General features: G+C 58.9%; 32 protein-coding genes and 1 pseudogene. 20 read left to right on the top strand and 13 right to left on the bottom strand.

What is annotated here, in order from left to right; translation table 11 throughout:
- Positions 1–174 precede the first annotated feature (174 nt).
- From infA to trxB, 5 genes are all read right to left on the bottom strand, one after another.
- Entirely contained in the window at positions 175–393 is a 219-nt protein-coding gene (gene infA, locus ACVOLO_RS14540) for a translation initiation factor IF-1 (RefSeq protein WP_005409596.1), read from the bottom strand.
- An 85-nt stretch (positions 394–478) separates the two neighbouring features.
- Positions 479–1,228, bottom strand: coding sequence for a leucyl/phenylalanyl-tRNA--protein transferase (aat, locus tag ACVOLO_RS14535; protein WP_481571026.1), 750 nt, complete (start codon positions 1,226–1,228; stop codon positions 479–481).
- Positions 1,225–2,355 carry a GNAT family N-acetyltransferase gene (locus ACVOLO_RS14530; protein WP_481571025.1) on the bottom strand — a complete coding sequence of 377 codons (1,131 nt, stop codon included), beginning with the start codon at positions 2,353–2,355 and terminating at the stop codon, positions 1,225–1,227. The genes aat and ACVOLO_RS14530 overlap by 4 nt, the downstream gene beginning before the upstream one ends.
- A 58-nt stretch (positions 2,356–2,413) precedes the next feature.
- Entirely contained in the window at positions 2,414–3,241 is an 828-nt protein-coding gene (locus ACVOLO_RS14525) for a hypothetical protein (protein ID WP_481571024.1), read from the bottom strand.
- A gap of 33 nt (positions 3,242–3,274) precedes the next feature.
- Entirely contained in the window at positions 3,275–4,252 is a 978-nt protein-coding gene (gene trxB / locus ACVOLO_RS14520) for a thioredoxin-disulfide reductase (protein WP_481571023.1), read from the bottom strand.
- A 290-nt stretch (positions 4,253–4,542) separates the two neighbouring features.
- Between trxB and ACVOLO_RS14515 the strand changes: the two genes are divergently transcribed.
- The 7 genes from ACVOLO_RS14515 (at position 4,543) to ACVOLO_RS14485 (ending at position 12,438) form a co-directional block, all read left to right on the top strand.
- Positions 4,543–6,903, top strand: coding sequence for a DNA translocase FtsK (locus ACVOLO_RS14515; RefSeq protein WP_481571022.1), 2,361 nt, complete (start codon positions 4,543–4,545; stop codon positions 6,901–6,903).
- Between the two features lie 90 nt (positions 6,904–6,993).
- Positions 6,994–7,632: an outer membrane lipoprotein periplasmic chaperone LolA gene (gene lolA / locus ACVOLO_RS14510; RefSeq protein ID WP_481571021.1), complete on the top strand. Its 639-nt coding sequence runs from the start codon at positions 6,994–6,996 to the stop codon at positions 7,630–7,632.
- Between the two features lie 183 nt (positions 7,633–7,815).
- Positions 7,816–9,120 carry a replication-associated recombination protein A gene (locus ACVOLO_RS14505; RefSeq protein WP_481571020.1) on the top strand — a complete coding sequence of 435 codons (1,305 nt, stop codon included), beginning with the start codon at positions 7,816–7,818 and terminating at the stop codon, positions 9,118–9,120.
- A gap of 36 nt (positions 9,121–9,156) precedes the next feature.
- Positions 9,157–9,543 (top strand): fluoride efflux transporter CrcB, encoded by a 387-nt coding sequence (gene crcB / locus ACVOLO_RS14500; RefSeq protein WP_481571019.1) that lies wholly within the window; start codon positions 9,157–9,159, stop codon positions 9,541–9,543.
- A gap of 109 nt (positions 9,544–9,652) precedes the next feature.
- On the top strand, positions 9,653–10,696 hold the full coding sequence (locus ACVOLO_RS14495) for a glucokinase (RefSeq protein WP_481571018.1): 1,044 nt from the start codon (positions 9,653–9,655) through the stop codon (positions 10,694–10,696).
- Positions 10,697–10,699: 3 nt separating this feature from the next.
- Positions 10,700–11,704 (top strand): glycosylasparaginase, encoded by a 1,005-nt coding sequence (locus ACVOLO_RS14490; RefSeq protein ID WP_481571017.1) that lies wholly within the window; start codon positions 10,700–10,702, stop codon positions 11,702–11,704.
- Positions 11,701–12,438, top strand: coding sequence for a copper homeostasis protein CutC (locus ACVOLO_RS14485; protein WP_481571016.1), 738 nt, complete (start codon positions 11,701–11,703; stop codon positions 12,436–12,438). Before ACVOLO_RS14490 ends, ACVOLO_RS14485 begins: the two co-directional genes overlap by 4 nt.
- A gap of 10 nt (positions 12,439–12,448) precedes the next feature.
- On the opposite strand, the gene ACVOLO_RS14480 is transcribed toward ACVOLO_RS14485, so the two are convergent.
- Positions 12,449–13,147 carry a TetR family transcriptional regulator gene (locus tag ACVOLO_RS14480; protein WP_481571015.1) on the bottom strand — a complete coding sequence of 233 codons (699 nt, stop codon included), beginning with the start codon at positions 13,145–13,147 and terminating at the stop codon, positions 12,449–12,451.
- 185 nt (positions 13,148–13,332) lie between these two features.
- Between ACVOLO_RS14480 and ACVOLO_RS14475 the strand changes: the two genes are divergently transcribed.
- Entirely contained in the window at positions 13,333–14,415 is a 1,083-nt protein-coding gene (locus tag ACVOLO_RS14475; RefSeq protein ID WP_481571014.1) for an oxygenase MpaB family protein, read from the top strand.
- A gap of 279 nt (positions 14,416–14,694) precedes the next feature.
- A complete protein-coding gene (locus ACVOLO_RS14470) occupies positions 14,695–16,014 on the top strand; it encodes a carbohydrate porin (protein WP_481571013.1) in 1,320 nt (439 codons plus the stop codon).
- A gap of 271 nt (positions 16,015–16,285) precedes the next feature.
- Here ACVOLO_RS14470 and ACVOLO_RS14465 read toward each other — a convergent pair whose 3' ends face one another.
- Positions 16,286–17,860, bottom strand: coding sequence for an SDR family NAD(P)-dependent oxidoreductase (locus ACVOLO_RS14465; protein WP_481571012.1), 1,575 nt, complete (start codon positions 17,858–17,860; stop codon positions 16,286–16,288).
- A 936-nt stretch (positions 17,861–18,796) separates the two neighbouring features.
- Here ACVOLO_RS14465 and ACVOLO_RS14460 point away from each other — a divergent pair.
- The 9 genes from ACVOLO_RS14460 to ACVOLO_RS14420 all read left to right on the top strand — a co-directional run bounded on the left by ACVOLO_RS14460 (position 18,797) and on the right by ACVOLO_RS14420 (position 34,623).
- Positions 18,797–20,620, top strand: a complete 1,824-nt coding sequence (locus ACVOLO_RS14460) for a transposase (RefSeq protein WP_481571011.1) — start codon at positions 18,797–18,799, stop codon at positions 20,618–20,620.
- Positions 20,617–21,486, top strand: a complete 870-nt coding sequence (locus ACVOLO_RS14455) for a TniB family NTP-binding protein (RefSeq protein WP_481571010.1) — start codon at positions 20,617–20,619, stop codon at positions 21,484–21,486. The genes ACVOLO_RS14460 and ACVOLO_RS14455 overlap by 4 nt, the downstream gene beginning before the upstream one ends.
- 1,154 nt (positions 21,487–22,640) lie before the next feature.
- Entirely contained in the window at positions 22,641–22,862 is a 222-nt protein-coding gene (locus ACVOLO_RS14450) for a YetF domain-containing protein (protein WP_481571027.1), read from the top strand.
- Positions 22,863–23,053: 191 nt separating this feature from the next.
- The gene (locus ACVOLO_RS14445; protein ID WP_481571009.1) at positions 23,054–23,683 is read left to right on the top strand and encodes a hypothetical protein; all 630 of its coding nucleotides are present in this window, start codon (positions 23,054–23,056) and stop codon (positions 23,681–23,683) included.
- Between the two features lie 143 nt (positions 23,684–23,826).
- Entirely contained in the window at positions 23,827–25,110 is a 1,284-nt protein-coding gene (locus ACVOLO_RS14440) for a hypothetical protein (RefSeq protein WP_481571008.1), read from the top strand.
- Between the two features lie 780 nt (positions 25,111–25,890).
- Positions 25,891–30,729 carry an RHS repeat-associated core domain-containing protein gene (locus ACVOLO_RS14435; protein WP_481571007.1) on the top strand — a complete coding sequence of 1,613 codons (4,839 nt, stop codon included), beginning with the start codon at positions 25,891–25,893 and terminating at the stop codon, positions 30,727–30,729.
- 833 nt (positions 30,730–31,562) lie between these two features.
- The gene (locus ACVOLO_RS14430) at positions 31,563–32,405 is read left to right on the top strand and encodes a glycosyltransferase family 32 protein (protein WP_481531289.1); all 843 of its coding nucleotides are present in this window, start codon (positions 31,563–31,565) and stop codon (positions 32,403–32,405) included.
- Entirely contained in the window at positions 32,402–33,529 is a 1,128-nt protein-coding gene (locus tag ACVOLO_RS14425; RefSeq protein WP_481571006.1) for a glycosyltransferase family 25 protein, read from the top strand. The genes ACVOLO_RS14430 and ACVOLO_RS14425 overlap by 4 nt, the downstream gene beginning before the upstream one ends.
- The gene (locus tag ACVOLO_RS14420) at positions 33,442–34,623 is read left to right on the top strand and encodes a glycoside hydrolase family 16 protein (protein WP_481571005.1); all 1,182 of its coding nucleotides are present in this window, start codon (positions 33,442–33,444) and stop codon (positions 34,621–34,623) included. Before ACVOLO_RS14425 ends, ACVOLO_RS14420 begins: the two co-directional genes overlap by 88 nt.
- A 111-nt stretch (positions 34,624–34,734) precedes the next feature.
- Here the strand turns inward: ACVOLO_RS14420 and ACVOLO_RS14415 are convergent, their stop codons facing one another.
- The 3 genes from ACVOLO_RS14415 to ACVOLO_RS14405 all read right to left on the bottom strand — a co-directional run bounded on the left by ACVOLO_RS14415 (position 34,735) and on the right by ACVOLO_RS14405 (position 41,770).
- Positions 34,735–37,911 carry a UvrD-helicase domain-containing protein gene (locus tag ACVOLO_RS14415; protein ID WP_481571004.1) on the bottom strand — a complete coding sequence of 1,059 codons (3,177 nt, stop codon included), beginning with the start codon at positions 37,909–37,911 and terminating at the stop codon, positions 34,735–34,737.
- Entirely contained in the window at positions 37,908–40,529 is a 2,622-nt protein-coding gene (locus ACVOLO_RS14410; protein WP_481571003.1) for a PD-(D/E)XK nuclease family protein, read from the bottom strand. Before ACVOLO_RS14410 ends, ACVOLO_RS14415 begins: the two co-directional genes overlap by 4 nt.
- A gap of 152 nt (positions 40,530–40,681) precedes the next feature.
- Positions 40,682–41,770, bottom strand: coding sequence for a site-specific integrase (locus ACVOLO_RS14405; RefSeq protein WP_481571002.1), 1,089 nt, complete (start codon positions 41,768–41,770; stop codon positions 40,682–40,684).
- Positions 41,771–41,874: 104 nt separating this feature from the next.
- Between ACVOLO_RS14405 and ACVOLO_RS14400 the strand changes: the two genes are divergently transcribed.
- Together ACVOLO_RS14400 and ACVOLO_RS14395 are read left to right on the top strand one after the other, a co-directional pair.
- Complete coding sequence (locus tag ACVOLO_RS14400) at positions 41,875–42,792, top strand: DNA-binding protein (protein ID WP_481571001.1); 918 nt, start codon at positions 41,875–41,877, stop codon at positions 42,790–42,792.
- Between the two features lie 161 nt (positions 42,793–42,953).
- Entirely contained in the window at positions 42,954–43,400 is a 447-nt protein-coding gene (locus ACVOLO_RS14395) for a phosphatase domain-containing protein (protein ID WP_481571000.1), read from the top strand.
- Between the two features lie 374 nt (positions 43,401–43,774).
- Here ACVOLO_RS14395 and ACVOLO_RS14390 read toward each other — a convergent pair whose 3' ends face one another.
- From ACVOLO_RS14390 to ACVOLO_RS14380, 3 genes and pseudogenes are all read right to left on the bottom strand, one after another.
- Positions 43,775–44,485 carry a DNA-binding protein gene (locus ACVOLO_RS14390; RefSeq protein WP_481571028.1) on the bottom strand — a complete coding sequence of 237 codons (711 nt, stop codon included), beginning with the start codon at positions 44,483–44,485 and terminating at the stop codon, positions 43,775–43,777.
- Positions 44,486–44,552: 67 nt separating this feature from the next.
- Positions 44,553–44,672: pseudogene (locus tag ACVOLO_RS14385) on the bottom strand (DNA-binding protein); the annotation flags it as partial.
- Between the two features lie 508 nt (positions 44,673–45,180).
- Complete coding sequence (locus tag ACVOLO_RS14380; RefSeq protein ID WP_481570999.1) at positions 45,181–48,645, bottom strand: RHS repeat-associated core domain-containing protein; 3,465 nt, start codon at positions 48,643–48,645, stop codon at positions 45,181–45,183.
- Positions 48,646–48,802: the final 157 nt, after the last annotated feature.

The following is a 48,802-nucleotide window of genomic DNA, read 5'->3' as shown; positions in this document are numbered from 1 at the left end:
GGTTTCGTTTCTGCCCCCCGGCTTGCTGGGCCCGGGTGACCACCTCCGCCCCCGCCCCCCCCTCCCCCCCCCCCCCCACTACAGGGGATTTGTTGTGGCCGAGCGCAGCTGCGGCCACGCAAAAAAGCCAGCCCCGAGGGCCGGCTTCTTCTGGCGAACGCCTTGCTTACCGCATTACTTCATGCGGTAGGTGATACGGCCCTTGGTCAGGTCGTACGGCGTCATCTCGACCTTGACACGGTCGCCGGTCAGGATGCGGATGTAGTTCTTGCGCATGCGGCCGGAGATGTGGGCGATGATTTCATGCCCATTTTCCAGGCGAACGCGGAAAGTGGTGTTCGGCAGCGTCTCACTGACGGTGCCTTCGAACTCGATGGAGTCGTCTTTCGACATGTAGTCCTGTGCGGTTCTGCGGACGGCCCGCTGGGCCTAAGGGCGGGCATTTTACGCCGCCACGCGCAATCATGCAAAGTTTGCGTTAATTGGTTTCAGTTTCAGCAAGAAATGCGGCAGAAAGCTCGCCAAACCGGCGTGTCCAGCTGCCGGGGGCGTCCGGCCTCTGCACCAGTGCCCGCACCTGGGCAAGGAAATCCGCACGGGGCTGGAGCTCGGCGCCCATCCGCACCAGGTGCGGGTTTTCCACCTGTGCGTCAATCAGCAGCCAACCCCAGCCCTGCAGCGTGCGTGCCAGGGCAGCCAGCGCCACCTTGGAGCCACCGCTGCGGCCGCTGAACATGCTCTCGCCGAAAAACATCTGGCCAATGGCGATGCCGTAGATGCCACCGACCAGCTGATCTTCATCAAACACTTCCACCGAATGCGCGTAGCCGAGCCGGTGCAGTTCCACGTAGGCGTGGTGCATGTCATCGGTGATCCAGGTGCCATCTTGGCCGGGGCGGGGGGCCTGCGCGCAGGCCTGCATCACCTCGGAGAAGGCAGTGTCCGCGCGAACCCGCCACGACGATGCGCGCAGCCCGCGACGAAAGCGCGAGGACAGGTGCACGCCGTCGGTGCGGAACACCATGCGCGGATCCGGCGACCACCACAGCAGCGGTTGGCCTTCCGAGAACCATGGGAACACGCCACCCGCGTAGGCATTGAGCAGGCGCACCGGGCTGAGGTCGCCGCCGATGGCGAGCAGGCCATCGGGTTCACGCAGCGCCAGTTCGGCCGGCGGAAACGGGGCGTCGCTGGCGTTGTCCAGCAGGAACGGGCCCTTGTTGCTCATGCGGTGCCCTGCGCTTTGAACGGGGAGTGGCGTTGCAAGGTTGCGTGGTAAGCGCTGACTTCGGCCCGTTCGCGTGCGCACCAATGGCGTAGTGCTTCCCGGAACTCGGGGTGGGCGATCCAGTGCTGGCTGCGTACCTCGGTGGGCAGAAAACCGCGCGCGAGTTTGTGTTCACCCTGGGCGCCTGGCTCGAAGCGCTGCAGGCCTTCGCGCAGGCAGTATTCGATGCCCTGGTAGTAGCAGGTTTCAAAGTGCAGGCCGGGCAGGGTGGCGCCGCCCCAATAGCGGCCGTAAAGCGTGTCGGCGCCGCGCAGGCACAGCGCGCCGGCAATCGGTTCGTCATCCTGCAGTGCCAGAAACAGCACCAGCTGACGTGGCAGCTGCGCCGCAAGATGCCGCAGGAAAGGCAACGTCAGCGCGGGTGAGTTGCCGTACTCGGCGAAGGTCCGCAGGTAGAAACCATGCATCGCGCGCAGTTCGTCGGCGCTGGCTTCGTCACCGTGGCGAACGATGAACTGAATGCCGGCACGGCTGACCTTGGCACGCTCCTGGCGGATGTTCTTGCGGTGCTTGTGGTCCATCGACGCGAGGAAGTCATCGAAGTTCTGCCACTGCGGTTGTCGCTGCCACTGGAATTGCACGTCAAGGCGCTGCAGCCAGTGGTCATCGAACAATGCGGTTTCGTCGGGCAGGTGAAAATTGACGTGCGCCGATGACAGCGCCTCTGCCTCCACATGCGCAACGATGGCCGTGAGCAGGGCGCGACGGGCCGCATCGTTGCGCGCCAGCAGGCGTGGCCCGGTGACCGGCGAGTACGGCACCGCGCCCAGCCACTTGGGGAAGTACTCCATGCCATGCCGCGCATAGGCATTGGCCCAGGCATGGTCAAACACGAACTCACCGTGCGAGTTGTGTTTGAGGTAACCCGGCGCTGCAGCGATCAATTCGTCGTCGCGCCACAGGGTCAGATGTTGCGGCTGCCAACCCCATTCCTCGCGCAGGCAGCCGTGCTGTTCCAGCCCGCCCAGGAAGGCATGGCTGACGAAGGGGTTGCTGCCATCGTGCAGGGCGTCCCAGGCGGATGCGCTGATGTCACGCAGGGAGTGAAGGGTGCGCAGCTGTTGCATGCGTTCAATCTACAGCGTCATTGCAGTGCATTACTCATCCCCGCCTGGCCGGGAGGTGTCAGGGTGTCCACTCGAGCTTGAAGCCAAGGTCCCTGGTTGTGGGTGTGTTGCAGTCCCAAATGGGCTCCGGCAGTTGCTGCAGCCGGGCATTGGCGAAGGTTGCGACTTTTTGTGTAGCGTCGGATTGCTCGCTCTGGGTTGTGACCGTGTTGCTGCAGAAACGATAGGTCATTGCCGGTCGAGGCTGGTTTGCCTCCACGCGTCGAGGCAGCTCAACGTAGTGCACGCGATATGCAGCCTGGATGACCACCTCGGCTGCGACCTTCTGCATATCGAGAAGCACTCCACCCATGGCTTCAAGGGAAGTGAACGCGGCGGAATTGCATGGCAGCCGCTGGAACTGTTCGCTGGCGACGCTGCCCCCACCATCCACTTCCTTCAACAGCGCAAGCGTCATCAGTTGCTTGATGGCAGTCTCATTGCCGCCACTGGAATCTTCCTGCAGCCAATCCAGCGCGAGCTGACGACGGTCGGAGCTCACAGGTATCCCCGCGACGATGCAGTCGGCAAGGAAAGTGGCGGCCATTCTGCGATTCTTGGCGTCTCCCGCCTGGGCGGAAGTCAGCATCTGGTCGGTCACCTTGCGCATGCTCCCGTCGGCCACCTTCTGGAGTATCTCCCTCGTTCTCAGGGCCTTCTTGTCATTGCCGAGGGCGACCAGAATCGGATCTTGCTTGATCAGCTCCACAACCATCTCTTCTGTCATGCAGAGGGTTCGGGCCAGCGGCTGCAAATCCGACGGGGTAAGCGGCAGCGTGGTTTCCGCCGCCGAGGTGGCATGTGAGGCGGCCATGATGATGGCCGCCATGAAGGTGAATCGAAGCATTCAACAGTCCTTGTCGATTTACAGCGAGGGAAATCAGACGCCCTGTGCGTCCAGGTAGCGCTCGGCATCCAATGCGGCCATGCAGCCGAAGCCGGCCGAGGTGATCGCCTGGCGGTAGTGCTGGTCGGCAACGTCGCCGGCGGCGAACACGCCCTCGACCGAGGTCTGCGTGGCGTTGCCGCCCAGGCCCGAGCGGATTTCCAGGTAGCCGTTGTTCATTGCCAGCTGGCCGTCGAACAGGCTGGTGTTCGGGTGATGGCCGATGGCGACGAAGAAGCCGTGCGCCTCGATGTCACGGGTGCTGCCGTCCTGGGTGGACTTCACGCGCACGCCGGTCACGCCCATGTCGTTGCCCAGCACTTCGTCAACCTGGTGGTGCCACACGGTTTCGATCTTGCCGGCCGCGACCTTGGCGAACAGCTTGTCCTGCATGATCTTTTCCGCCTTCAGGGTGTCGCGGCGGTGCACCAGGTAAACCTTGCGGGCAATGTTGGACAGATACAGGGCTTCTTCCACGGCAGTGTTGCCGCCGCCGACCACGACCACGTCCTGGTCCTTGTAGAAGAAGCCGTCGCAGGTGGCGCAAGCGGAAACGCCGCGGCCCTTGAAGGCTTCTTCCGACGGAATGCCCAGGTACTTGGCGGTAGCGCCGGTGGCGATGATCACCGCGTCGGCGGTGTACTGGGCGTTGTCACCGATAAGAGTGAACGGGCGCTTGGACACGTCGGCGGTGTGGATGTGGTCGAACACCACTTCGGTCTCGAAACGCTCGGCGTGGGCCTGCATGCGCGCCATCAGGTCCGGCCCCATCAAGCCGTGGGCGTCGCCCGGCCAGTTATCCACTTCGGTGGTGGTCATCAGCTGGCCACCCTGCTGCAGGCCGGTGATGACCAGCGGTTTGAGGTTGGCGCGCGCGGCATAGACGGCGGCGGTCCAGCCGGCGGGGCCGGAGCCCAGAATGATCAGCTTCTGATGGCGGGTGGGCAGGGTCGGGGCGCTGGAAGTGCTCATGTATACTCGCGAAATTCGGGGGTTGAAGGCACGATCGCAACATTGCGCAACCGTCCGGGCAAGTTCATAGAGTGGCGGTCAGGTCACAGTGAATCAAGGCACGTGAATGGAACTGCGCGGCCCGTCTGATGGCAAACCCTTTCCTGCATGCGCATCACGGTCGCCCTCCGGCGGTTTTTTGGCGTTTTCTGTATCTGCGCGGTACAACGGTGTCTGCCAAGCGGGTGAAACCCGGCTTTCTGTCGTTTAATATCAAGCACTAACCGTGCATTTCTAAGGTCTGGTCAAAGGTGGCGAAACAGGTCCCGGAACGTGGCAAGAACTCCAGCGCGGGCGCCAGTGCCCGCAAGCAGGCGGCCGCGGCGGACAATCCCCGCCGGCAAAAACTGTGGCGTGACCTGGCGCTGATCGCGATCGCGCCGGCGCTGCTGTATCTGCTGGCGAGCCTTTTCACTTATTCCCCCACGGACCCGGGCTGGTCACAGGCCGGTTCGGTGGTCGCGCCCGTGCACAACGTGGGCGGCCGGGTAGGGGCGTGGATTGCCGATGTCATGCGGCAGTTGTTCGGCTATGTGGCCTATCTGATTCCACTGGTGCTTGCGGCGGTCGCCTGGATTGCCATGTTCGGGCTCAACCGTGAAGAACGCGGCCAGGACGACCTGGGGCCGGCACTGCGCTTGATCGGCATCGTGGGCTTCCTGATTGGCGCGACGGGCTTTCTGTATCTGCGCCTGCCGCCGGGAGATATCGCCCGTGCCGGTGGCGGCCTGGGTTCATTGGTCGGGAAATCGTTGCAGAGTGGGTTTGGCCCGGTCGGCAGCAACTTGTTCATTCTGGTGCTGCTGTTGACCTCGATCACGCTGGCCACGGGGCTGTCCTGGTTTGCCGTGATGGAGAAGATCGGCAAGTGGGTGCTGGCACTCGGGCCGATGCTCAACAAGAAGAAGGAGCAGGCCAGCGAGTGGCAGCAGACCCGCGCCCTGCGCGAGGAACGCGAGGAAGTGCGCAAGGTGGATGCCGAAGTGCGCGCCAAGCGTGAGCCGGTCAGGATTGAGCCGCGCCCGGCGCCGGTCATCGAAAAGAGTGACCGGGCCAAGCGTGAGACGCAGATTCCGATGTTCCAGGGCGTCAATGGCGACGGCTCGGACATCCCACCGCTGGCACTGCTGGACGACCCCAAACCGCAGCCCAAGGGTTACGACGAGCAGACGCTGGAAACGCTGTCGCGGCAGATCGAATTCAAGCTCAAGGATTTCCGCATCGATGCACAGGTGGTGGGCGCCTATCCGGGCCCGGTGATCACCCGCTTCGAGATCGAGCCGGCGCCGGGCATCAAGGTCAGCCAGATCAGCTCGCTGGACAAGGACATCGCGCGCGGCCTGTCGGTGAAATCAGTGCGTGTGGTGGATGTGATTCCGGGCAAGTCGGTGGTCGGCCTGGAAATCCCCAACGTCACCCGCGAGATGATCTTCCTGTCCGAGCTGTTGCGCTCTAAGGAATACGACAAGTCGGCCAGCGTACTGACCCTGGCGCTGGGCAAGGACATCGCCGGCCGCCCGACCGTGGCAGACCTGGCGCGCATGCCGCATCTGCTGGTGGCCGGAACCACCGGCTCGGGTAAATCCGTGGCGGTCAACGCGATGGTGTTGAGCCTGCTGTACAAGGCCAGCCCGAAAGACCTGCGCATGCTGATGATCGACCCGAAGATGCTGGAACTGAGCGTCTACCAGGGCATTCCGCACCTGCTGGCGCCGGTGGTCACCGACATGAAAGAGGCCGCCAACGGCCTGCGCTGGTGCGTGGCCGAAATGGAACGCCGCTACAAGCTGATGAGCGCGGTGGGCGTGCGCAACCTGGCCGGCTTCAACAAGAAGATCAAGGACGCCATCGACGCCGGCCAGCCGCTGATGGACCCGCTGTTCAAGCCGAATCCCGAGATGGGCGAGGCGCCGCGTCCGCTGGAGCCATTGCCGTTCATCGTCATCTTCATCGACGAATTCGCCGACATGATGATGATCGTCGGCAAGAAGGTCGAAGAGCTGATCGCGCGCCTGGCGCAGAAGGCGCGTGCCGCCGGCATCCACTTGATTCTGGCCACGCAGCGGCCGTCGGTGGACGTGATCACCGGCCTGATCAAGGCCAACATCCCGACCCGCATCGCCTTCCAGGTCAGTTCCAAGATCGACTCGCGCACCATCCTGGACCAGTCCGGCGCCGAGGCACTGCTGGGCAACGGCGACATGCTGTACCTGCCGCCGGGCACCGCGCTGCCTGACCGCGTGCACGGTGCGTTCGTATCCGATGAGGAAGTGCACCGCGTCGTGGAACACCTCAAGGCCAGCGGCCCGACCGACTACATCCAGGGCGTGCTGGACGAAGTGCAGACCATGGGCGACGGCATTGTGGTTGGCGCGACCGGCCTGCCGGAAACCAGCAACGGCGGCGGTGACGAATCCGACCCGCTGTACGACGAAGCGTTGCGCATCGTCACCGAGACCCGCCGTGCATCCATTTCCGGCGTGCAACGGCGTTTGAAGATCGGCTACAACCGCGCCGCGCGCCTGATCGAGGCGATGGAAGCGGCCGGCGTGGTCAGCCCGCCAGAGCACAATGGCGACCGGGCAGTGTTGGCACCGCCACCACCGAAGTGAACGACAGGGCGGCATTCAGCTGACGATTGCCGCCCATTCATATTCAAAACGGCAGACTCTGCCTCACTCCACCCAATCTCACGATCCGCCATGAATGCACTTCTGCGCCATTCGTTTATCGCCGTTGTCCTGGCCTGTGGCGGCGTTGCCGCGACGGCCCATGCCGGTGCCCGTGACGACCTGAAAACCTTCACCACCGGCCTGCGTGGCCTGGATGGCCAGTTCTCGCAGCAGGTGTTTGATGCCCGCGGCAAGCTGAAGGAAACCTCCAGCGGCCGGGTTGCCTTGTCGGCACCGCGTTTGTTCCGCTGGGAATACACCCGCCCGCATCCGCAGCTGATCGTCGCTGATGGCGCCAAGGTGTGGGTGTACGAGCCCGACCTGGAGCAGGCCACTGTGCGCGAGCAAGGCGCCGAGGAACAGAACAGCCCGTTGACCGCGCTGATCAACCCGGCACTGCTGGAGCGCCAGTACGACCTCAGCGAAGAAGCCGCGCCGCGCGACGGCATGCAGTGGCTCTCGCTTACGCCCAAGCGCGAAACCGAGGCCAGCTTCCAGTTCGCCGCGCTGGGCTTTGCCGCTGGCGGCCTGAGCCGCATGGAAGTGGTGGACGCCGTCGGCCAGCGCACCGTCATTGATTTCAGCGGCTGGAAGAAGAACCCCGGCTTCGCTGCGGACACCTTCCGCTTCGTGCCGGGCAAGGACGTGGACGTCATCGGCGAGCGTTGATCCACTTGCAGGCAGCGCTGCCTGATGAGCAATCCCTTCTCCCGCATGCGGGAGAAGGTGCCCCGATGGGACGGATGAGGGCGGTGTTGGAAGCGGCCGCGTTAGAATGCCGGCGTGGCCAGATCCCGAAACATCTTCATAGACGATGCCCCTGCCGACCTGTTGAGTGTCGACAGGGAAAGCATGCGCCCGCTTGCCGAACGCATGCGCCCGCGCACCCTGGACGAAATGGTGGGGCAGAAGCGCCTGCTTGCCGCCACGACCGCGCTGCGACGCGCGGTGGAGTCAGGCCGGGTGCACTCGATGATCCTGTGGGGGCCGCCGGGCTGCGGCAAGACCACGTTGGCCCTGTTGTTGGCGCAGTATGCCGATGCCGAGTTCAAGGCGATTTCCGCCGTGCTGTCCGGCCTGCCGGAAGTGCGCCAGGTGCTGGCCGAGGCCGCACAGCGCTTTGCCGACGGCCGCCGCACGGTGTTGTTCGTGGACGAGGTGCACCGCTTCAACAAGGCCCAGCAGGATGCCTTCCTGCCGCACATTGAACGCGGCACCATCGTTTTTGTCGGGGCGACCACCGAGAACCCATCCTTCGAGTTGAACTCGGCATTGCTGTCGCGCTGCCGGGTGCATGTGCTGGAGTCGGTATCGCCGGAGGATGTGGTCGAAGCCCTGCAGCGCGCCCTTAACGACAGCGAGCGCGGGCTTGGCGAGCAGGCCATCACCGTCTCGGCCGAGTCGCTGCTGGAAATCGCCCGCGCCGCCGATGGCGACGTGCGGCGCGCACTGACACTGCTGGAAATCGCGGCTGAACTGGCGTCCAGCGAGGGCGGGGAAATCACCCCGGAAACCCTGTTGCAGGTGTTGGCCGACCGCACCCGCCGCTTCGACAAGGGCGGTGAGCAGTTCTACGACCAGATATCGGCGCTGCACAAATCCGTGCGCAGTTCCAACCCCGACGGCGCCATCTATTGGCTGGCGCGCATGCTCGATGGCGGCTGTGATCCGTCCTACATCCTGCGCCGGCTGACCATCATGGCGGTCGAAGACGTTGGCCTGGCCGACCCGCGGGCACTGGAAATGGCCATCAATGTCTGGAACGCCTATGACCGCATCGGCGCGCCGGAAGGCGATATCGCGCTGTCCAACCTGGTCGTTTACCTGGCCAGCACCGCCAAATCCAATGCGGCCTACATGGCGTTGAAGGCCGCACGCAAGGATGTCGCCGAGCTGGGGACACAGCCGGTGCCGATGCATCTGCGCAATGCACCCACACGGTTGATGAAAACCCTGGGCTACAGCCAGGGCTATCAGTACGACCACGATGTTGAAGGCGGTATTGCGCTGGACCAGACCGCGTTCCCCGATGAGATGGGCGAGCGCGTGTACTACCAGCCGGTGGAGCGGGGCCTGGAAATCAAGCTCAAGGAAAAGCTCGACCGCCTGCGCGTCGCACGTGAACAGGCACGCGCCCAGCGCAAGCCCGGGGCGTGATGCGCGGTCATTGCCGAACAGCGGGAGATTGAGGCTATGTGGCTGTCCTTCCTGGCCATCGGCGCCGGCGCGGCCATTGGTGCGTGGCTGCGTTTCGGCCTGAGCCTGTGGCTGAACCCGATGACCGGCTCGGTGCCGTTGGGCACCCTGGCCGCCAACCTGCTGGGCGGTTACGCGATTGGCCTGGCTTTGGCCTGGCTGGCCTCGCGCCCGGACCTGGCGCCGGAATGGCGGTTGTTCATGGTGACCGGCTTGCTGGGCGGGCTGACCACGTTTTCGACCTTCTCCGCCGAAGTGGTGGACATGCTGCAACGCCAGCACTTTGCCTGGGCGCTGACCACCATCGGCCTGCATCTGGCCGGCTCCCTGTCGATGACGGCGCTGGGCTGGTGGAGCTGGCGGGTGTTGCGTCCCCTGGTCTGAAATCAGCATTCCAAACACCGGGACGATGCCGCATCATGCGCGCAACAGTGATGGAGAACGTCAAAAACATGTCGCAGCTGCAAGCAAAGGGAAGGGCGGGCCTGTGGCCTTGAACAGCAGTTCCACCGACGTTGAAGCACAACCTGCGGCTGGACCCATCACCTTGATTGGCGCCGATGTCGGCGGCACCTATGCCCGCCTGGGCTGGGCCGAGTTGGTCCCGGGGAAGCCGATCGAAGTACGTGATTTCCGCAAGTACGCCTGCGCTGATCACCCCAGCCTGGCCGCGATCCTGCGCGACTACATGCAGTTGCTGCAGTCGCAGGGTTCCCGGCGGCCGGTTCTGCATGCCGTGGTGGCCATTGCCGGGCTGCTGGACGGCGACACGCTGCTGAACACCAATCTGGCCTGGCCGGTGTCGCTGTCCGCCACGCAACGTGACGCCGGCTTGGAACGGCTGGAACTGATCAACGATTTTGTGGCGGTCGCGCAGGCCATGCCGCATGTGGACCGCAGCACGCTGCACCGCATCTGCGGCCACGGAGACGATATCCCCACCGGCCCGGCCGTGGTGCTCGGTCCCGGTACCGGCCTGGGCGTTGCGGTGCGACTGGGCACGGGCAGCCCATCGGTGCTGCCCAGTGAGGCCGGGCATGCCGCACTGGCAGCCAACACGCCGCTGGAGCGCGATGTCCTGCAGCTGCTGTCGCAGCGCTACGAACACGTGGACAACGAACGCGTGCTGTCCGGCCCCGGGTTGATGGCGTTGTACGCCTGCCTGTGCGAACTGCGCGGCGCGGCGGTGCGCTGGCGTGACCCGGCCGAGCTGGTCGCCGCCAGCCGCGGCGGGGACTTGCTGGCGGTGGAAAGCATCCACGCGTTCTGCGGCTGGATGGGCAGCCTGGCCGGTGACCTGGCGCTGACCTTCGGAGCCCGCGCGGTGTACCTCACCGGCGGTGTCACTGGTCACATCGCCACCGAGCTGCATGACGGCACGTTCCAGAAGCGCTTTTTGAGCAAGGGCGCGCTGTCGGCGGCGCTGCGTCAGGTGTCGGTGTGGCGTGTTGATCATGGCGAGCTGGGCGTACTCGGCGCACTGGCCTGGCATGCAGATCAACTGACGGCGCGGTCCAGCAACGCAACAGGAGTTTGATTGATGAGTACACGCAGACAGTTCCTGCAGACCTCCATGTTGTTGGGTGCCGCCGGTGCCGCTCCGGGCTTGTTGGCATCGCCAGCGGGTGCCAACGGCGCGCGGGTGGTGTCCACCTGGGATTTCGGCGTAGGGGCCAACCAGGCGGCGTGGAAAGTATTGGCGGCAGGCGGCAATGCGCTGGACGCGGTGGAAGCCGGTGCACGCTGGGCCGAAAGTGAACTGTGCAATCCGACGGTGGGCCGCTGCGGCAACCCGGACCGCGACGGCGTGCTGTCGCTGGACGCCAGCATCATGGCCGGCGACGGCCGCTGCGGTTCGGTCGCTGCGTTGACCGACATCCTGCACCCGGTGTCGGTCGCGCGCCGGGTGATGGAGCAGACCCCGCACGTGATGCTGGTGGGCGAGGGCGCGCAGCAGTTCGCCGTGCAACAGGGCTTTGAGCGTCAGCAGCTGCTGACGCCGGAAGCGGAGAAGGCCTGGCGCGAATGGTTGAAAACCGAACACTACGCACCGCAGATCAATGCCGAACGCCGGGGTTTGCCGGGCAACAAGGACAACCACGACACCCTCGGCCTGCTCGCCATTGATGCGAACGGGCAGATGGCCGGTGCCTGCACCACCAGCGGCATGGCCTGGAAACTGCACGGCCGCGTGGGCGACAGCCCGATCATCGGCGCTGGCCTGTATGTGGACAACGAAGTGGGCGCGGCAACCGCATCGGGCGTGGGTGAGGAGATGATCCGCAATGCGGCCTCCTTCCTGGTTGTCGAACTGATGCGGCAGGGCTTGTCGCCGGCCGATGCCTGCCGCGAAGCCATTGGCCGCGTCGTGCGCAAACGCCCGGAGGCCAGCCGCACCTTGCAGGTGTGCTTCCTTGCGTTGAATCGTAATGGCGAAGTGGGTGCCTATGCGCTGCACCGCGGCTTTGTGTATGCCGTGTGCGATGCCAAGCGCCAGGATGCGCTGCTTGAGTCGTCGTCGGTGTATACGAGCACGCAGACGTGAGCACGCCGTTTCTGCTGGAAATCGCCTGCAATTCGGCAGCGTCGGCGTTGGCCGCGCAACAGGGCGGCGCCGACCGCGTGGAGTTGTTCGAGAACCTGGAACAGGGCGGCACCACGCCGTCCTACGGCACCCTGGCAGTCACGCGCGATCGACTGAAGCTGCCCTTGTTCGTGCTGATTCGGCCGCGCCCGGGCGACTTTTTCTACGACACACTTGAACGCGACATCATGCTGCGCGACATCGAAATGTGCCGGCGGCTGGGTTGTGATGGCGTCGTGATTGGTGCCTTGGATGCCGACGGCAATATCGACCTGCCGCTGTGTCGTGAGCTGGTGGCAGCGGCCGGTCCCATGGGCATTACGTTTCACCGTGCCTTCGATGCCGCGCGCGATCTGTCTGCCGCATTGGAGGACGTTGTAGGTCTGGGTTGCCACCGCATTCTCAGTTCGGGCGGCGCGGCTGATGCGCTGGCTGGCAGTGCGATGTTGTCCCAATTGGTGACACAGGCAGGCACGCGGATCCAGATGATGGCCGGCGCTGGCTTGAACGCGCAGAACATCACAACCGTGGCGCAACACAGTGGCTGCCGGCAGTTGCATGCATCGGCCAAAGCCGTGCGCGCGTCGGCGATGCGTTTCCAGAACCCGGCGTTGATCGGCCTGGAAAATGATTGGACGCAGACCGAGATGCAGCGGGTTGCCACGCTACGGCAGGCGCTGCAGCACGTGGAGTAAACCAGCTGTCTCAGCGCCCGCGCGTGGCCGCTTCTGCTTCCAGGCGTTTGCTGGCGCCGCTGATGAGCATGTCCAGCATCACTTCCATCTGCTGGCTGCCATAGGTATTCACGCCGAGGTTGGCGACGCGGCGCAGATACGGATACGCCGACGGTTCTTCCTCCTGCAATGCCGCCTTGAGCGCGCGGATACGCGGACGACCGCCTTCGGCCGCTGCCTGTGCGGCATCACGCGCATGGCTCAGTGACATGGAGATCAACAGCGACACCAGGCGGGTGGCGGCTTCGTCGTCGAAGCCAGCGGTTTCCAGGCGCTCGAACAATGCCTCGCTGGGCGCCAATGCCCACGCCGCGATGGAGCCGCCAAACCACAGGTATTCGGCCAGCCCGCCAACGCCCAGCACTGCCTCGAAGAACCCCATGCCGTAGATCTTGCAGGCGTCTTCCCAACGGCGGGCATTGCGGACGTCGGCAGCGGAAAAGCGCGCTGAAAACGCATCCATCGCCACCATGCCCAGCAGGGTCTGCTTGTCCTTGACGTGGTAGTTGAGCGCCTTGCGATCCACGCTGAGGCTGTCGGCCAGCGACTGCATGGACAACGCGTCGGCGTCGATCAGGCGTGCGGCTTCGACAATCTGCTGCAGATCCAGCCCGGCGCGTTTGCCGGGCTTGCGTTGCGTGGGAGCGGCTGGCTTGCGGGTTCTGGGCATGGCTCACGGAGAGGGCGTCAGGTGGCGCATTCATTGTCAGGGCGGGAACGTCGCTCGCCAACTGTACCCCTGTGGCAGCTGGACTGGCGCTCTTTGCCAGCGAACTTGACGTCCCGGATTTTTGGGAATAGCGTGCGCAAAACGTCATATTCCCGTCCGGGAATATATACCCAGAGGACGACGCCATGAACGCCAAAGTGAGCAAGGTAGTAACCCAGCCAAACAAGGTGGTGACCCGGGAGCGGTTGCTTGGCAACGCAAACCGCTGGCGCCGCCACGGCGAGCCAACGCCGGCGGCCGCCGACGAAACCGTGGATGACGGTGTATTCGGTCCAGGTTCGGTGGCTTGGGACGTGCTGCTGCACCCGGCCACCATCGTGTTCCAGACAGCGGCACAGGCGGTGCTGCAGTTCACCTACAAGCCCATCTACGCCGGCTTGCGCGACTGGGACCCGATGTCACGCAAGGGCAGGGCGGGGCAGCTGACCATCTTTGACGTGTTCGACCGCCACCAGCGCAATTCCGGCATCCACGCGCCGATGTGGCTGGGCGATACCGACACCGCGAAGCGGGTGGCCCTGCACCTGGCGCGCATCCACGAAAAGGTTGCCGCCGACCTCATCGACGGCAGCGACCCAACCCTGGGTGGATACGCGGCAAACTCACCGCGTGATTCCATGTGGGCCGCACTGACCGAGCTGCATTCCATGCTGTGGCTGTACGAAGGCCTGGGTTTCCGTGGCGGCTGGTTCCCCCGTCGTTTGCCGGCGGCCAAGCGCGACCAGTTCATTGCCGAGGTGGCCGAGTACTGCAAACTGTTCCCCGCGCGCGAGCAACCATTGCCCACCAACATGGCCGAACTGCAGGCGCTGTACGAACGCGACGCACGCCTGTTCGGCATGCCGCCCTCGATGCAGATCATTCCCGAGACCGGCCAGAACTACCCGAAAGTGGTGATGGACTCCATCCGCAAGAACCACCATCCCTCGCAGTACCGGGTGAAGATCCAACTGTTCCTGCAGCAGGTTGTATTGCGCCTGCCGGTACTGGGCTCGGTATCGGGCAAGACCCACCGCTCCATGGGCATTGGTCCCTTCCAGGGCACTGCACTGAGAGCGGCGCGCTATCTGTTGCTGCCGATGATCTGGTTTGTGCAGCAAGCGCCGGTGGAGCGCTATTTCATGCGGATGATGTGGGGCCCGGACGCGGTCAAGCTGGTTCAACTGGCCCGACAGAAACAGAAAGCCGCGCGCAAGGCGCAGCGCTGAGTACAGCCTGATCCAGGCAGGGCAACCAAACACTGCCCACAAAGCCGGCTACCGGACGCTGCCGCGCCCAACGATTTACTTGCTTCCAGGTGGATGAACCTTCATCCGCGTGCGCTGCCGTGTGCAAGGAACACACACCGCAGCACACGCAAGCCTTGAGCCCGAATGTTTGACCCCTTGAATTGTCTTCTGCTGGAGAGACTGAAGATGAGTACGTCAAATGCTTTTCCCACGGCCCGGAAATTCCGCTGTTGGCTGCACGCGTCCTCACTCATCGGCATGTTGCTGCCCGTTGAGCAGGTTTGTGCCGCCGATGGCAGCACCGACGGCCCCGTCACCGTTGGCCAACCTGCAGCCCCTGCTGCGGGCGGAACGCCCGGCATCTACGCCCGATTTGATCGGTTGCGGGAGCAGGGCACCGTGATCAAGGTGCCCGCCATCAAGGACACGGTACTGCGCGATGCCGGCGGCTTCCGATCAACGCTGGCCGCGCATGGTGTTGGCGTCATGCTGATCAGCCTGAACAGCTCGGTCTACGACCTGTCCTCGCCGGCACCGGCAAGACCACAGCGTTACAACGGTCAGGACTGGACCGCCAACGGCATCCAGCAATTGCTGGTCACTTACGACCTGGGCCAGCGTGGCAACGATCAAAGCCAGCTGATTCTCGGCGTCACCTCGTCGGCAACCAGTTGGGAACCGATGGGGCCGCGCGCACGGTTGGCACTGAGCCGGCTGGCGTATTACCGCACCTTCAACAACCGGCAGTGGGAGTTGAAGCTGGGCTATGTCAGCAATGCGTTGGAATATGTCGGCGTGTATACCGGCGGCTCGTTGTCCGGTGGCACGCAGGGGCCGAGTGCGGTGATCCCGTTCCAGCTCGGCCTTGCGCGGCTGCCAATGGCCACGCCCGGTTTGAACCTGCAGTACAACGGCAGAAATGGCTTCTACAACAAGCTGGGATTGCAGCGCAGCACCAGCCCGGATGGCGGCCAGACGGAAGTGGATGAAAACTCGAACGGTTTTCGCTTCCGCACGCCGCACAGCAACCTGCTGCTCATCAACGAAGTCGGTGTGAAGCGCGATGCCACACCCACCCACCAGTACGTGTGGTTTCGTGCCGGTTTCATCCAGAACTGGTCCGACTTCAGGCGTTTCGATGCGCCTACGCGCAGCAATTCCAACCATGCGCTGTACGCCGCAGGTGATGTGCAGCTGACCTTGCCACCTGACCGCGTGCTGCCGTTCCAAGGCTGGCATGCAGGCGCCAGCATTCATTACGCACCGCAGGACCGCAACCTTTACAGCCGCTATTACGAGGCGCGCGCGTACAGGATAGGCACCTTCCGCAACCGCCCGGTGGACATGCTGTCGCTGACCTGCAGCCACACAAAATTCAGCGACGACGCAGGCGACCTGTACAGCGCCCGTGGAATACCGACCGAAAGCAGCACCTCGTCAATCACGGTGTCCTACATGGCGCGCATACACGGCGGCGTGTACTTAAGCACCGGCCTGAGCCACGTCGCCAACCCCACCTTCAGGCCGCGCATGGATGACGCAACGAATCTGATGGTGGGTTTGAACATGTTTTTTTGAGAGATTCCGAGAAGCGGGCGGGTGAATGGATGGCTGCCCGGGTTAAGCCCCTCTCCCGCAAGCGGGAGAGGGGTTGGGGTGAGGGCGCTTCTGCTATTGCTTCTGCCCGCAGCATGCGCATTCAACGTTCTGCATGCCTTCCCAGCGGAGGAGGGCGGAGCACATGCAAAGCCCCAGCACCTTATGCAGCAGGCCACGGCTTTCGCTAGCCGTGCAAATGCCGGAGATAATTTAGTGATTCGTCACTAAATCAATGCAGACCTGCATCGTTTTACCAATCAGTAGGCGCGTAATCCTTCAGGAATTGCCCCCAGACATGCTCACCACTGTTGAAGCCATGGATGATCGGATCGACGATGCGCGCGGCACCATCGACGATGTCCAGCGGCGGATGGAAGCGTTCTTCCTGCACCTTGCGCGCGGCCAGATCCGCCGGATCTTCATCGGTGACCCAGCCGGTATCCACGCTGTTCATATGGATGCCGTCGTTCTGATAATCCGCCGCCGAGGTGCGCGTCATCATGTTCAACGCGGCCTTGGCCATGTTGGTGTGCGGATGCCGCGTGGTCTTGAAGTTGCGATAGAACTGTCCCTCCATCGCCGAGACATTGACGATGTGCTTGTCACGCTCGGGCGTGGCCAGCATCAACGGCTTCAGGCGCGCATTGATGATGAACGGTGCAATCGCATTGACCAGCTGCGTTTCCAGCAGCTCCACGGACGGCACCTCGGCCATGCGCAAGCGCCAGGAATTGGTGTCGCGCAAGTCCACCTGTTGCAGGTCCTGGTCCAGCCGTCCCTCCGGGAACAGATGATGCTGGCCCAGCAGCTCATCGGCCAACAACGGTACCTGCGAGAGTTCCGCTGCGCGGGTCAAGCCATCAGTGCTGCCACCGTGCGGCGACGGCAACGCGGAAGCAGCCGCAACCGGCAGCAGGTCCGCACTGCGCAAGCCTTCGTAATTGCCAATCAATCCGCGGATCGTTTCAGGCAGCGTCTGCACCGCGGCGGTTTCACCGGCCATCATGTGCGCGTAGAACTGCGGCGGACGGCGGACGGTCTGGCAAGCATTGTTGATGATGAAATCCAGGCGCGTGCGCGTGGCCAACAACTCGCTGCAGAAAGCTTCCACGCTGGGTGTGTGGCGCAGATCCAGCCCGTACACCTGCAGGCGGTGCCCCCACACGTGGAAATCCGGCTCTTCGGCGTAACGCGCCGCCGAATCGCGCGGAAAGCGCGTCGTCACGATCAACTCGGCACCGGCGCGCAGCAACTTCAGGCCAGCCTGGTAACCAATCTTGACCCGGCCGCCGGTCAGCAGCGCCACACGCCCGCGAAGATCTGCGGTTTCGGTGCGCTTGAAGTAGTTCAGATCTGCACAGGCCGGGCACATCTGGTCATAGAAATGATGCAGCTGAGTGAACTTCTGCTTGCACACATAGCAGTGGCGAAGCTCCGACGAATGCACGGGTTCTTCTGCAGGTGCCGGACCTTCGCCGTTGTATGCGTCGTGCATTCCCGCTGCATGCGGCGGGAAATAATTCGGCGTACTGAACACCGGCTTGCGCCGCAGAGCGCGGATGCCGGTTTGTTCAAGCAAGGCCTCGGCCTTGCGTACCTTTTCCTGGTGACGCTCACGGGCCTGCTGCTTGAGTTTGCGGCGCCGAGCCTTCGGCTCCGGGTGGTAGATCTTCGCCACAAGTTGATGCAATCGAACGCGATCGGATTCCGGCAGCGCGTCGAGCTGGCTGCGGTCGGTTTCGATGGTTTCCAGCAAATCCAGCGCCTCACGCAGACGCTCAACGAAGGGAAGGGGGCTAGCGTGGGAGGCAGCGATGGTGTTCAAGACAGGTCCGGAATGAGTGGCAGCAAGCCACGGATGGACAACAGCACGGTATGCGAGTCAATGCTGCTGCAAGCCAGGGGTAATCCGGCCGGCGGCAATTGTCCCTGATCGAGCATTGTTGGCGCCAATGCAGCAGCGTAAGCGTCGGGGACTCCCAGGGCCTTCAATGCAGCTGCTCATTTAAGTGACTCGTCACTTAAATTCCATGCTTGTGCATTGAGAGCGCCGGAGCACACGCGGACTGCAACCACCCGGCAAGTAGGTTTCGGCAGCCTCTCCGCGACTTCCGAGCCAGCGCTTGGACACATTGATGGACGGTCTTCGATGGGCGCTCTTCGCCAGGCAGATGAATCGTGCTGCGAAGTCCTGTTTTGCGACCGGATCAAGCTCATGCAAATCGGTCATTGCAGACTGCTTGGCCAAGCCAAGCAGTCTGCTGTCAGCGTTCCTAATTGATGTCCATAGGGAATTGTTCAAAAAAACAATGACTCGCCAGCCTTTCGCTGAACCAGCTTCGCATTGTCCAACAGATCTACGGTAGAGGGACATGATCTTGGCGCAAAGCTGGTGCTAGAGACACGAACTCGGAACAAACAAACGCACTTTGATACACGCGTCGTCAGGCTAGTTGAGCTGAGGAAAAAGTGATCACTTTTTCGGAAAAACATAGCTTAAAAACCATATTTTTCAAATGGTTGCGTTGTCTAAGCCCCAGAGCTGTGCTATCACACAGGACTCCACGGCGACGGAATCCATAGCATGGCCTGAGTCAACAGCCGTCTAGGCTGAAACGAGAAATGGCCCGGGTGAGCGCCCGAGCCATTTCAGTAACGTCGGTTTGGAGTCCGATTACGTTCAGCCTCCCACTTTGATCCCCCGTCGTCAAGAGGGCTGGGTGGCTGCTGCCTTCGGCCTGAGGGCTGAGTGATGGTGGCAATGAAGAGAGTGACCAGAGTTGTCCCAGATCTGCGTGTCAAGAAGGGACTTCTCGCAATGCACCAAGGACGAGCGGTTCGAGTACAAGGCGTGCACTCAGGTGGTCGGATCCACCTAAAGGTTGAGGGAAATGATGAGTACATCTGGGCCGATGTCAGCGCGATCGAGCCCTTTGTCATCGATGCCCCGCAGAAGACCATCAGGGCGCCAAGTGATGCTGATCCGGAGAAGGAACTGCTATCAGTCAAATGGGGAGCAGTGCTCGCAGAACTTACGGCTGCATTTCCGGGTGCCGTAAAGGAAGCTGATTGCATAAGAGTTGCCGGCGAAATGGGAGTCAGCCCAAAGACCGTCAGGAGACGTCTGAAGGCCTATCGCGAAAACCCGATCCCTGCATCTCAGTTGGCGTCAACACCTGGACCACTGCCAGGAAGCCGTCGCCTGCCCCCCTTGGTCGAGAGTCTGATCGATGCCGCTATCGAAGAAGTACACCTTTCGCGGGAGCGTCGTCCACTCGTCGCTGTGGTTAGACGCTTAGCTACCTTGGCAAAGGAGGCGGGGGTATTGGCACCAGGTAGGAAAGCAGTGCGCGCTCGGATCGCAGTGAAGGATCCTATGGTGGTGGCGAAGAAGCGACTCGGAAGCCATGATGCACATGCCGCGCAAGCGCCGTCAATCAAGGGACTTGCGGTGTCAAGGCCGCTTGAGGCTGTTCAGATCGATCATGCATTAGTCGATCTGATTGTCGTTTCTGGGGTTACCAGGAAGCCAATAGGGAGGCCATGGATCACGGTTGCGATCGATGTGCATACTCGGTGCATCCTAGGTTATTACCTCAGCTTTGATACACCAAATCAAACCTCGGTAGCTCACGCACTTGAGCATGCATCTTTCCCAAAACAACCTTGGCTGAAGCGGCTCGGTGTAGGCGTTTCATATCCAATGTTCGGCAAGATGGAGTGCATTCATTGGGATAACGCTAAGACCTTCCAGGCGAAGGACGTAAAGGTCCAATGCGAGCGATACGGTATCCGCATTCAAGAGAGGCCAGTGCGTAGCCCGCACTATGGAGCGTACATCGAGCGGGTTATCGGCACGATGATGGGGGCAGTACACCTTCTACCGGGAACGACATTTTCCAATGTAAAGGCGAGAGGGAGCTATCAATCCGAGAAGCACGCGACGATGTCATTTCACGATCTGGAACGATGGCTTGCTGAGGAGATTGCGGGTCAGTACCACAATAGACCGCACCGCGGGCTGGGTGGAATCACCCCTGCAGCAGCTTGGGAAGCTGCGTGGAGGACTGCTGATGGTAGTCCGACCATTCCACCTATGATTGGGGACGCGCGGGCGTTTGTCATCGGCTTCTATCCATCGGCATCAAGGCGCGTTAGCCGCAGCGGCATCACCTTAAACGGGCTTCACTACTGGGACCCATGCCTGACCCCGCTGATCAATGATGGGAAGTCCCATGAAGTTCACTACAGCCAGCGTGACCTGAGCAAGGTGTATCTGCGCTTGGGAGATGGATATGTCGATGTTCCGCTGCTAGATCGGTCCCAGGGCGCATTCTCGTTCTGGGAGCTACGCGAAGCTAGAGCGGACCTAAGGGCAAGGGGGGTGGCTTCCGCTGCAAATAGCGAGATGTTTGATTCAATCCAACGGCAGAGAAGCATACAAGCTGAGGCGGAGTCGAAATCAAAGGCCGCGCGAAAGAAGATCGCACGCGCCCCGGTGGCTTCACCTCCTCCAGCTTCGCCGAATGTGGACTACACGTGCGCGGTAGAGACCTTTGACTGGGATGCTGGGGTGATCGAATGAGGGCGATTCCCAATGAGGTAAGCGCCCCTCAAGGCATGACTGATTGTGGGTTGACCAACGATCCGCGTCATTCCTTCAGATTCATTCCCCATCCTGCAGCGGTTACCTATCTCAAGCTTGCGAGCCATCTCCGACGGAATGAAGCAGGTCGTGATCGCCCAAAATGTGTCCATCTAGCAGCAGGTCCTGGGGCAGGAAAAACTCGTTTGCAGATGCACTACCTTGAGCAGGTGGCCCCGCAGCGAGACCAGTCTGGGCCACGGCAGAGGGATGTCATCTATGTAGAGGCGCCTTATGACGGGCATCATGGAAAGTTGGCACGTTCGATTATAGATGCCTGTTTGCCGGGAGGATATCCAGTGCGCAGGCCGTCTGCGTTGTGTGAAGTCGCACTGACGCTTATCGCATCGTCTGGAGTTCGTCAGATTCTCATAGATGAAGCAGGGAATCTCCTCAATGCAGGCAGATCGACACAGCAACAGTCTTTAGCCTTCATCAAGGCAATCACAAATCGCGGTGTCACCATTTCCATTGCCTCTACAATGAATCTGGTGAACGTCCTAGCTGCTGACGAACAGCTCCAGTCCCGCTTCACTCGAGTGGAAATCCCGATATGGGCAGAGTCACAGTCATTTCGATCCTTTCTCGCAAGCATTGAACTAGAGCTCGGGTTGCCTCAGGCATCGGGGCTGAGCGATCAAGCGATTGTTCGGTGGCTGGTTTCTCGCGGCTGTTGTACTACATCGAGGGTTCTTGATGTCATATGTAACGCGAAACGTATTGCTGAATCACAAGGCCTGCTACGCATCGACATCCGGTTACTTGAGCTTGCTCTAAGTCACGGGTACGTAGGGGAGGGAACTTGACATGGAAATTTCTGACCTCCCCGCATGGGCCGACGTGTTCCCGGGAGAAAGCATTCGTTCGTGGCTGGATGCCACCCGCGTTCGTCTCGGGCTCGCGGAGGAAGAGTGGTGGAGCTGGTGCGGGATTGATCCTACTGAGCCAGAGCGCCCAGCACACAGTAAATGCTGGTCAGGATTACCTCCTGGACTCGGTCAGATAAGTGAAATTCCAGTGGATCTTCGGGTAGCACCGGTTTGGCGGGAAATCTACTGTCCAAATTGTGCTGTCGAAGGCTCGTCAGGAGTACGCCATCCGGTTCTAGTCAAGTGGCTGGATGTCAGAAGTATCAGCTGTGATGAGCACCGAGTTCTTCTTGGCTACAGGTCACCATCTAGATGCGTGAACATCTCGGATGATCCGGATCTGGCCGCATGGGATCGCTGGCTGCGCGAGTGGCGGGATGACCAAAATCTTTGTGTACTTGAGCATCGCTTCAGGCGAGATCTCCTATTGGCGGCTTCAAGAAACTGGAACCCAAGCTCGGCGCTAATCGCTGGCGTTAGTTGTAACTGGCTGTTGACTGAGAAGGGTTGGTTGTCTAGGTCGTTACCCAGCAATCTTCATCCGCCTAACGGCCCGAGCAGAGTTGGCGCGCTTGGCCCTTCGGATCGAATGTCAGCGCTATTTTCTGCATGGAGAGCTTGGACCGCCATGAGAGAAGGAGTGCCCGCAATGCTGCCCAGATGGCCTCTGGAAGCATGGCAATGGTTGGAGACGCGCTGGCGTACACGAGTACATTACGAATGTGGGACGCAGTTAGCTGGAATCGTGAGCGCTTTGGCGCGCCGTCAGAGTAGAGATCTAAGATGTCAACCACGCCGGAGTCGCTCATAAAAAAAGCGTTGCCGTTGATGACGGTAACTGCTCATGTCGCTCGGTTAATGTGGCGGCATATGTCACGTCGGGGTCATCATTTTCAGCGTCGAGCGTATGAAGATTTTTGTGTAGACGGAATGTTCAGTCGCCTTGGTTTGAAGGCTGTCATCATTCGGGCGCATGTCCGCTCTTGGCCGGAAAGGAACATAGGGAGAGAGGGGATTAGGGTGCGTTATCGGGGGTAGGGCACGTGACCGCCCGCAGCCACAGGCTCCATGCCTGGGTGGAATGAACACCCATTAGCCTGCTCCGCGATGGCAACGTATTCTGGAATCACCGACGCCGCTGCAACGTCGCCCCGGAAGATCTGGATGTGCCGATGCGCCGCGTAGGATGCGATGGTCATCATCAGATCAGGCTGGCAATCCTGGAGACATTGGGAGATATCAGCATAGAGGCCAAGGAAAAAGAGCGGCGCGCAATAGAAGCCCCCTCCGTAGAGCCACGCCTGCGTGGCTGAACTACCGCTCCCTCGTTAGCGCCTGCCGTCGGCCGGCCGAAGCACCACTCCCCAGCTCCCACAAACCTTCCGCACCTGAAGTCAGAGGAATCCCGACATCCCAGCACCCCCTCCCAGCGCTATGATTGGCTAGCGGTCTATGTGCCGCGCCTGGGCAGGGCGTCTGCTCTTCCATACCCCAGGTCACCGCAATGGATATGCAGGTGGAAGTTGCCCCCGTCGATACAACCGCGGCCGAGCCCACAATCTTGACGTACAGCTGGCTTTACCGGCAGGTGCAGCAGGGAGCCGGGCAGAGCATCTATCCAAAGCAATCCTGCTCCGAAAAGTGGGCGTTTCGTCTAGGCATACTGGCAACCGCGGTCGGCCTACTCTCTGTCGCAGTTCCCACCCGTCTCCTCTCAGTCGAGATCGCAACCGGGCTGGCGCGCGCCAGCCTGCTGATCGAGATCGGAGGCTTCTTGGTGGGCGTACTGCTCACTGCCAAGCGCGAGTGGCGCCAGTACGCCAAGCCGCGCCTGTCGCACGCTGAAGAAGTGGACAGCGTGCTTGACTACTGGCGTGAGCTGGTGGCGTCCTTGAAGCACTTCCCCAGAACCGAACTGGAAGAGCGTCTGCGATTCGTTACCAGACTCCGCCAAAACATGAGCGAGCGCATGGGCCTTTTCTACGGCGGGCTGCAGAAGCTGGGCCCGTTCCCCGTGCTGGTTGCTTTGTACCTCAAGTTCCGCAACTGGGAATGGGGGAGACTGGGCAGGCGCTTACGATCTGAACTCGGTCGGAGGACTGCTGATCTTTGTAGTGGTAATGGATGTATCTGATGGGCTGGGTGCTGGTAGCTATGCGCACGCGGCTGGATACCTACGTCTGTCTGCTTGAGGCTGCCATCAAATAGGCATCGCTCATGGGTGGCTCGCCGAGCTGCCTATCGCTCAACGCATACGAACATATTTTTGAGGAAGCTTTGAACACCATTCTGCTTATCACTATCTCGGCGCTACTCATCGCAGGCGCCTCGTTCATCATCATCCGCCGAAAGGCAGCCGGCGTCCGTGTTGAGGCCAGTCAGTCCAGTCGCGTCGATTCACCGTCGGCCGACATGGTGGAGGTGAAGACCGACCTTGGCTGTGATTTCGCTCTTTTTGACGAAAACGGAATGAGCCTGCTCGAATGCAGGGAGATCGAGCGCATCCCCGCGCGAACACACACCCTCGGTTCGTCCGGCAGTGGCATCGAACGGGTCAAGCATCTTGCAGCCGATCTGTTCAAAGGAGCTGCCAGCGTTCCCGGCAGGACCGTCGAGGTGGTCTTCAAGCCCGAGATCCAGAAGGGACTCACGGAAGGCACTTACTCATTGATGAGGACCAAGTCGGGAGAGATCCTCGCCGATGCGGTCGACACGTCCGGCAAGGTGGTCGGAAAGGCCAGGCTGATGCAGGGGGGGAAGGCCAAGCAGCTTGCCGGCGGAGCATTTCAGCTTGTCAGCATCGCCGTCGCTCAATCACACTTGGCAGATATCGAGAAGAGTCTTGGCGTCATCAAGGACTCCATCGCCGAAGTTATTGAAAGGCAGGAAAACGAAGACAAGGCTCGAATCACGGGCGCATTTGACTATATCAAAGAGATTGCCTCGCATATGCGAGAGCTCCGCTGCCCGGATGAGCTGCCCCAGCACAAGATGAACACCATTGAAGGCGTCATCAAGGACTCCTACGCGTGGCGCAACAAGCTGGTGGAAGACATGACCTCGCTGATCAGGCAGATTTCGACCCTGACCAACTCCGACACCTTTGGAACGGGCGACACGTTCAACAAGCTCAAAGGCCTTATCGAGCGGGTGAGGCCGCTGCTGGCACGACGCGAACTCTTTCTCAACCTTGCCTCAGCCCTGAACTTCGTGACCGCCTACCTCGATCCGACGCAGCGCAATTACTCACGCATGTCGGTGGACGAAGACCGCTGGAACGACCTCTTGGAGCAGTTCAGAAACGCCGTTTCTGCACAGGAGTCCGCGCTGATGGGCAAGGCATTCTGGAACTCGGGTGAAACCCTCCAGTTGCGCAAGGATAAGCTGAGGTCAATGACGTCCGACTATCACCGGCTCGGGAATGACCAGCAGGCCAGCTACCTGAAGGTGCGGCACGCGCTGAATGAGAGCATGTCCCGCCTTATTGATTCCAGTGGCAATGTCCGGATTGCGATCGCATTCGATGGCCAAGGAAATGTCGGTAGTGCAGCCATTCTCTAGCCCGCCTTAATCGAAGCAAAGTCGATAACAAAGCGATAGCGAAACATCTATCGCCACCACACTGAGATGGCACGATTGCCGCGCCCCTCCACACGTTGAGACCCCGCTCTGGTTCGGGCCGAATTGTTATCTGCCCGATCCCCCCGGTTTTGCGTAGCACGGAGATTTGGTGTTCACCTCCCAACGAGACGGAGATTGGACATGAATCAGCACTTTTCCGAAAAACAGATCATTGACTTCCTGCATGAGGCTGAGTCTGGCGTGGCGGCGAAAGACCTGTGACGACGGCATGGGTTCAGCGAGGCCTTGGCTCAACGGGTAGGGCGAGGGACCTGCTATCCAACTTTGGGATTAGGGATGTTTATCGGGGGTAGGAAAGGGCTGCTTTGCATCCGCGAGCATACGCAATGGAATCGGGCTTCGTTTGGGGTTAATTTTCTGCACGACCACGGCGGCTTCGCTGCCGTGCCAAATGTCCAACTGGATGGCGACAGAGTCCTATCCGCTTGCCGACGCCGTCAAAATGCAAGGGTGTACTTTGGTGATCGAAGTGCACGTGTAGGCTGTGAGGGATCATTGACGGACGGCTTCTCAATCTCTTTTGTCGAACTTGCATCCTGCAACACGTGGTGTGGATAAAAAGCGAACGCGTTCTGTGGCCCTCAGGGCGTCCACGGTCGGCACTTCATCCGGTTTTAACAGGCGTTGAGTTAAAAGTAATTGATTCAGTAAGAAGCCTCTTGGAGTTTCAGATCGAAATCAATTAAAGGAATAATTGAAATGAAAAACAAGGATAGTAGATGTGCTCTTCCGTCTTCGAGCTTTAATGGCGCGTTCCGTTTTTTGAGAGATTGGAAATGGATTGCTTCCCGGGGTGAGCTGAATTTTTATATGGCTGATAAGGCGGCGGCTCCAGAAGTATTTTTACCAAGTTTTGTTAACCTTTCTACGAAGCTTTTTTTCGCTATTATCGCGGGCTCTTTCGTTGCATCGGCTTTTGATGTCTCGGCACAGGAAGTGGAGCCGCAATGGACGCTTTCCGACATGGACGGGAACGTCCACGGGGTCTACCTGACTCAACAGGAAGCCGAGTCGCACATAAAAGATATGACGCTGGGTGGTTTTTACGCCTATCTTTTCCCGTCAGGCTACAACCCCGTAAGGGAAATTAAGGAAACGATAGTTCGTGAGAATGGGGTGCGCACCATCGTCTATTGGGCAGGGAAACATATTCCCGGAGATATGGAATGGAAATACTGGTACAGCGAGCCGACGAGTCAAAGGCTTGAGACTCAGGCCGAACTGATCAATGCCATTGAGTCTGAGTTTAACTCACGGTATCCCGCGTGTCCGGCGGTAGCTACCGCTTTGGCAATGGACGACTGGGAAAGTAATTTCCCCCCAGGGAGTGAGGCGACGACTGAAACTGGCCATTTCGAAGTAGCGTATATGGAGGGAGAGAACACGCCAGAGTCTCCCTGCATAAATAGGACTGAGACGACCTCTGCTACTCGGACAATGAAAACCGAGTGCCCTATTCTCGCGCCCAACGAGCGATTCACAACTTGGGTTCCAAAATATCAGGCATGTGTAAACGCGGGGATTGTTGCCTACATATCTTCGAAAACAACCGAGTGCGATGGAACTGGGGTTGCCAGTGGGTTGGTCGGGAACCCTTGTGACGTCAGGACGGGTGAGAAGTACGAGGTTGAGACTGATCTCGATTTGGGCTGGGTTTCGCTTGATCGACACTATCATTCGAGCGGAGCCGACTCGGCAGGAGGGTTTGGCCATGGCTGGTCCCACTCACATAGTGGACGGCTGACTTTTTTTCCGTACGCGTTCCCTGGTGCCCCAACCGAACTTGGTTTAATCAATGGCTCTGGCTATCACGTCAGGTACCGAAAGATTGGGGATGAATTTTACGCAGCGGATTCAAGTGGAAATCGAGTAATTGCAGATGGCCTGAATTGGCGGCTTTATTCCCCCAATGAAGTGGTGATCTTCGATGCTCAAGGGCGCTTGCTGGAGCGCTCAAACGAAACAGGTGACACCCTCTACTATGAGTACAATCCGCAAGGGCGGTTGCATCTAGTCAGGCATAGCAGTGGTCGTTCCTTGGAGTTTAATTATCTTTCGCAAGATTACGCGGCCAATGTGTCTTCAATCACGTCGGGCGGCATAGTCCTTGCTACCTATGCCTATTCGAACAATGGCCAGCTTGTCCAAGTGGAGTACCCTGGGGCACTCGCACGCAGCTATCACTACGAAGACTCTCGGTTTCCGCGGCATCTCACGGGGATTACGGCAGAGGACGGGCTGCGTTTCAGTTGGTACGGCTACGACGCTAAAGGACGTGTCATATGTAGCCGCCATTCTCCTGATTGTAATCAATCAGGGGTCGGCATAGACGGCGTGGCGATTAATTATTTGCCGCAGGGTGGGGCAATTGTCACGGACGCACTTGGTAACCAAGTGACTTATGGTTTGGCCGCAGCCGACCCAAGCGGTGTCGCTCGAAAGATTGGAGCGGTGTCAGACGCACGAGGAACATCTAGTTCAACGTTCTACGACGAACTGTCCGATTTCCGCCGTCGTGTCAAAACGGTCACTGATCCTCTAGGGGTATACGTCAAGCATGATTATGCGGAGATAACTGAGGCGGGCGTGGCCATGAGCGTTCACACGGTGCAGGAAGCATTTGGTCTTCCAGAACAGCGCACCACGATTACGCGAACCGGCTCTAACTCTAACCGAATCCTCTTTGTCGAAACAGATCGCTCACTGACGGACGTTAGCCGCAATGCACGTTTGCAGCCAACGGCCATCACTTTGACTGACCTGGATACAAACGCCTCCCGTGTTACGTCCATCAACTATTGTGAGGCGCCAGATCTTTCAGCCAGCAGCAGTTCATGTCCCTTCGTGGGACTGGTGAAGTCAGTTGATGGGCCACGTACGGACGCACTGGATAGCATTAGCTACGCTTACCGAATGGCTGACGATGCTGGCTGCCTTGATGCCGCCGTGGGGACTTGCGGCTATCGCAAGGGCGACCTGTGGAAGACTATCAATGCCCTAGGTCATGTGAATGAGGTAATTGCCTACGACAGCGCTGGACGCATCGTTTCCAGTAAAGATTTCAATGCTGTCACTACTGATTCTGAGTATAACGCTCGCGGCTGGTTAACCGCGACGAAGGTTCGCGGCTCCAACGATACATCAGAGGTGGATGATCGAGTTACTCGCTTCGACTACTGGCCCACTGGCCTGCTCAAGCAAGTATCGCTTCCGGATGGCAGCTTTACCAAATATACCTATGATGGGGCCCAACGACTAACAGGAGTTGAAGACAATCAAGGCAATTGGATTACCTATGTTTTGGATAACGCCGGTAACCGTGTCGCGGAGAACACCAAAGATTCCAATAATACGTTAGTGCGCACCTTGTCCCGTATTTACAATCAACTGGGGCAGAGGACCACACAGGCCGATGCTGCGGCCAATCCCACGGACTTCACCTACGATGCAAAAGGTAACGTCGCTTCGGTTACGAATGCCTTGGCAAAGGTAACCCAATCCGAGTATGACCCGCTCAATCGCCTGAAGCGAACGCTGCAGGATGCCGGAGGGATCGCCGCGGAAACCAAGTTCACCTACAACGCGTTGGACCACATTACGCAGGTGACAGATCCGAAAGGGCTCAACACGACGTACTCCTATGATGGGTTGGGCCAGCAGACAGCGTCACTGAGTCCTGACACGGGTGCGGCGCAGCACACCCATGATGCGGCAGGCAATATCACAACCACCACGGACGCCAGAGGTATTGTCGCGACCCAGGCCTACGACGCTTTGAATCGCATCGTCTCGAGGACCTATCCTGCGTTGGGCGGCGATGTCACCTATACCTATGACGTTGCACCGAGCGTTTGTGGAGCCAATGAAAACTTCGCAATCGGTCGATTGAGTGCAATGATCCATGCCAATGGCCGCACCGAATACTGCTACGACAGGTTTGGCAGCGTATTGCGCAAGGTCGAGATGTCCAACGGCAAGATATTCACCGTTCGCTATAGCTACACGGCGGCGGGTAACTTGGCGACGATCATCTACCCCAGTGGGGCAGTGGTCGATTATGTGCGTGATGGAATGGGCCGCGTAAATGAAATTGGTGTTACGGCGGGAAGTAGCGGAAGGCAGATCCTCCTGACGGCGGCCGAGTACCTGCCGTTTGGGGCCAGTACGGGCTGGATTTACGGTAACGGCAGGTCTTTGGTGCGGGCCTTCGACATGGACTACCGACCGATCACTGTAGAAGATAGTGCCGGCGATCTGAAGATTAGCTTGGGCTACGACGCCGTGGGCAATGTGGCCACCCTCATGTCGAAGACCTACCAGGCGGCGCTGACCTACGATGCGCTCGCCCGTCTGACGGAGTTCCGCGATACCGTCGCCAATGTGGCTATCGAGCAGTACAGCTACGATGCCACGGGCAATCGCTTGAGCTTCAGCAATGCCGGTAGAACGGATGCTTACACTTACGCAGTGTCCAGTCACCGGCTTACGAATGTGGCAGGCACTTCGCGGACCTATGATGCGATTGGCAATACAACGGCGGTAGGTAGTGCAGGTAAAGGGTTGGTCTATAACCAAGCCAATCGCCTCTCACAGATCACGCAAGGCGGAATCGTCGCCCAGGGATACGATTACAACGCATTGGGGCAGCGTGTACGGCACGGACTGAATGCCACGGATTCGGTGTATGCGACCTATGACGAAACCGGGCACTGGCTGGGTGAATACACCGCCTTGGGCGTGGCCAGCCAGGAGGTCATCTGGATGGATGACATGCCAGTGGGATTGTTGGCCGACGGCGTGCTGCACTACATCGAGCCGGATCACTTGGGCACGCCGAGACTGGTGTTCAACCCCATGCGTAACGTCCCGGTATGGGTCTGGGATATCAAGGGCGAGGTCTTTGGTCGTGACGTGCCTAACGAAGACCCCGATTTGGACGGAACGCCTTTTGTCTTCGACATGCGCTTTCCCGGGCAGCGCTTTGACCTGGCCAGCGGGCTGAACTACAACTACTTCCGTGACTATGACCCGAGCTCAGGGCGTTACGTGCAATCCGATCCGATTGGTTTGGAGGGGGGGGTGTCCACATATGCCTATGTGCGCGGAAGCCCAATTAGCTACATCGACCCACTGGGGCTGATTGATTTGAAAATTCCGGGAGTTCCAATCTCCATACACGCTAATCCTGGACCAGAGGCAACGACGTTTCGTGCGGAACACGGACCGCCTCATGTGCATTTGGGAAGCAATGATGGCCCGAGGGTGGACACTGAGAATTTCAGGCCTTTATCCGATGCTGATGCACGAAAGATGACTAGAGAGCAGAAGAGGATGTGCGAATCTTTGGGCGACAGTCAGAAGTCACTTATCAGGGGGCGTCAGGCGGCAGTATTTAGATATGGAAAATACATACTAAGAGCTATGTCGATGCCTTTGGTTGGAGCGGATTCGTTTACAAATGCCTGTCGCTCTGATCCGATTGAATGTGCTGAGCTTATCGAGAGTATTGGGGTGCCGCAGGGATGGGAATCAAATTGAATAGAGAAGAATATCTTGGGATTATGATGTTTCCAAAGGAGTGGCGAACGTTCGCGCTCCTTCCGGATAGCTTGGTCGATCAGCTGATTGAGACTTACGTCCCCGGAAACGAGATGGCATCTGAGCATGACAGGAACGGGGTCTTCCATTGGTGGTTAAAGCGTTCGCCTAAGAAAGAGGTTCTATTGAGTTTGGTTCACTTGTCCTTTCTGGACCCAGATCAAGTTATGGCCGCTGACGTCAGAGCCCACATCCTTATCAGTGCCCATGCAGATGAAGATGTAAAGAATCTAATTATGGCCAAAGATATTAATTAATTTACAATTTGTAATCTAAACAGCGCGAACCTCTTAATTCGCATGGGGATTCTTTGATTTGGTGCTCCGGAGCAAGTAGTAAATGGCGATCGTCATTCTTTAATACAGTTGATTCAATGGCCTCCAACGTCAAATCAACGGCTTCTGGCTATTGATGTAGTGAACCCGGTGTCGCCACTTCATTTCCAATATTCCCGCTTTCTATAGCAGCCCTGGGCTATTGGATCAATCAATGGAATCCGTCGCCGGGAGGGGATATTGGCCGAGCAGGGGATTAGGAAGATTTATCAAGGGTAGGACAGCCCTCATGCCCAGAGAATCCATCGATCATGGGGTTCGTCTTTGGGCGGAACTCGCGCAGCCCCAGCCGTGCCTACGGCGTACATCGCTGGAGGCCAGTCGGCGACGTATGAGTATCGAGCGCCCCATCTGCGAGTACTATCGCCAGACGGCACCAGTAGACAGACTGACCCCGAGACTTTCAAGTCCCATCTAATTCCATCTCGAGACCGCCCCATGGCGCTTGAAGCAGATACGCCTGATCATCATCGGCAACGTTCGGAGTACATCAAGGGCATCATTCATCGCCAGCCACCCAGGCCTTCGCCGGTGTTGCAGGTGGACAGCGCGCCCAAGACTATCGTTCAGTTTTGGCACGACTTCCAGGACCTGCCGGCCGACGTGCTTCAATGCATTGAATCATGGATTAATTGGCAAAAAGCAGGCTATTCCCACCGGCTCTTCGATGCGGCTGGCGCTGATTCTTACATTGAAGAGCATCTCAGCCCGCTGCACCTTTCGGCCTACAGGCGCTGTTATCATCCCGCGATGCAGGCCGATTATTTCCGAATGTGCTTCCTGCACGTTGAGGGAGGGCTGTACGTGGACGCAGACGACGTCTGTATAGCCAGGGACATTAGCCCTTTGTTTGAAGGCCACGGACTTAAAGTTCAGCCGCTTTGCTATGACATCGACTCGGATATGATGGTCCAGCCCTGTGACTTCATGTCGCCGTCAGCACCGACTGGCAATTGGATCTTTTACCTGAATAATAATCCGTTGTCTGCTCAGTCGGGTGACGTGGTTATCGAGCGCGCACTCGAAAGAGCCACTCGATGTCTCGTGGAGGCTCTGCAGGAGGAACTCCCGGAAATCCAGGCCACCACCGGCCCTGGTAACTTGTCCAGGATCGTTTTCCAGATGGGTGTCGCGGGTGAGTTGGACAACGCAATCGTAGTCCTCAAAGATTGGAGCGAATATGCTGTCTCGAAGTGGCCGCTGAGCTATCGCAACGATGACCGCAATTGGCGCAACTCTAACCAACGCGCCTTCGAAAAAGGCGGGGATAAAAACGTATGAACCTTTTTCCTCGCCTGGGCGGTCTTCGAAGAGTGTTGAACACCCTCCGCATGCGAGCTCGAGTCCTATTTCCTCGTCAATCGTGTCGCGCCTTTAGCCGAGGCGGGAAGTCTAATTGCCGAGCGATCAGCCGAATCCACGTTATCAATCTAGATCGCCAGCCTGAGCGACTGGCGGCTGTTCGGCAAGAGCTGAATCGTATCTTGGACGCGTCAGGTAGCCCCTTACTCGACCTTCTTGTCCGGCATTCGGCTTGCGACGCCAGGGCAGAGACTCCCAGCAGCCTTCAATCGCCTGACGTGGATATCCACTACACCTTGGCTGACCAGCTTTTCGTTGAGCCCCAGCCTTTGACACTCCCGGCCGCGTTTAATCTGGATGAGCCGATCCGAATGAGTGCCGCCGAGATCGCCGTTGCAAGATCGCATATCGCTGTATGGAAGAAGATCGCAGCATCTGCCGACGGATATGCACTTGTGCTAGAAGACGATGTCCTTTTCGACAGGGCGTTCAGTACGCTCGTTGATTCTGCGTGGACAGAGTTACATGCCAGCGACAGTTCAGACCCTGCATTTGATGTTCTGTACCTCTCTTATAAGGAGGTCCGGCACGGCGCGCCGAAGGTTCCGACGTCGCAAAACGTCTTCCGGCCCGAGCGAGGTCTTTGGTATCTGTCAGGGTACGTTCTTTCTGCGCGCGGAGCACAGCGCCTTCTCGATCTAGGGCCTTGCCGGGGCCCGGTAGATCTATGGATAAACCAGATGTTTGGTGAGATGGATGTTCGCGCTGTGCGACGATCGGTCATTAGCCAGCGCTGCGACCTAGAATCGACCAACTCCTACTCGATCCTCCCTGCATTAGGCCGAATTGGCGTTCTGAATGACACAACTCCTGGAGTGTTTCATCGCCACCCCATTGAAACACCTGTGTTTGCTTTCGGCGCTCCTGACTCCGGCTTGTCTTCGCTTGCGATGGCACTGTCCATGCTCGGCTATCGCGCTGCTGTAGTGACCTTGAGGAGTTGCCTGCAGCAGAAATGTCTGCGCTTTTGGCTGGGCGCGGCGAAGCCGCGTTCAACGCGTATGTCAATATTGCCTCGCTTTCAGGTCATGCCGACCTGCTAAGGCAGATCTATCCGAACGCCAGAGTTATAGTCATGGGAGATATCGAGACAAGCGAGCACTCGGTGTTAGCCCATTTCGTGTCAGAGGGTGCCTTGCATCTGCCAGATGCGGGAAGTTGGCTCGCGATCTGCCAATTCCTGCGTTTAGCGCCGCCACTGGATGCGTATCCTCAAGTCCCTGAAGTCGGAAGGCGGGCGCTAGCCAATATTGATCTTTACAAACCCTGCGTTACTCTCAGCCGGAAACAGCTGATGCACGATCAGTCACCATGGATTATCCCCCGGACTGTGATGCCAGTCCGAATAGGTATCCATCCCTGCTTGCCCAGTAGGCTAGCTCACGCCACGCGATCGCATTTTGTTGATGACCTTCTACATCTTGATCCAGCGAGATGGACCCTTCGGGAAGATACGTTTCCAGGCAATTTAGGCCTATTTAGGCCCGCGAATGTCACCGCCGGTTCGGGGAAGGGGGCAGTCCTCTCAGTGCGAAGAGAAGCGCTGGGCGTGCGCGATCTAAGCGCCGCAGCCATATCAAGCCAAAAACAGTTCCTGTTTGGCCGCTTCGAAGCTAAGTTACAAGCTGCGAATGTTCCAGGATTGGTTACAGGCTTCTTTCTCCATCGCGACTCCCCACGCCAAGAGATTGACATTGAGATCACAGGCGACCGCCCCGACCGTTTGCTGGTAAACGTATTCTATAACCCAGGCACTGAGGGGGCAAAGTACGACTACGGATATCGCGGGACGCCGGTCAGTATCGACCTAGGATTTGATGCATCGCAGTGCGCCCATGTTTATGCAATCGAATGGGAGCCACACGAGATACGCTGGCTCGTGGATGGGCGGCTAGTCTATCGGCGCGTCCTGTGGGATCCCACGCCAATCCCACATCTGCCAATGACTCTGCATGTGAACGTGTGGCCCACTCGCTCAACCGAACTTGCTGGAAAACTGCTCATGGCCAAGCTGCCCGCCATGGCCTGGGTTGAAGGCATCTCGGTGGATGCCATTCAAGCCGGTCAAGACTGCCGTGACGACATGCGGACATCGCGGCCATCCGCGCTTGAGGAGATCACACCTGCATCAGCTTGACGGATGTAGTAGCCGGCAGCCGCACTGGCCCAGAGATCAAGCATCTATCTAGCATCAGTTCGCGGACATCCTCCGAAATCAAGTAGAAGTTCAGAAGCGGGGAGTGGGACATCAAGCAAGGCGAACTGCTCGTGCAGCGACTGGGAGGTACAGCCATCGCTGATTCACGGGCTTGCCCGTCGCGCTTAAAAGGGCATGAGAGTAGGACTCGATCTGTGGTCCGTGTTCGGCGACCAACTCCTCGTCTCTAGAAACACCGCCGGGGTTCGATTTGTGATCCAGTAGAATCCAGCCGTTTGACTCTTCCACTAGCAAGTCGATGCGGCCACGGATACGAGTGCCGTTCGGGCCTTCCGCTTCTACGGGCACCTCGACATGAATAGCGCAGCCGGGCCAGCGCCGGGCCAACCATGCCTGGAACGCCGCAACCTGGGCGCAAACGGCGTCTTTGTCAACCGAGTGAGCGACGGCCCACGACATTAAAATTCGCTCTACCTCCGGGCCAGAGACGCCGCCTAGTACTACGGAGCGTGCGATGCAGAGGTGTAGTGCTGTACCCAGCAACGCCATGTCGGGCTTGCCCGCCAGACTCAGCCGAACACCGACGGTATCTGTCTCGACGACATTGAAGGTGCCGCCCGACGCCACACTTGGCCTATGCCACAGGGGTTCGGCTTGCATCCTTGGCCGCGCGTTGAACCAGTGACACGTTTCGGGCGCCTTGGGCGGCGGTTCGTTAGCGCATTCGTCCTTGCTCCACGATTTTGTCACCCGGGTGAGCTGTCGGCCGCAGGGAAGCGCCACGACTTCCGAGTCGCCGAACAGCAGGTCAGTCGCGCCTTGAATCTCGCCAACCCAAGCTCGCCCAGGTCCTCGCGACCGGACGAAGGACACGGCCACGTTCATATCACGTGCGCGAGTCAGGCCAACATAGAACAGGCGCTTGTTCTCCACCAGCGCTTCTGCCTGCATGGTTTGACCAATTTCGCTGCCCTCCGCATGGAGTGCCGCCTGGGGTTGGGACCGCTTGCCCCAAGTCTTTAGCCAACAGTGCACGAAGCGATTGGCCAACGGCTGCTGCGGGTCGAAGTCGCCGGCTGTTCTGGCGCGGACGCCCCATAGTGAGCTGCGCGCCGTCGCATCGAGGCTTGTCAGCAAGACGACTGGCCATTCCAGACCCTTGGCCCCGTGGTAGGTCAGAACCGTGACCGAGTTGTCTGCAGAGGTCGCCCGATTGTCGTCCTCTGCGCTGGCGAGTTCGTCCAGCCAGCGAAGCATGCCGCTGATCGTTGCCGGCCTCTTGGTGGCAACGCACTCGTCCTCGAAAGTCTTGCCGAACTCTACCAGTGCTTCGACATTCGCCAGTCGGTTGCGGCTCTCGTGGGGCGACACGGACCATTGGCCGACCAACCGCGCTACCTGTGATTCAGCAGCTGCAAGTCGCAAGGCCTCCTGCGGTGTCAGGGCGTTGAGCGTTGGGCGCAGCTCTTCAAATCGGGCCAGCAGCGGATGGGCGTTGTGGCCGGTCGTCTTCCACTCGTAGGACTTGGCTCCATCGGTGGCAAGGTGCTGCAATCGGTCTTCAAGCCATGTCTCGATCGGCATGCCATCAGCTAAGGTGAGAACCAATGCCGTGGCGACCGTGTCGGTCGGTTCGTTCATTCGTCGCAGGCATGCCATCACGAAGATGGCCTCGGCAGTTCCTAGTAGGCCGGAGCGTGGGCTTGCTGAAGGGACGCCCCAGCGGTTAAGCGACATGACAGCATACTCGACCTGCTCGTGATAGCGGCACAAGACCCCGACATCACCGGCTTGAATTGGTCGCAGCTGCTTGGTGTCCTTGTCTTGGACGTTGACGCCTGAAGCCAGCAGTTCGCGGACGGCTTGTCCAAGCCCCAGATAGTCCGAGTCGTTTCGGCTGCTCTCGAAGTTCCAGTTCATGAGTGCTGCCTGGCCAGGGATGTCCTTTCGCAGCGGCTGCAACTGAACCTGCGAAGGCGTCAGGTCCGGCTCGAACGCAGACCCGAACGCGCCGTTAGTAAGCGCGACGAGCCCTTCGACGGAGCGTCTGGAGGTGTCGAGGGCCTTCCCAATGGTACCGCCCCAATCTTTGATGCCGCCTAGGACACCAGCAATGAGGCTCGCGTCCGTACCGCGGAATCCGTAGATGGCCTGCTTGGGGTCGCCGACCCAGACCGACCGCTTGGCGAGCTTGGCCAACTCGACGAAAATCGCCAACTGAAGCGGGCTGGTGTCTTGGAATTCGTCGATCATGATGAGGTCCAGTTCGGCCGCCAGGGCTTCGCGGACGCTTGGCTTTTCCTTCAATGCCCGGAGCAGCAGGACCTCCTGGTCGCTGAAGTCAACGGCGCCCAGCGCCTTCTTGGCCTGCTCGTAGGCGTCGAGTACGTCGGAGGCAAGATAGAACACCAAGTCCAAGTACCGGCGGACCTCGGCATGAAAGTCGGGGTGTGACTCGTGGGTTTGAGCGGCGGCCCTGACAGCTTCCAGGAGGTCCTTGACCTTCGCTCCAGCGTTCAGCCCGGCGACTCCAATCCAGTCTGGCCAGCTCCAACGGTTGCCCTGAAAGCGTCGTTCCAGCTTTTGAATATCCTCGAGCCCATCAGTCAGGTTCTTTGCAACCTTTGCGCCGCCAGCCAGCTGTTGGTCAACGTATGCAGCTACTTCCTGGTGTGCCTTTGCTAGGGCGCTCATCAGTGCGCCGGTCTGGTCTGTGCCTGCACTTGGGGCAGGCCAGCTTGCGAGCATCGAGTCTGCGTTCTGGGCGCCCATCGCGCGGAGTACCGTTGGCGCGATGTCGTTGTCGAGCGCAGCCTTGACGATGGCCTCGACTGTCCTAGACCAGTCCACCTGCTCGATACCGAACCGTTCGGTCAGCCTTACCAGTTCAACTTGCGCGGCGGCATCCATGGAGTCGGCCAAGGTGGCCTTGAGCAACCGCTTGGATTGGCCTTCACCGAGGACGGTTTGGTCGGGCGATAGGCCCAACTCAAAGCAGAAACGCTTGAGCATCTGGCCGCAAACGCTGTTGACGGTGCCAAGGCGGGCTTGGCCGATGGCGGTCGCCAGGTCGACGCGTCCCTTCTCGAGCAGCCAGGAACGGGCGCGTTCACGAAGCTCGGTGGCGGCCTTCACCGTGAACGTTGTGGCCAGAATGGCATGTGGCCGTGCTGTACCGGACTCGAGCGCTTCTGCGAGCGTCTCGGTCAGCTTGTAGGTCTTACCGCTGCCGGCGCCAGCGCTAATGAACTCAATGTTGTTCATCATTCCCAGCCTCCCAGCAAGACGAGGTGGTCGCGGTCGAACCGTCCATTCGGCCCTCTGACCGCAAGAGTGCCGTCGGGGCCTTGGTAGTCCCTTTCCGGCCCTTTCGGAACCACGTCGATAGTGCCAGTGTCCAGTTGTTGCTTACGCCAGTTCCAAGTTGCATGTGCCTGGTCCAGCAGAGTGGCGACAGTAAACCCATCTGGCGGCCTTCTGACCTGAGCTTTCGGGAAGATGTCGGCGGCAGTGATGTAGAGCGCACCGCTTTCCAAGATGAAGTAGCCAAGCGCGGCTGGCGCGGCACCGTTCGTTTGCTCGACGAGGCAGGAGTAGAGCGCTAACTGCAGGTGCTCGCCAGAACGAAGCAGCCCGGCGTAGTAGTTGTCGCTCCGCCACTTCATGTCCAGAGCGACAGTTCGCGCATCGCTAAGTGTGACCAGCAGATCAATCTTGCCTATCAGTGGTATTGCACCCAAGGCTCCGGAGAAACCGACCTCGGTTTGAACCTGAGTGGCTCCAGCGGACCTCAGGTGGTCGAGCACACTGCAGATGGCACCCTCGCAGACCTTGCGGAAGTGCTGCTGACTGAGACCTGCGCCCTGCATCAGCAGGACGGCGCCTTCAGTTTGCAGGAGCTCGTTAGCCTCACTGTGGAACCAATTGACGGCAACAGAGTTCGACCAGGTCAAAACGTCGGCCTGCGCGAAGAGCTTTTCGAACACACGGTGCGCAAGGGTGCCGAGCAGGCGGTTGTCCTCCTCTACAGCTAGGACGGAGGTGGGCTCCAAGTCCGCCACCCGCTTCAGCACGAAAAGGGAAGGGTCGTTGAAAAGCTCGTTGAGAGTGGTGAACGACTGTGCAGAGTCTGCTAGCTGCACTGGCTGCGCGAGCTGGACGTGTCGTGGTGGCGTCGGCAAAGGTTGCGGTGCCAGTGGTGCGGCGGTGGTCCCGATAAGAGTGGAACCTATCGCCGCATCAAGGTCGATCGTGGCGTTCTCGATTGCGGGCAGTAGCTGCTTTAGAAGTTGGCGAATCGGATGTATCTCAGCGCTAGGAGGTGGGCAAACCACGACAAAACGCTTACGCGCAGCAAGAAGCGGGCGGAGCCATTGCGAGGCCAGCGATGCCAGCTCGCGTGCAGGATCTCGCAGCTGGACACCCATCTGGGCGAGAGCTTCCACTTCGGACGGCAACCAAGGAAGCGGTGAGGGCAGGGAGGGGGTAGACGGCATCCACCAGATCACTTCGTCAGCGGCCTCGATGCAGGCAGCCGGGGTGCTGGCGGAGCGCATGCAACCAACATTCGAAACCGAGGCGGGGTTGATTGCCCCTGCGGGTGTGGCGTGGGCAACCAACTGCTCGATTTGCCTAGGCAGCAGCGTCGCCAAGCCTTGGTCAGCGAGCTCGCCCAGCGCGTCATCGACGGCCGCGCACTGGCGATGCGCAGTTAGAAAACTCGCCACATCCGCCGACTCGCCCGTGAGGCGCCGCCGCATCGCCTCCTTCAGCCGCTGAACCCGATCGATGAGTGCGTTGACGGGTACTCCTTCGTTGCGCGTCCAGCGCTCGGATTCCAGCCAGAAGGTGATTTCGTCGGCGACTTGCTGAGCGTGCTCTCCGGAGGCGAGCTTGGCCTTGGCCGCAATCCAGGCTTCCCCGCCAATCCCGGGCTGTTTGGCGACAGCGCGGGCGAGCGTGCTTCTCGCACGGCGACTGAACGGGCCGACCGGGTGGGTGAGGAAGTCCAGCAGCCGGTTGATGTCGAGCGGCGCCCAGCACAGCTCTAGGGCAAGGGGCAATGCCTGAAGTGCAGGGCGGAGCTGGCTCGGTTGTTCGAACCCGCAGTTGACACCGCCAGTTGCGGACAACGAGACGTCTAGCGAATCGCCTGCGTCTTCGGCCAGAACCAATCGGTCGCCTGGTTCGCGCGAGTGTTGGGCGCTCAGCCAATGCTCTGCGATCGTGGACGTTAGGGTGCGCACCAATAGAACGCTCCGATCGGTCGGCACGACCGAGGCACTCTTAGCTTTACCTGCCAGCAACATAAGGGCTTGCTCTTGAATTTCGCGGAGGTGGCCGGCGCCCTGTGGTTTGGGAAGGCGGACCTCCGTTGCAGGGAGGCAATCGAGCACGTACCGCCATAGAAGAGGGAAGTCCTCGGATGGGTCCACCAGGTGCACCGACCTAATGGGGCCGGGGCCGGACGCATGTATAGCCCGCAGAATGAGGTGCAAGCGTTCGGCCTCTCCAGGGGGCAGTGCTTCGATCGCCTCGCCCTCGATGGCGGCAAGTTCCTGAAGGCGTATAGGGTGCGTTGTGAGTGAGCTGCCGTCCCAGCCAGCCAGTCGCCACTCGTCTCGCCAGGTCAAAAGGCGCGCGGCGGTGCCGATGCTGTCGGTCTTCAACGACTCGCTATAGAAGCGCGAGTTGTTGTCGTGATCCCGAAGCAAGCCAAAGTAGACTGCTACGCGTTTCGCCGTAGATGCTTCCGGCGCGCTCAGGCCGAGGTAGGCCTCCAAAAGAGACAGAAATCCAAGGCGACCAACTACCGGAGCGTTGAAGAAGTTCGTTGACGATGGGCCCTGACGTCCGTCCAAGTAGAGGCCAAAGGTGACATGCATTCTTTTGTATCCCCCTGAAAGCAATTGAATGCGGGCGCTTTATTGCCTCACGTTCAGCCACTTAGAATCGAGTCGCGTGGGACATCTCACGATATCCGCAAGACGCACTCATCGGCTATGTCCGAGCTGTCGTCCACATTCTCTCTTTACACCTAATCATCTTCCAGAAGACGCGCAGCCGGATTCCCTATCGCGCCTCCGGCTTGGAAATACCCCACAACACTAGATACCGACCGATGCTCGGTCAGCTGCATGATCGCAGGCAGCGCGACACCTTGGCGACTAGCTTCGGTCACGAACCCGGACCTGAGACTATGCCCGCCGAAATCCCCCTCCAGCCCCGCCAAGCGCGCCCGTCGCTGCACGATTTCGCCGACCGCCGCGGGGGACAGGGCAGGGCCGACGCGCTGCTTCCACAGCCGCCGGAAAATCGCCCCCTCGGTGATTCCGGACGCCTCCAGCCAATCCTGCAGGGCGAGTGCCGCCCGATCCAGCACCGGCTTGTCCGGCGTTGAGGTCGCGGTGACGCCGGCCTGCTGGGTCTTGCTGTGCTCCAGCCGGTAGATGTAGCCCGCCTCGCCGATCCGGCGCAGATCCCGCAGGTCAGCCGCGGCGATCTCGCTGCGCCGGCGGCCGCCGCTGGCAAATCCAAAGCAGAGCAGGGCACGGTCACGTATCCCTTCCAAGCTGTTGTCGCAGGTGGCCAGCAGCGCGTCGAGTTCGGGCAGGGTGATGGCGGTCTTCTTACGTGGCCGTTCGCCACGCTTGACGGCCGCCCGCGCGGCGCGGCTGAGCACGGTGCGGATCGCCGGCTGCTCGCAGGGATTGGGCACTTGCTTGAGCCGGTGCGCGGTGGACAGGACGGCAACGCGATGGCGCACGGTGGCCAAGGTCCACGGGCCGAGCTTGGCCTTGAGGCCAGCGGCCACCAAGGCCTGGTCGACGGCCGGCGGCAGTTCCCAGGCCAAGTCGCCTTCGGCCGAGCGGCGCTGCACATGGTCGACCACAAACTGCAGCACGATGGCTTCGGGTACCGGCAAGGCCAGCTCGATGCCGTAGCGTGCCACGTGCCAGCCGGCCCAGTAGCGCAGGGCACTGCTGTAGCTGCGGGTGGTGTTCTCGGCCGCCGCTTCGGCCAGCAATTCGCGCACCGCTTCGGCGGCCTGCTGGGCCAGCTTTGCCGGTAGTACCAGGCTGGCGGCCGTCGCGGCGAGCACGGGAATCGTAGAATTATCTTTCATACTATGTAATGTATGCTACGATATAGAGCTTATACCCGCGATAATCATCACTTATCGTTAGTAGGCAATCAACAGAGTAGGGCACCGATACAGGAGACGTCAGCATGGCCCGCGGCATCACCGAATCCGATGTACATACCGCCGCCGACGAGCTGGTCGCCAGCGGCGAGCGCCCGACGGTAGAACGCATCCGCGCCCACCTAGGCACGGGCTCACCCAACACCGTGACGCGCTGGCTCGAGACCTGGTGGAAAAATCTGGGCAACCGACTGCTGCCGAAACGACCAGATTTGAAGGGCGCGCCGGCGGCGCTGGCCGAGTTAGCAGGGCAGTGGTGGGCACTGGCGCTGGAACATGCCCGCGAGTCGATTCTCGAGGAGCTCACTGATGCCAGGCAGACGCTTGCCGCCGAGTACGACGAGCTGCGGGTGCAGCAGCAGACCTTTGCCGAAGAGGCTTCCGAGCTCCATGCCAAAGCAACTGCCTCGGCCCAGTCAGAGCGCCTGGCACTGACCCAGGTGGCGGAGCTTCGGCAACTCGTGGACCAGCTTCAGTCGCAGATCACGGAGGCGGCCCAACAACGTGCTTCCGGGGATAAGCGACTGGAGCAAGTTGAGTCTGCGAGGCGGATCCTGGAAGCCCGACTACAGGAGCTTCAGGAACTGGCCAGATCCGAGCGCGAGAGCCTGATGGAACATGCCAGATCTGTCGAGAATCGCGCTCTGCGCGACATTGACGTCGCTCGACAGGAGGCGAAAGCAGCAAGGCTTGAACTAACAGCGCTTCGAAAAGAGGCCGCTACGCTCGAACGCAAACAGATCGAAACAATCGAACGCGCACAAGCTAATACATCCAACTTACGGCAGGAGCTTGCTAGCCAGCGGGCACGAGCAGATGCATTCGAGACGCAATTGTCACAGTTGAGAGATCTGCCAGCTGCCCTGAAAGCAGCTTGGCGAGAACGCAAGCACAGCGACAACAAGCCCAGCCGTTCACGGCGAGTGTTGAAAGCGAAGTCATAAAGCTAGGGGGGATAGTGGTCGCGTTTGCTCAGACGCCGCTATCGCACTACGCTCGACAAGCCCCAACAGAGAGCCTGCCATGTCTCGCACCAGCCTTACACACCCGTTACATATCGCAGAACTTTCGGTGGGAAGCGCCAACGGTGCGATCGGAATCACGTTTGCTCCAGGCAAGCACCAGACTCAAGCGTGGACTGGCGAATGGGCGCGCGATCTCGACCCTGATCAGCTTAATCGAGCCGTTCGAGTTCGATGAGTTGAATATCCCGCAGCTCCCAGTCAGGGCGCAAGCATTCGGACTGACGTGGTACGGACTTCCAATTGTTGATGGAGCGGCCCCGGATCATCGTTTGCTGGATCGTTGGAGGCAGCTCAGCCCGGAATTGGTGTCAGCCTTGGATGCTGGCACTCGTATTGTTGTGCATTGCATGGGCGGCCTTGGACGTGCTGGCACCGTCGCCTCAATGCTTCTATTGGATTCAAGGGTGACCAAGGAGGCCGACGAGGCGATCCGCCTAGTTCGAGCGGTTCGACCCGGAGCGATCGAGACGGCAGAGCAAGAAGCATTTCTGCAGGAATGGGCAGACCAGAATCGTTTGAATCCCTAGCCATCCTGGACACGAATTAGGAACGCGAATGACAGCATTCTGTTCCCAATTCGTGTCCGCAGATCCCGCTCTGGCAATAGAAAAACCTTTTGAATTCAATCAACGGCACGATCTAGGAACAAAGGACATCAATTAGGAACACCGACAGTCGTGCCAACGCTTGTCCGAACATTTTGAACATAATATACATTATGCGAAATGACTTATCGGGCTGTTCTTCGCCGGATTAGCTGGATATGGCTCTGGATCTGTCCACCGTGGAAAATTTAGGGCACTCCAAGCAGAAAAGCTGAGCAATCGACGCAGATGTTTTAAAGCAGTTATGAACAAACGTAGACATTTGCGGCACGCGATGAACCATGTTGACGAAGTATTCAGCGTGTTTTTGCCGTCTTCTTCCTAGGGGCTGGAGGCTTACGGTTACCGCGCAAAGCCGCCTCAATAGCCGCAGGAATCTTGGTCAGTTGTTCCTCCAAGACCTCGGATCTCGCTCGTAGTCTGTCCGTCTCTTTAGCCGCCTCAGTAGCTGCCTTCTGGGCCGCATTTATAGCACTGGCGAGCGATTGCTCGGTTGTAGCACGGAGCTTCTCTGCAGATGCTAGCTTGGTCTGTAGGTCTTTGGTCTGCTGACGGGCTTGATCTATCTCCCGTGCTGCACGATCTTCGACAGATCTGGCGTGTTCCATCAGGCTCTCGCGCTCAGATCTGGCCAGTTCCTGCTCCTCTTGCAACCGGGCCTCGAGGGCTTGCCTTGCTACATCCAACTGCTCCAGCCGCTGATCCACAGAAGCACGTTGTTGTGTCGACTCTGTCAGTTGCGATTGAAGCTGATCCACGAGTTGCCGAAGCTCCGCCACCTGGGTCCGTGCGAGGCGTTCTGCGTGGGCCGAGGCCGTCGCTTTGGCATGGAGTTCAGATGCTTCCTCGGCAAAACTCTGTTGCTGCACGCGGAGTTCATCGTTCTCGTCCGCAAGCGACTGCTTGGCCTCGGCAAGCTCTTCCAACGCCGACTCGCGGGCATGTTGCAACGCCAGCGCCCACCATTGCCCGGCCAACTCGGCCAGTGCCGCCGGCGCGTCCTTCAAATCTGGCCGCTTCGGTCTGCAGCCGGAGGCCCAGTTTTTTCCACCAGGTCTCTAGCCAGCGCGTCACAGTGTTCGGCGAGCCGGTCCCCAGGCGGGCACGGATGCGCTCCACCGTCGGGCGCTCGCCATTGGCCACCAACTCGTCAGCAGCGGTGTGCACATCGGATTCGCTGATGCCGCGGGCCATGGATGTCTCCTCTATCGGCGCCCTACTCTGTTGATTGCCTACTAACGATAAAGGCGCGTTATCGGGAGTAGGGAGGTACACGATCAAAATGAAAGCCCCGCCAATTACGGCGGGGCTCGGACTACGCATTCCGGGAGCCGTGCTCGGTGCTAGGGTTCGTTAGGAACAAGGGTTCCCAAGTCAAACTTTCTGCTATGCGAGTTCCGACTGCTGATAGTAACCTCGCTCGACCTAAACCTAAGGCCATCGCAATCAACAACAAAATAATACTGCTCGGGATTCGGCGTAGCGATCACCATCATAGTCGTAGAAAAATGAGGTGAAACATCACGAGCTGATATCTGATCTCCGTCCTTCAAAGAGATCATCTCAAGTTTGCATGGCGGAGCGGAGCCTTCTACTTGTACTGAAACGGGGACGGATCCGGAAATCCGGATAATCATATCTCCGCCGACAGTGGCGCATCCCGTCAGCACTATTACGCTTAATATCAGACTTCGGAATACTCTCATTTTTCACATCCTCCGGATCCATCCAAGCATTCCTTGAGTGACTTAGCTTGGGTCTTAGCAAATGAATTTGCGGCGTCTTCGAAGCGATTGCCATCAGCTGACCCATTGCGCATAAATTCGGCTGCATAAGCTCGTCGCGACAGCTGACCAGTATTCCATTGCCTAAGCACATGATAATACTCATGTAAAACCAAGCTATGATCAGCAAAGAACTCACTCACCGATATGGTTGGGGGGAGGCGAATTGAGTCCTTTCGTGTAGTAACGAAATCATTCTTGACAACGCTCTTGACCCGGACATCTACACTGGCGACCGACTGACCAAATATCTGCGCCAAGCAATCCGCCATCGCGCCGGATGCAGGCGCTAGTCCAAGTGGGTCTAATAGACCAACTGGATTTCCGTCGACATATGTATATGTATTACTGCCGCCGGCAAGCCCTACAGGGTCGCTCTCTATATACCTTCCGGTCCTGGGGTTGTAGGTTCGATGAAAATTGTACCAAAGCCCGGTTTCGACGTCGTAGTATTGTCCGGGTAGTCCTAAATTAAGGCCGCCGATGACATCCAGATGTACCGTGCGGTCGAAAGCATAGTTTCCTGCCCTCCATACGACAGCTCTCTGAGAATTCGTGACTGATTCTGGCCTGCCGAGGTGATCTGTGTGAATCATAAATGACTGACCGTTCCTTACGAGCCCGAGCAGCTCTCCTGCAGGCGAGCGAATATAATACGACCACGCGCTATTGGCCCAACTGTATTCTGCGTCCAACTGCCCTGAATGGCCGTACAAGTAACCAGTGGCGCTTGCGTCGCTGCCGCTATCCTTTCTAGTTCTCTGCCCAGAATGATTGATCCAATAGTTAGTGGTCGCTCCGCTCTTGGTGGCGCGATCAAATCGACCAAAAGGGTTATAACCGAAAGATATTCCCTCTCCAGTAAGTGTGTTGCCATTCGCGTCATAGGTATACGCCGAGGCACGCGCCCCGGTTATGGCAGCGAGCCTGTTGCTAGAAGCTTGTATTGAGTAAAGATCGGTCACACCAGCCCAGGTATGGCTAAGACGATTGCCGTTACTGTCCCAAGTGAGATTTTGATTTGCCCCATTGGCCAGCGCGCTAATTACCCTTCCATTCGGGTCGTAGCTGTAGCTCTGGCTGAATTCAGGGGACACACTGTTAATAATTGAAGAGATTCTTCCTGTGTTTGTGTACGTAAAGCCAAGTCGTTGAACGTCAGTCGTCCCGTTTCGCGAACGCTTCTCCGTAAGATGTCCAGCTTCGTCATAGGAAGCTCTATATGAGATGCCGTTGCCGAAAGTCCATGCTGTAGGCGGTCCATATGGGAGATGCGATACTCCACTGACAATATTGTGCGGAACTCCACCAATTGTGGCAACAATACTGACGACTCTACCGTTTGCATAGCCATACCCTAAGCCAACACCGCCTGGGTACCCTATGCCACTCAGCCTTCCTGAGGAATCATAAGTATAGGATTGATCAAACATCAGCGAACTTTTACCAATCTTTTGGGATTTAGAAAGCATCAATCCAAAGCTGTTGTACGAAAAACTCACAGCACCATCTGGATAAGTGGCGCGACACAACCGCCCTTTCCCTCCTTGACATGTGTCGTACTGCAGGGACTGGACTAATCCGCTCGCAGAGACTGTTGTGTTTCTACCTGAAGAGTCATAGCCATAACTGGTAAACTGGCCGTCCGCTCGTTTCATTCTGGAGATCAGGCTGCTTCCGCCATACTCGAAAGTTGTCACGCCCGAATCAGGGCTACTTTGAGCCCATAACCGTCGAAACCCATCATACACGTATGTGGTGACGCCTCCTTTTGAGTCTCTAAAGGAAACTAGATTATCATTCGAATCATAGGCACGCTCCTCAATGCCACCGCCTGGGATTTTCGTTCTAACTAAGCGATCTAGTTCATCGTAGTAGAATTCTGTTGATTTCCCCGTAGCTGTGGTCTCAGATGCGACCTTTCCATTCGCGCCATATGAGTACTTGGACTGCAGGATACCGTTAGATATCACCTCCAGAAGGCGGCCTTCGTCGTCATAACTTCTGTGCACTCGAAGAGTCAATCCTTCCACGGTACTTGCATTCGGAACGGAGTTGCTCTCTCCGATCCACTCCTGAACAACGTTCGAGTTCAAGTTGAGCTGATAAATTTTGTATGGATATCTTCCGCTACCATTATTTTCATACTCTCCGACAAGACGTCTTGCGGAGTCGTAGATATAATTTGTAGTCACTCCGCCCGTCCGCGACACCGATGAGAGCAGGCCGGAGCTGTATGTATAACTTACGTCCGCTGCAGTGCCACTGGGGTAAGTTCTTTCGTTCAGCAGTCGACCGCGAAGATCATAAGTTAGTTCGGTAACCTCTCCGTTTGCCCCCACAATCCTGCCAGGAAGGCCCAAGCCGTTGTGATTGGAATATGTTGTTGAATGATTAAGTCCATTTGTTATCGACGTAACCTCTCCTTTAGAACTATAAGTGATGGTAATTCTATCGGCGATTCCTTTCGGGCCTTGCCCAGTCATAGATGCAAGCATTCCATTCGCATGGATGGCATAGTTGTAGGTAGTACTGAAGGACTCATTTGCTACGCCATTTGCACTAATGTTTGTATCAGTGATGGATGAAACTCGGCCGTTTGAGGTGTACTGGAACACTCTTCTATATTGTCCGGGGCGTTCCGTTGAAATAATTCTGTTTTTAGGGGCTGGCTCCCAAGTGTTAATTGTTTGACGCTCCCGTGGCGAGCCCACTGCTTCCACGGACTTAAGTAATTGGCCGTAGTAATTGTAGTCATAGTCCGTAGCAACGTTGACATTGTTAATCACGATGTCTGGTCGATTGTTCACGTTATACGACATGCCTCGAAAACTAGCAGAGCAATTCGCTGTGGCTGCGCCATCTACTCCGGTGATCATCGAGTTGCTGTTTACATGATATGTCGCAGCCCTGCCAAAGGGATTCGTTACAACGACTTTTGAGATATTCCCGCTATTGTCATTCGTATAAGCGAAGGTTGTCTTTTCGACACCTCCGGCGTGTTCAGTTGATATCGGCCGTCCAGCGGCGTTGTATGTGAAGGTCGAGTGCCGCACGCCGTTATAACTCTTTCCGAGCAGCCTCTTTGTTCCGGTTCCGGACGGATAGTGAAATGAAACCGTATCTCCTCCAGGGTAAGTAAGAACGTCAAGGGCTGGGGTGGCCGATAAAGAGTATGTGGATCCCGCCGTATCTGTAAATGATTTCACAACGGGGTCGCTTCCGACGTAATTGAAAGCGATGGATCTACCATTTGAATGAGTGACGCCAACGAGTCGCGTTGGTATTGTAGGGCTGTAATTATAGGTCCAGGATATCCCATTTCTATTTACTTCTGATTTAATTACCCCCCCCTCCTGAGTAATACTCAACATCTTCGCCATCTAGTCGGAGTGTCCAGCCGGCTTGGAAGTTTCCGTTTAGCTCATATGTCGCCGTCCCGTAAACTTGATCCAGGCATTTTTAGAGGTCTCCGGGCAAACTAGCCCCAAGGAGCCCCCCGATGCGCAAGAGCAAATTCACTGAGAGTCAGATCGTTAC

Source organism: Stenotrophomonas sp. STEN056, assembly GCF_056759635.1.
The sequence above is the reverse complement of the archived record's forward strand: the minus strand, read 5'-3'. Positions and strand labels throughout refer to the sequence as shown.

What these genes read in the sequence shown, in the direction of transcription:
- infA (WP_005409596.1), bottom strand. Translation starts at nt 393, where the DNA reads ATGTCGAAAGACGACTCCATCGAGTTCGAAGGCACCGTCAGTGAGACG.
- aat (WP_481571026.1), bottom strand. Translation starts at nt 1,228, where the DNA reads ATGAGCAACAAGGGCCCGTTCCTGCTGGACAACGCCAGCGACGCCCCG.
- ACVOLO_RS14530 (WP_481571025.1), bottom strand. Translation starts at nt 2,355, where the DNA reads ATGCAACAGCTGCGCACCCTTCACTCCCTGCGTGACATCAGCGCATCC.
- ACVOLO_RS14525 (WP_481571024.1), bottom strand. Translation starts at nt 3,241, where the DNA reads ATGCTTCGATTCACCTTCATGGCGGCCATCATCATGGCCGCCTCACAT.
- trxB (WP_481571023.1), bottom strand. Translation starts at nt 4,252, where the DNA reads ATGAGCACTTCCAGCGCCCCGACCCTGCCCACCCGCCATCAGAAGCTG.
- lolA (WP_481571021.1), top strand. Translation starts at nt 6,994, where the DNA reads ATGAATGCACTTCTGCGCCATTCGTTTATCGCCGTTGTCCTGGCCTGT.
- ACVOLO_RS14505 (WP_481571020.1), top strand. Translation starts at nt 7,816, where the DNA reads ATGCGCCCGCTTGCCGAACGCATGCGCCCGCGCACCCTGGACGAAATG.
- crcB (WP_481571019.1), top strand. Translation starts at nt 9,157, where the DNA reads ATGTGGCTGTCCTTCCTGGCCATCGGCGCCGGCGCGGCCATTGGTGCG.
- ACVOLO_RS14490 (WP_481571017.1), top strand. Translation starts at nt 10,700, where the DNA reads ATGAGTACACGCAGACAGTTCCTGCAGACCTCCATGTTGTTGGGTGCC.
- ACVOLO_RS14480 (WP_481571015.1), bottom strand. Translation starts at nt 13,147, where the DNA reads ATGCCCAGAACCCGCAAGCCAGCCGCTCCCACGCAACGCAAGCCCGGC.
- ACVOLO_RS14475 (WP_481571014.1), top strand. Translation starts at nt 13,333, where the DNA reads ATGAACGCCAAAGTGAGCAAGGTAGTAACCCAGCCAAACAAGGTGGTG.
- ACVOLO_RS14470 (WP_481571013.1), top strand. Translation starts at nt 14,695, where the DNA reads ATGTTGCTGCCCGTTGAGCAGGTTTGTGCCGCCGATGGCAGCACCGAC.
- ACVOLO_RS14460 (WP_481571011.1), top strand. Translation starts at nt 18,797, where the DNA reads ATGAAGAGAGTGACCAGAGTTGTCCCAGATCTGCGTGTCAAGAAGGGA.
- ACVOLO_RS14455 (WP_481571010.1), top strand. Translation starts at nt 20,617, where the DNA reads ATGAGGGCGATTCCCAATGAGGTAAGCGCCCCTCAAGGCATGACTGAT.
- ACVOLO_RS14445 (WP_481571009.1), top strand. Translation starts at nt 23,054, where the DNA reads ATGGATATGCAGGTGGAAGTTGCCCCCGTCGATACAACCGCGGCCGAG.
- ACVOLO_RS14435 (WP_481571007.1), top strand. Translation starts at nt 25,891, where the DNA reads ATGAAAAACAAGGATAGTAGATGTGCTCTTCCGTCTTCGAGCTTTAAT.
- ACVOLO_RS14430 (WP_481531289.1), top strand. Translation starts at nt 31,563, where the DNA reads ATGGCGCTTGAAGCAGATACGCCTGATCATCATCGGCAACGTTCGGAG.
- ACVOLO_RS14425 (WP_481571006.1), top strand. Translation starts at nt 32,402, where the DNA reads ATGAACCTTTTTCCTCGCCTGGGCGGTCTTCGAAGAGTGTTGAACACC.
- ACVOLO_RS14420 (WP_481571005.1), top strand. Translation starts at nt 33,442, where the DNA reads ATGTCTGCGCTTTTGGCTGGGCGCGGCGAAGCCGCGTTCAACGCGTAT.
- ACVOLO_RS14415 (WP_481571004.1), bottom strand. Translation starts at nt 37,911, where the DNA reads ATGATGAACAACATTGAGTTCATTAGCGCTGGCGCCGGCAGCGGTAAG.
- ACVOLO_RS14410 (WP_481571003.1), bottom strand. Translation starts at nt 40,529, where the DNA reads ATGCATGTCACCTTTGGCCTCTACTTGGACGGACGTCAGGGCCCATCG.
- ACVOLO_RS14405 (WP_481571002.1), bottom strand. Translation starts at nt 41,770, where the DNA reads ATGAAAGATAATTCTACGATTCCCGTGCTCGCCGCGACGGCCGCCAGC.
- ACVOLO_RS14400 (WP_481571001.1), top strand. Translation starts at nt 41,875, where the DNA reads ATGGCCCGCGGCATCACCGAATCCGATGTACATACCGCCGCCGACGAG.
- ACVOLO_RS14380 (WP_481570999.1), bottom strand. Translation starts at nt 48,645, where the DNA reads ATGGCGAAGATGTTGAGTATTACTCAGGAGGGGGGGGTAATTAAATCA.